We start from the raw sequence: 57,671 nt of genomic DNA, 5'->3' as shown, positions 1-57,671 counted from the left end.
TGTATGCACAAACAACGGGTCCTTTTGTCCCCATAGCAGAACCTATTTTAAATACGCCACAACCCAAATCAAATATCCATATGGTGCTAGATGATTCAACTTCAATGAGGCATCCTGATGTTTATATGTTAGAGCACGCTTATGGGGAAGGTGATCCGGTATGCAAGGTCGATGATAGAGCTGTACGTTGGGGGAAAGAGTTAGAGAAGGAAGGAATGTATAATCCTTTTCCTTCAAGAAATACATATAAGCCTTGGAAGGATGATAATACTGATGAATTTGGTTTAATCGATGGAAAGTCAGAGCCACCACCATATAATCGCTGTTTAAAAGTTACAAGAGGGATCGCTTTATCTTATGTGGTGCAGGAAATTTTAAATCGCTATCGAGACAAAGCATATGTTGGTGCAAATGTTATTAATAAGTATCATAAGGTTGCTGGTGAAAACCACGGTCTAGTCACATTAGAATTGAAGGATTATGCTGGCTTATCAGAGGAAGAATTTAAGACAAAGCTGCAGCCGTTGTTGGATGCCGTAGAAGATCCTCATGGCAGCACGCCAACGGGTGAAGGATTGTATCATGCCATGAAAATCTTAAGGGGTGGGGCTATCCCTTTAGATGAAGGTAAGAATATAGTTGGCAAAAGACCAAACCAGCATTTTTCTTATTATCGTTATGACACACCATTAAAATATCGTTGTCAGGAGAGTCATATTGTCAATATGAGCGATGGCGCGAGTGGTGGCGAAACAATATACGGTGTTTTTACTGATGATTTTCCGTATTTAGGGGAGAGTAACATTCTGTCGCATAATACTCCTTATAATATCGGCGGCGTGAGCTTGTTACATCGAGCATACATTGCGAGTAATTTTTATGATATTGGGAGATTAGCGGCAGCGATAGATTTGCGTAATGCATCTAAGCCTATCTGGAATAATTCCACTTTACAATGGGATGAGAGTCGAGTGGATGATGCTGGTAAGCCATGGAATGATCCTATTTATTCTACAAAAATGCCCATTATTATGGATAGCATATCTTTATATGTAGATCCACAAGCTGCTAGATTTAAATATTTAGTAGGGCCAACGGGTGGAGCGAGTATTGGCTTTAAGCCTGGTAAAGATATTGAATACACGGCAGAAGATCTATTGGATGCTTTTGATACCGTATTCTCTAATATCATTCAAAGCTCTAGTAGCACTTTGGCTGTGAATGATAAAGTGTATGCGGATGTTTTACCTTACAAAGTTGAAATGAAGAATGGCCGCCTCTATCTGGATGGTGAGCGTACTGATATGAGCCAAGTGGGTGCGATTCGTTATAGTACCAAATATGGGTTTAATCAACGTTATGGCGTGATATCTGCTATGGTTCCATACGTTAAACAGGATGATCAAGGAAAGGCGACCGGTGAAATTGGCTTATATGAATTATGGAATACCAGTGATACGATTAAAAGAGGACAAGGCCGCTATATAACATTTTTAAATAAGGACCAAGGCTATTCTCATTATCCGGTGGGCACTAGAATATATCGCGTGCACTCTGGTAGGGCTATGAATTACTTTAAGGATACATATGAGAAAATGACGGGGTTGCGTAATAGTGCGTGGCACTACTATGTGCATTGGTTATACGAATTTACAAGGACTAGTTTTAGACCATACAGTTTGCGACCAAGAATGACACCTATTGGGAGTTTAACTAACTCAGATATTCGTTTAGCAAATAAAGATATCATTAACATTAATCTTGCGAAAGATAAAATGTCTCAAGGACTAAGAGAAGAGTTAGTGAGATGGTTGGAGTTTAAAGCAACATGGCAGCCTAAAAACTATATTATTGCTGGTGATAATGATGGTTTTATTAATTTTATTAATGCTCAGAGAGGTTTGAATTATGCTAACCGATACAAAGGCGGGCAGCTAGATACTTCATATTTTCCACAAATTTCTTATCGAAGAATTAAAGAGATTGCGGTAAGAAATCAAAAGCCTATTTTTATGTTTGATGGTAGAACTAACCTGATGGATGCAAAAGTTTACCAAGAAGGCCGCGGTAATTATTATGCAACGCTGGGCATGACTGGCATGGCAGGTGGTGGGAAAGGTATTGTTGGTTATCGTATTTTTGCTTCAGATGATACATCAGTTAATAACTGGGTATTTAATGAGCGTAAGCCTAGATTACCTGCCAGTTATAGCGATGCTATTGATAAAGTAACACCTATGTTTGAAATCACAAATGAAGGCAGTGCTGAGTATAGAACACCAGGTTTTGAAAACTTAGGTTACACCTATTCTGGATTTGAATATTTTAATCGTTTGATTGATGTGGATGGGCAAAAGCAGGGGCAAGCTGTCGCAGTATTTGGCAATGGTTTTGGTGGTGATAAGTCTACAATCTATTTTATTGATGCTTACACTGGTAAGAAATTGAATGAAATCATTCTTAATCCAAAAGGTGGTGGTGCTGCAACACCTGCAATTGTTGTAGAGGCCGATCCCATTACAGGCCAACGGTTGAAACGATTATATGTAGGAGACTATTCTGGTACATTATACCGAGTAGAATTTACTGATCGAGATTTTACAGATAATCATGGTATTAGAGTGACATCATTATTTAAGGCACCTGAAACCAATATTGGGCAGTCTGCAATTTCGACTCGTCCATTAGTTTTGAAAAATAAAGCGGGTCAGATGCAGGTGTTTTTTGGCACAGGTATTGCAGCTAATAAACAGCGCGATCGTGGTGATAATGCAGCTGTATTGCATGGTATTTATGGTATTACAGATAGAGACCTTTTTGGTAATGGTTCATCTGCAATGGCCTCGGATATGGACTTGCCTTACGTGGGGACATTATCTCCAAAATTATCTGTGAATAATTTAAAGCGAGGCGATGTAAAATATAGCCAAGGCACTCAGATTGATTATTTGCAAAAGGACCGCTATGACATTGATATTGAAACACCAGAAAGTACGAATCCTAATGAAACAGGACCGAATGGTAATGGTTGGTATGTCCGTTTAAGTGCTGATGGGATGAAAAGCGGTGAGCGTGTTATCCAAGATCCTAAATACGATGGGCTGACCAAAAATATCATTTTCTCTACATGGGGTGTTGTTGAAAGGGAAGATGTGAATGATTTAGACCTCCCTGATCCATGTTTGAAAGATACACCATTTGGTAAAATATTAGCCTTTAATATATCTACAGGTGGCGCAGGAAAAGGTGGAAATGGTACGGGAAGTAATGGAAAAATAGACAATGTTGGTTCTGTTGGTAAAATCCCAGGCGGTGTGACAGGTGATCTTATTGGCACTTCTCCAGAAGATAATTCCTCAACCACAATTGAAGATTTAGGTAAAAAACAGACAGAAAAAATTATTGAAATTGTTGGGAAGGATGACAGTTCTTTGTATAAAAATGAAGAGATACCTGCAGCAAAATGTGAGGGTGATACGGATGCTGAGGGTCATTGCATTATTATTGAGAACCGACAAGAAAAGACAGAAAGTTTATTCGAGCATAGAATAAGCATTCAACAGATTCTGTAATTGATTGGCTAAAAAACAAAACCCAGAATGAATTCAAAATTCTGGGTTTTTTTATGGTGACTATTTTGGATTAACCATTAGAAATCAATGTTAACACCAATCCAGTAACGTCGGCCATCTATCGTATGATCCAATGTTGTGTTTTTCACTTGCTTATTGGTAACGTTATAAATACCTGCATAGAAGCTAGTATTTTTATCTAATTTATATGATCCGCCTAAATCGAATGTTGTGTAACCAGGATAGCGATCACCAGGCCCACCTTTACGATTAATACTGATTTCTTTACCACGGTAATTCATTTTAGCCCATACATTAGCTTTAGGAATAAACTGCCAATCTGCATGAATATTTAACATGTGTTTGGGTGTTTGTGTAAAACTAGAACCTTTATATATACCTTTGGTAATTTCAGTTCTAATCCAAGTGTAATTACCAGACAATGTTAAATCTTCAATCGGCTTCCAACGTGCGGTTAGCTCTAAACCTTTGGATGTGGCGCGATCAGCATTGACTCGAGCTTGGATGAATCCGTAACCAAATCCATCAGGGCCAGGATAGCTATTGCCATCAATTCTTGGTAAAACATCGACGATCTGAATTTTATCTTTAAATTTTGTATAGAATGCGGTGATGGTTGCATCTAATGAGTCATCAGGTGCGAAGTTTAAAGATACTTCGTAGTTTAATGTTTTTTCAGGGTTGAGATCAGGGTTACCTATGATCATACCACGTCTGTAAGGATCGCCTTGATTTGCCCACCCCCCTGTTGCTTGCCCCCAATCAGCAGCTGTTTCTCTTAAGCTAGGTGCAGCATAACCAGAAGAAATGCCACCTTTTAATGTCCAAGCATCGTCAATATTCCAAACACCATAAATTCTTGGTGTGAAATTGCTACCATATTTATCATCGTGATCGTATCGAAGGCCAGCAGTTAGTGCAAAGTTATCTAATAGCCACCATTCATCTTCAATGAAGAGCGCAAATGTTTTATGAGTTAAATTATCAGGACCTGTTTTCACACGATTATCAGTTGCTTTTAATTTTTCTGTGCGATGTTGGCCACCAATTGTGATAGTGTGCATTCCTATTGGAATGATGACATTGCCATTGATATCTAGATTTTCAATACTGATGTCGCGGCGCTTACTATGCGTTTTTTCATGAGCGACAACGAAATCAGATGTAATACCATTCTCATATTCACCTAAATAGCGAATGGATTGATTGGTTCTTCTGTGTGTATCATCAAAGTTTTTTGCACGGGCAGATGGTGCGATGCTTTTGCCTACTGTTCCTTCTCCGCGCTGTGTATTGGTGCCTGCTTCTAACTCAAAAGTATGACCTTTGACTGGAACGAATGTTAATTTACCACCTAAGTTGTGTAATTTACGTTCTGAAGCACCCCCAATGATCTCATTGGCAGAGTTATAGTGGTAACGCCCTTCATCTTGATGCGAGTATTTACCATATAATTGTAATCCAAGACGCTCTTTAATTAATGGGCCATTCAAATAAAACTCAGCAGTTTGTGTGTTACCAGTATGAGACTGATCTTCCAATGTCGTTTCTAAACGGAGACTTCCACCCCAGCTGTCTGAAACTTTTTTTGTGATGATATTAATAACACCGCCCATTGCATCTGAACCATAACGTGATGACATTGGGCCGCGTACAACTTCAATTCGCTCAATCGCTGATAATGGTGGAATCCATCCTTGTTCAAAACCAGAGCTACCATTGGGGCGTGATTGTCGAGAGCTTTGTCTTTTACCATCCACCATAAATAACGTATATTTAGGATCCATACCGCGAATACTAATGTCTGTGTTTGAACCTTTACCTGAAACGTTAATGCCAGGAATATCTTTCAATGCATCCGCAACATCTCTAAATGGTGCTTCTTCCACTTCTTTTTTAGATACAACAGAGATGGATGCTGGTGCGCTTTTGACTTCTTGGCTAAAACCACCTGCAGTGACTACAACTTTAGATAGATCGATTGCAGATGTTTCGGGCGAGAAATTTTCTAATTCTTCAATAGTTTCAGGATTATTAATTTTATTAGTTTCTTCAGATAATGCGGAAGGAGATAGAAGTGCAAAGAGAGCGCAAGCTATTAAGCTATGTTTTAAAACATATTCGGTTGGATGGGGCATAATATTCCTTAAAAATGTTTAAAAGTAAATGAAACAATTTTGACTAGAATGATAATTATTATCAAATAATATAAATAGTCAATTGTATTGTTTTTACAAATGAAAATATTTTTATTTCTGATTATTGTTTGATTTTAAAAAAGTATTTAAAATCAAATAGTAAAATGATTTTTTATAATTATTTAAGGTTCATGATGGCTGTGTGTTTGTGTAATAATTCATCATATTTCAGTATTTATCTTAATGATAAATATAAAAAAAGAGCTCTAAGTGTAGAGCTCTTGTAAAGTATGGGTTATGTTCAATTTCAATGTGTTTAGAAATCTACACTAACTCCAATCCAGTAACGGCGACCATCTAAACGCTTACCATAGTTATCACTATCAATGCGTTTATCTGTTAAGTTATAAATACCACCGTAAACATTAACATCTTTTTCAAATTGATAAGACATGCCTAAATCCACGATAGTATAGCCATCATATTGTTTATTTAGTGGTCCGCCACGTACAGTGGAAACTTTTTCCTTACCATAATAGTTAACTTTTGCCCACACATTGGCTTTAGGCGTGAATTGCCAATCCGTTTTGATATTGAATAAATGTTCAGGTACACGATTTAAAGGTGTACCTTTTTTCTTACCAGTTGTGATTTTTGTTTTAGTATAAGTATAGCTACCAGTTACAGTTACAGTTTCAATCGGTTGCCATTTAGATGCTAACTCGAAACCATATAGTTTTGAATTCTCAACATTCATACGTTCATCAATGTACCAGAAGTGGTCGCCATTGTAGACGCACTCTGCATCAGTACCACCTTGATAGCCAACAATATTACAGATTCGATCAGTTTCAATTTTATCTTTGAATTTTGTATAGAATGCTGTTGCATTGATATCAAATGATTCATTGGGTGTGAATGATGTAGAAATTTCAAAGTTTGTGGATTTTTCAGGTTTTAACTGAGAGTTTCCTAGGATTACACCATCTAAACTAGGATGTATTCCACCACCACTGATTTGTCCCCAGCCATCTGTTGATTGACGTAAACCAGGCGCTGAGTAGCCTTTAGAAATACCACCTTTGAGTGTCCAAGCATCATCAATATTCCACACGGCATATAATCTAGGTGTTAATTCACCGCCATAATTTTCATCATGGTCATAACGGATACCACCTGTTAAAGCAAAATTATCTGTGATCCACCATTCATCTTCAATAAAGAATGAATATGCCCAACGATCAATTTTATTCAAATCAGGATTAATTTGGTTACCAGTATCTGATAGACGCTCTTTACGATATTGAGCACCAACAGTCACAGTATGAGTGTTGATAGGAATAATGACATTGCCCGTTACATCAAAGTTCTTAACAATCATATTACGAGAATAGTTGTTATTTTTTTCATGTGAGAAGATAAGATCGCTTGTAATCCCATTATCAAATTCACCTAAATATCTTAAAGATACATTATCTCTTTTATATTTATTATCTGAACTTTTACGTGTTGCTGATTTGCCTGCATTACTGAATCGCTTTTGGAAGCCTTTGCCATACTCAAGTTCAAAGGTTTGGCCTTTAACTGGCACAAAAGCCAATTTACCGCCAAAATTTTGTAAACGTTGTTCTGGGAATCCACCTTTGATTTTATCTTCTTCACGGTTAGAGTGTTTGCCATATAATTGTAAACCCAATGTTTCGGCAATTAATGGACCTGTTAAATAAAATTCTGTGGTATTGGCGTTGCCTCTGTCTGAATCTTCATTCAATGTAAAATCTGTACGAATGTTTCCGCCCCATTTATCTGAGACTTTTTTAGTGATGATGTTAATGACGCCGCCCATTGCATCTGAACCATAACGAGAAGAAATTGGACCACGGACAACTTCGATGCGTTCAATCGCTGCTAATGGTGGAATCCAGCCTTGTTCGATACCAGCACCATCACTATTAGGGCGAGTTTCGCGAGAGCTTTGGCGTTTACCATCCACCATCATCAATGTGTATTTTGGTGCCATGCCACGGATACTTATGTCTTGGCTAGCGCCTCCGCCTGTTACAGCAACACCTGGGATATCTTTCAATGCATCAGTGACATCACGAAATGGTGCATTATCTAATTCAGCTTTAGAGATTACGGAGATCGAAGCAGGCGCACTTTTTACTTCTTGGCTAAAACCACCAGCAGTCACCACAACTTTAGATAAATCGATTGCAGAAGTTTCAGGAGAGAAGTTATCTAATTCTTCAATAGTTTCATTGGCATTAACCTTTTCTTCTTGAGCAAAGGAAATGGGTGATAATAATGTTACAACAGCACAAGCCAAGACGCTTTGTCTGAAGAATTGAGTGTTTGAATGTTGCATGATCTTCCTTGGTTAAAATTAAGCTAAAATTATGTAATGGTTTACAATCACAATTAATAATTATTATTAATTACAAATAATAGTCAAATATGGTTTTTTCTTATATGTTAATAATGTTTTATAGTTTTTCTTGATGTTTATGATTAATTTTATTTACTATCAGAGTATAAGGTATAAATTCAATATCTTTTTTCTGTATAAAAATACTTCAGAGATGTGCAAAAAATATTCTATTTTGTCAGATTTTTGTAAATGAACTTGGTTGGCAAATGAGACTTAATGTTGTTAATCATTGTTTGAATCAAAGTATTTTATTCGTTATGATGTTCGAGCCTTGATTCATTCAAGTTGCTTACTCTATAACTATATAACTCTATTTAAGGAGGATTAGTGATGCAAAAAACAATGAAAGCAATGGTCTATTATGGCGCGGATGATTTGCGTTTTGAAGATCGCCCAGTACCACAAATTTTAGAACCAACAGATGCAATTATAAAATTAACAGCGACAACAATCTGCGGTACAGACCTTGGCATTATGAAAGGGAAGAACCCAGAAATTGAATCGACAGCCAAAGAAAAAACAGGCAGTTTTAATGGCCGTATTTTAGGGCACGAAGGCGTTGGCATTGTTGAAGAAGTGGGCAGCGCGGTTAAGAATTTCAAAAAAGGTGATAAAGTTATCATCTCTTGCGTGAGTCGTTGTGGTACTTGTGAAAATTGCCAAAAACAATTGAATGCTCACTGTATGGATGGTGGTGGTTGGATCATGGGATACATGATTGATGGCACGCAAGCTGAATATGTTCGTACGCCATTTGCAGATACATCTTTGTATCATTTGCCAAATAATCTTGCTGAAGATGTTGCTGTATTACTGTCAGATGCGTTGCCAACATCCCATGAAATCGGTGTTCAATATGGTGATGTTCAGCCAGGTGATACAGTTGCGATTGTTGGTGCAGGCCCAATTGGGATGGCAGCATTATTAACAGCACAATTATATTCTCCAAGTGAATTGATTGTTGTGGATATGGATGACAATCGCCTGCAAATGGCTTTAGAAATGGGCGCAACAAAAATCATTAACTCAGCTAGAGAAGAACCAATTGCAAGCATTTTGAAAATGACAAATGGCCGTGGCGTAGATTGTGCAATTGAGGCTGTGGGCATTCCGCAAACATGGGATGTGTGCCAACATATAGTGAAAGAGGGCGGTAATATTGCAAATGTTGGTGTGCATGGTCAAGCAGTGAGTTTTGCTTTAGAAAAACTGTGGATTAAGAATTTAAAAATTACTACAGGCTTAGTGAATGCTAATACAACGGATATGCTCTTAAAAACGTGTTGTTCTGGTAAATTGCCATTAGATAAGATGATCACGCATCACTTTAAATTTGGTGAGCTTGAGCATGCTTATAAAGTATTCAAGAATGCAGCAGATGAAAATGCCATGAAGGTGATTATTAATTGCTAATTGGCATTGAGATATTATTTCAGGTAAAAAAAGCGGGAATGAATCCCGCTTTTTGTTATTTAAAATTAGTAAACCTAAAAATAAACATCTACATTGCTCCCGTAGGGAGCAATGCTAAATATAATTTTTAGATTTTATCTTGAATCCAAGCTTTCGCAGTATCCAATGCTTCTTGAACTTTAGAACCATCTTGTCCGCCAGCTGTTGCTGAATCAGGGCGACCACCACCTTTACCGCCAACGATTGCAGCTGCAATATTGACAAAGTCACCTGCTTTTACTTTTGCTGTTAAAGATTTTTCAATTGCAGCAACCAGTGTTGCTTTGCCATCTACAGCAGAACCTAGTAACACAATACCTTGTGATTGATCGCGCAATTTATCAGCCAATTCACGTAATAATTTGGTTTCAACTTCAGGTACAAGTGCAACGATCACTTTAGAGCCATTGATCTCTTGTGCTTGAGCCAGTAACTCATCACTTGCTGCCAATGCTAATTTTGATTTCGTTTGTTGTAATGCTTTTTCTGATGCTTTTAAATCATTTAATGTTTGATGTGCTTTAATCAATAATTGTTCAGGAGTTGATTTCAATGCTTCAGATAGTTCAACGATTAAACGTACATTACTTTGAACCATTGATAATGCATGTAAACCTGTCACAGCTTCAATACGGCGAACGCCAGAAGCAATACCTGTTTCCTGAATGATTCTGAATTGGCCAATATCGCCAGTACGAGCAACGTGAGTACCACCACATAGCTCTAATGAATCGCCCATTTCAACCACACGAACTTCATCACCATATTTTTCACCAAATAATGCCATGGCACCTTTTGCTTTCGCATCATCAATTGGCATTGTCTCGATCGCTACAGGATTATTAGCAATGATTGCTTTGTTCACATGTAGTTCGATCTCTTGCAATACTTCCAAAGGAATTGGTGCATTGTGAGAGAAATCAAAGCGCAAACGGTTATAAGTTACCAATGAACCTTTTTGTTCAATGTGGCCGCCTAAGATTTCTTGCAATGCTTTGTGTAATAAGTGAGTTGCAGAGTGATTTTTACGAATATCATCACGATATTGTTCATCAATTTTTGCATGCACTTGGTTGGCTTTTTTGAAAGAACCCTTAGAAACATGACCGAAATGAAGAATTGCATCGCCTTGTTTTTTCGTATCTTCAACGATGAATAAGTTATCACCCATTGAAATAGAACCATGATCTCCCACTTGGCCACCAGATTCAGCGTAGAAAGGAGTGCGTTCTAAAACAATGATACCTTTATCGCCTTCATTTAATGCATTCACTAATTCGCCATCTTTAGCCAATTCTAAGATGATTGTGTCTAAATGGTTTTCTGTGTAGCCAACAAACTCAACTGGTTGAGCTAAATCAACGGCAACAGTTTTTTCTGCACTGAATTGATTCGCAGCACGAGCACGAGCACGTTGTTCTTCCATACATGCTTCAAAGCCAGCCATATCAAGCTCTAAACCTTGTTCACGTGCAATGTCATTCGTTAAGTCAACAGGGAAGCCGTATGTATCGTACAATTTGAAAACTGTTTCACCAGAGATCGTTTTTGCACCATTCAATGCTTTGATATCTGCTTCTAACAATTTCAATCCATGTTCTAATGTTTCAGCAAAGCGAACTTCTTCTTGTCTAATGGCATCTTGAATGTGAGCTTTTTTCTCGATCAATTCAGGATAAGCATCACCCATTACATCAGCCAATGTCGCGACCAATGTATTAAAGAAAATATCTTTTTGACCCAATTTGTAACCATGGCGAACTGCACGGCGAATAATACGGCGCAATACATAACCACGGCCTTCGTTAGATGGTAAAACGCCATCTGCAATCAAGAAAGATACTGAACGAATATGATCACTGATGACTTTCAATGAGTTGTTTGTTAAATCAGTAGTGTTTGTTGCTTGAGCAGCAGCTTTAATTAATGTTTGGAAAATATCAATTTCATAGTTGCCATGAACGCCTTGTAAAACAGCTGCTAAACGCTCCAAACCCATTCCTGTATCTACAGATGGTTTTGGTAATGGGTGTAAAACACCAGCTTCATCACGATTAAACTGCATGAAAACCAAGTTCCATACTTCAATATAACGATCACCATCTTCTTCAGGAGATCCTGGAGGGCCGCCCCAGATTTGATCACCATGATCGTAGAAGATTTCAGAACAAGGACCACAAGGACCTGTATCGCCCATTTGCCAAAAGTTATCAGAGCTACCATCATCTTTCACACCTAAACGAATGATGCGTTCTTCAGGTACGCCGATGACATCACGCCAAATATTAAAAGCTTCATCATCTGTATGGAATACAGTCACTGTTAACTTTTCAGCAGGGAACATATAAACAGTTGTTAATAATTCCCAAGCAAATTCGATGGCTTCTTTTTTGAAATAATCGCCAAAGCTGAAGTTCCCCAACATTTCAAAGAAAGTGTGGTGACGCGCTGTGAAACCGACATTTTCTAAGTCATTGTGTTTACCGCCAGCACGCACACAACGCTGTGATGATGTGGCTCGTACATAGTTGCGCTTTTCCAACCCTAAGAATAAGTCTTTGAATTGATTCATACCTGCGTTTGTGAATAAAAGCGTCGGATCATTGTGAGGAACGAGCGAGCTCGAAGAAACTTCTGTATGTCCTTTTGAGATGAAGAAGTCTAAAAATTTACGGCGTATTTCTGTAGTTTTCATAAAGTCTAAAAATTGTTAAATAAAAATATTATAGGGAATGATCCATAAAAACCCATGGCGTTTTCTGTTTCATTCGCGCTTCATAAGCTTTAATATCATCAGTATGTTGAAGGGTTAAGCCGATATCATCAAATCCATTGAGTAAGCAATATTTGCGGAAGTCATCTACGTTAAAATCAAATGGTTTATGTAGTGCTTCATCGTTCAGTTTGCAAAGTACTTGCTGTTCAGGCAGATCGATTTCGATTTCCAATCCTTCATGTTGATTGATTAACTGTATAATTGTATCAACATCTTCGGCAGAAAGCACAATTGGTAATACACCATTTTTAAAACAGTTATTAAAGAAGATATCTGAATAGCTTGGTGCGATCACTGATCTAAAACCATAATCATCTAAAGCCCACACAGCATGTTCACGAGATGAGCCGCAACCAAAATTTTCACGCGCTACCAAAATAGATGCATTTTTGAATCGTGGCTGATTCAATGAAAATTCTTTATTGAGTGGGCGCTTAGAATTATCCATGCCTGGTTCGCCAACATCTGTATATCGCCATTCATCGAATAAATTAACGCCAAAGCCAGAACGTTGGATGGATTTTAGGAATTGTTTTGGAATGATCGCATCGGTGTCGATATTTGGGCGATCAATCGCAACAGCAATGCCTTGATGTGTTGTGAATTTTTTCATTATGATCTCCTTAAATCAATGTGCGAACATCAACAAAATGGCCAGCAATTGCAGCTGCTGCTGCCATTGCAGGGCTCACTAAATGCGTACGGCCACCAGCGCCTTGACGGCCTTCAAAATTACGGTTAGATGTCGAAGCACAATGTTCACCAGCATTTAAGCGATCATTATTCATGGCTAAGCACATAGAGCAACCTGGTTCGCGCCATTCAAAGCCAGCTTCTAAGAAAATCTTATCTAAACCTTCTTTCTCTGCTTGTTCTTTCACTATGCCAGAGCCTGGCACAATCATTGCTTGTAAAATGTTATTGGCAACTTTTTTACCTTTAGCGATGAAAGCAGCTTCACGTAAATCTTCAATGCGTGAGTTTGTACAAGAACCAATAAAAATTTTCGTTAAAGGAATCGCTGATAATGGAAGATTTGGTTGTAAATCCATATATGCTAATGCTTTTTCCATTCCTGTACGTTTGACAGGATCAGTTTCTTTTGTTGGGTCTGGAATCATTTCATCAATGCCGATCACCATTTCAGGGCTTGTACCCCAGCTCACTTGTGGCTTGATGTCTTCAGCATTCAATGTGATCACTTTATCAAAATGAGCACCTTCATCCGAATGTAATGTATTCCAATAAGCAACGGCTTGATTCCACATTTCACCTTTTGGTGATAATGGACGATCTTTCACAAATTCTAATGTTGTGTTATCAACACCAACCATACCAACGCGCGCACCAGCTTCGATTGCCATGTTACAAATTGTCATGCGACCTTCCATCGATAATGCACGAATTGCACTGCCTGAGAATTCAATTGCGTAACCTGTGCCACCTGCTGTACCAATCTCACGAATGATCGCAAGCACGATATCTTTAGCAGTAACACCTTTGGGTAGATCACCATCCACAATGATATTCATTGCTTTAGATTTCTTTTGTACTAAACAACATGTTGCCATAACATGCTCAACTTCGCTTGTGCCAATACCAAATGCTAATGCACCAAATGCGCCGTGAGTTGCTGTATGTGAATCACCACAAACTACGGTCATGCCAGGTAATGTTGCGCCTTGTTCAGGGCCAACGACATGTACGATACCACGGCGAATATCACCAACAGGGAAGTAAGTTACACCAGCTGCGCGTGCGTTTTGATCTAAAGTATCAACTTGCAAGCGAGAGATTGGATCTTCAATCGTCGTAAAGCCAGGTGTTGTTGGTGTATTGTGATCAGGTGTTGCAATGATGGAGTTTTTACGCCAGAGCTCACGATTAGCCAGTCGAAGTCCTTCAAAAGCCTGTGGGCTTGTGACTTCATGAATGATATGTCTATCAATGTATAACAATGCAGTGCCATCTTCTTCGGTACGCACAACGTGGGCTTCCCACAATTTATCGTAAAGCGTTTTGGCCATTTTAAAACCACCTCTTAATTAAACATCCTAAAATGGAAACAAGGTAAGGTAAGTTTGCTATGATAATCCCCTGCAACAAACCTTAATTTATTTTATGCAAATTAATTTTGCTTGAACTTGACATCATAATATGAATTGTATGGAAAAAGAAACTCTTTGGGTAATTAAAATCGGCAGTGCAATGATCACGAATGGTGGCATTGGTATTGATTATTCTTTATTGGATGATTACGCTGCGCAAATCGCAAATTTACAATCGAAAGGTTATAAGATTGTTGTTGTTTCATCTGGTGCTGTCGCTGCAGGTATGAAACGATTGGGTTGGAGTGAGCGACCCAAAGAATTAAGTGAGCTTCAGGCGGCAGCGGCAGTAGGGCAGGCAAAGTTAGTGGAAGCTTGGCAAACGGCATTACAAAAATATCGTTTAACAGCCGCACAAGTTTTGTTAACCCATGATGATGCTCTCGAGAGGACGCGCTATTTAAACATCCGTGCAACTCTCAATGCTTTGATTAATCACAATGTGATTCCTGTCATTAATGAGAATGATACCGTTTCTTATGATGAAGTTTGTATTGGTGATAACGATACGTTAGGTGCTTTGGTTGCAAACTTAATCGAAGCCGATACTTATATTATTTTGACGGATCAAAAAGGTTTGTATAACAAAGATCCTCGTAAAAATAGTGATGCGCAATTATTGAGCAAAGTTAAAGCGATGGATCCATCATTATTGGATATGGCAAGCCCTGAAGGGGGAAATCTCGGTAAGGGCGGTATGTATACTAAAGTGAAAGCCGCACAGAAGGCTGCAACCTCAGGCACAGAAACATACATTGTTTATGGCAAATCTGAAGATGGTTTACTAAAAGTGGCTGCAAGAGAAGAGATTGGCACGCAGTTTGAGCCAGAACACACAACAATGGCTGCTAAAAAACGCTGGATACTCAACCAAGCACATGTATTTGGTAAGGTTGTCGTAGATGAGGGCGCTGAAAATGCATTATTAGTGCATAAAAAGAGTTTGTTACCAATTGGTGTGATCGATGTCAAAGGTTCTTTCCAACGTGGTGATATTATCTCGTGTGTGAACGTGAAAGGTGAAGAGCTTGGCCGAGGATTATGTAATTATAATTCTGAAGAAGTGAAGTTGCTCTTGAAAACGGCATCGAATGACATCATTAATAAACTGGGTTATGTGATTTCAGAAGAGCTCATTCATAGAAACAACTGGGTATCACATCAATAAGTTCTTTTTGACGTTAAAATACGTTAAAATACGCTGTTAATTTATATTTTTACTATATAGAAGGAATGCCATGTTTGGTGCGATTGCAAAAAAGATTTTTGGAACTCGAAATGACCGATTGGTCAAAGATGCTTTCAAAATCGTTAAACAAATTAATGCATTAGAACCTACGATGCAAGCAATGTCTGACGAAGAACTACAACAACAGACACTCAAATTTCGTGAACGTATCCAAGAAGGTACTTCTTTAAATAAATTGTTACCAGAAGCATTTGCAACTGTACGTGAAGCGAGTATCCGTGTTTTGGGTATGCGCCATTATGATGTTCAGATGATTGGTGGTATTACACTTCATCAAGGTCGTATTGCTGAAATGCGTACAGGTGAAGGTAAAACATTAGTGGCAACATTAGCTGTTTATTTGAATGCTTTAGAAGGTAAAGGCGTTCATGTTGTAACAGTGAATGATTACTTAGCAAAACGTGACGCAACAGATATGGGGCGATTGTATCAATGGTTAGGTTTAACAGTTGGTGTGATCGTATCTGAACAAGGTCCTGACGAGAAAAAAGCGGCTTACAATTGTGATATCACGTATTGTACAAATAACGAAATTGGTTTCGACTATTTGCGTGACAATATGAGTTTTAGCCCTGAGCAAAAAGTACAACGCCCTTTAAATTTTGCTGTCATCGATGAAGTTGACTCAATCTTAATCGATGAAGCAAGAACGCCGTTGATCATTTCAGGTCCTGCGGAAGGTACTGCAGAGCTTTATCAAGCGATTAATTTAGTTGTGCCACATTTAGTGAAAGCTGATGAAAATGGTGACAATGATTTCACGATCAATGAAAAAGATCGCCAAGTATTGTTGACCGAAGTTGGTCATGAGCATGCAGAAGATTTATTGGTTCAAGCGGGTTTGTTGAAAGAAGGCGAAAGCTTATATGATGCAAACAACTTGAAGCTTTATCATCATTTAGATAGCTGTTTACGTGCACATCACTTGTTCCGTAAGGATGTGGACTATTTGATCAAATCTGGTGAAATTGTGATTGTCGATGAGCATACAGGTCGTACATTATCAGGTCGTCGTTGGTCAGATGGTTTGCATCAAGCAATTGAAGCTAAAGAAGGCGTACAAATTAAGCCTGAAAATCAGACATTGGCATCCATTACATTCCAGAATTTATTCAGAATCTATAAAAAATTATCTGGTATGACAGGTACAGCAGATACTGAAGCACCTGAATTATTGGAGATTTATAGTTTAGAAGTTGTCGTAATTCCTACGAATAAGCCAATTCAGCGTAAAGATTATGGTGATTTGATTTTCTTAACGCAGAGAGAGAAATACGAAGCAATCATTAAAGATATCGTACATTGCCGTGAAGTAGGTCAGCCTGTATTAGTAGGTACTGCATCTGTTGAAGTTTCTGAATTGATTTCTCAGATGTTGGATGATCGTCAAATTCCGCATGAAGTTTTGAATGCTAAGCAGCATGAGAGAGAAGCTTATATCATTGGTGCAGCTGGGCAGCCTGGTGCTGTGACAATTGCAACTAATATGGCGGGTCGTGGTACGGATATCGTATTGGGCGGTAACTTCTCAATGGAAATGGATAGTCATCCTGATGCGACAGAAGCAGAAAAATCTGCTTTGAAATCAGAATGGCAAAAACGCCACGATGCAGTATTGGAGCAAGGTGGTTTGCATATTATTGGTACAGAGCGTCATGAATCGCGCCGTGTTGATAATCAGTTGCGTGGCCGTTCTGGTCGTCAAGGTGATGTTGGTTCCTCTCGTTTTTATCTGTCATTAGAAGATAGCTTGATGCGCATTTTTACGTCGCCATCTGCATACAATATGATGAAAAAATTGGGCATGGGCGATGGTTTGCCGCTAGAACATAAATGGATCAGTCGTTCGATTGAGAATGCTCAGCGTAAAGTAGAAGGTCATCACTTTGAAATGCGTAAGAATTTGTTGCAATACGATAATGTTGCCAATGATCAGCGTAAAGTGATTTATCAACAGCGTGATGATATCTTGGCTGCAACTGATGTTGGTCCAGCGATCGATGCGATTCGTGAAACTGTATTCCGTGATTTGGTTGCAAAACATATTCCGCCACAATCATTCCCAGAGCAGTGGGATATGGAAGGTTTGGAAGAGAAATTATCTCGTGATTTCATGATGAATGTGAAATTAGAGGATTGGCTGGAAGAGAATCAGGAATTAGATGATCAGCAAGTTATTGATCGTTTAATTGAGATGAATAAGCAAGCATATCATGCTAAACAATTTGTTAAATTACCAGATTCTGATGAAGAGATGTCCATTGTTGATCAAGATAACTTTAAAGCATTTGAAAAGAATATCTTGCTTCAATTATTGGATCATAATTGGAAAGATCACTTGGCGGCAATGGATTATTTACGTCAAGGAATTCAGTTGCGTGCTTATGCTCAAAAACGCCCAGAGCAAGAGTATAAAAAAGAAGCATTCAGCATGTTTGAACAAATGTTGGATCGCATCTATTACGATACGATTGTTTATTTAAGTCGTTTGAAAATTGAATTGCCAACTGCTGAAGAGCAAGCTGTCAATTTATTGCCAGAAGAGAGCAATGAGTCGGATGCAAGCGAGTTATTAATCAAGCGTACATTCAGTGATGCGGGTGAGCTCACTAATCAAGAAATTGATTACTCATCTGTGGGACGTAATGATGATTGTCCTTGTGGTTCAGGTAAAAAATTCAAGCATTGTCATGGGAAATTAAATTAATTAATTGTAAATATTATATTAATGGAGAGCTCTACTTTGGTAGAGCTTTTTTTATGCCTAGTGATCTTTAAATATTATGTGTTATAATTAATGATAATTTACGTTTATTTATGTATATATTTATTGTTTTATTAAGATAATAAATTTGGATCAATACAGGAGATGATAGCATGCCGTTATCACCAAATTTTTTAGTTATTTCACATGATAATAGCTTTACTAAATTAGTAGAGCATTTTAATGCTGCATCAGAGGGTTTATCACATCGTATTGTGGATATTAATGTTGCTACTATTCGATTGCTGCCAAAGCAGATGAATGAATTATTGAACGATTTAAACTTTGAATTTTATAATTTTTCTAAGGAGTTCAAAAATTATCAGGGATTATCGACGCTTTATTATTTATCTATGATTTTTGGACGTCAGTTTATAAAAAATGGTGAAAGAGTAACCAGAGTTAAAGGTTTTGCTCATGCTTTGTTGTATCAACAAATTTTAAAGCATTTATTGGGGATTAATGAAGAATTAGTATTGGTGAATACGCATCAGGTGAGTTCCAATTATCAACGTTATGTAGAAGAGGTCGCAGCTAGTTTATTAGAAGCATTGAAACCAACGGATGAGAGAGGGATTGCACAAATTAAGGATTTTAGAGAATCTATTGAGCACATATTAGTATTTTTGAAAAAACGCAGCAAAATTGTATTGAAATGATATAAATCTGAGATGTAAAAAAAGCCCTGAAAAGGGCTTTTTTTGAAACTTTAGAATTAAGCAGCGATTGCTTTAATTCTTGCGTTCAAACGGCTTACCAAACGAGCAGCTGTTTTCTTATGAAACAAGCCTTTGTTTGCAGCGCGGTCTAAAACGCCTTGTGCTTTTTTCAAAGCTTCGTTAGCGCCTTCTACGTTATTTTCTTGAATTGCTTTCAATACTTTCTTAACGTATGTACGAGTCATTGAACGGTATGAAGCGTTAGCTAAACGGTTTTTTTCCGCTTGGCGTACGCGTTTTCTTGCTTGAGCTGAGTTTGCCAAAGGTATTCTCCAAATATAACCAATAGTTTAAACAATATAAGACGCAACATTATCTTGCTTTTTAGTATAAAAGTCAATCATCCCAGTATGAAATACTAGGAGAATGTCTTGTCTCAATGTGATTTTACGATCATCCGCACATTATAGCTTGTTCTGATAATTAATGTAAAAATGTTACAGAAATAAAAAAGAGCCAATGATATGGCTCTTTAATAGTTATGAAGAAAAGCATCGATTAGAAGCCAGGTAAAATGCTACCTTCATATTTTGTTTCAATGAATGATTTCATTTCTGGTGAGTTCAATACTTTCATTAATTTTTTTACATTTTCTTTATCTGTATTATCTGCTTTAACAACGACGATATTAACGTAAGGTGAATTCTTATCTTCGATGATCAATGCATCTTTCATTGGGTTTAAGCCTGCATCTAGTGCAAAGTTAGTGTTAATCAATGCAAGATCCACTTCATCGATAGCTTTGGCTAACATTGGTGCTTCTAATTCAAGGAAAGAGATATTTTTAGGATTTTCTTTAATGTCAGCAATTGTAGATAAAATATTGCTTGGATCCTCTAAGGTAATCACGCCATTATTATGTAATAAAATTAAAGCACGGCCACCGTTTGTTGGATCATTTGGAATTGCTATTTTAGCGTTGTTAGGAGTATTTTTAATGTCCGTAATTTTCTTAGAATAACCGCCCAATGGTTCTAAATGAACGCTGCCAACAGGTGTTAATGTAAGGTTATTCGCTTTATTGAATTCATCTAAATAAGGTTTATGTTGCATGAAATTTGCGTCAACTTCGCCTTCATCTAACATTAAATTAGGCAAAACATAGTCGGTCACAACGACAACATCAATTTTAAAATCAGGTGCCAATGTTTGTGCGTGCTCTAGAATTTCTGCATGTGGAACTGGTGTTGCTGCGACTTTAATTGAATCTTGGGCATTTGCCAAAAAAGGCAATGCTGAGAGAATCAAGGCTGATGCTAATTTTTTCATGCTACTGCTCCTTAATATAATCCTAAATATTTGTTATTTTCTAGTTAATCGGCGCATAAATGTATCGCCAATTAGCTGAATAGTTTGCGCGATAATGATGATTATTACAATCACAAAATTTGTAATTTCTGGTTGATTACGATGGAAGCCGAATCTTGTGGCTAAATCACCCAATCCACCTGCGCCAACTACGCCAGCCATGGCTGTAAATGATAACAATAATATGCCTGTGATTGTCGCACCAGCAATAATGCTGGGACGAGCTTCTCTTAATAATACAGAGAAGATGATTGTGTGCAAAGGTGTGCCCATGCTAACAGCAGCTTCAATGATGCCTCGATTAACCTCGCGTAGTGAGGTTTCCACGAGTTTTGCAAAGAATGGGATTGCACCAATGGCTAAAGGAATGATTGCGCCTTTGACACCAAATGATGTATTCACTAATAATTTTGTATAAGGTAATAGATAGATGATTAAAATTAAAAATGGAATAGAGCGTAATATGTTCGTAAAAATAGATAGTGCAGGATAAATAATGTTATTTTGCAGTAATTGTTTGGGGCTTGTGAGGTATAAAATTACACCCAAAATGATCCCAAATACAGTTGTTAATGCCCAGGATGCCATTAACATTTGCAGTGTTGCTTCTGTCGCATCCCAAAGCATATTAACTTTGACTTTAGGGAAGCTGTCTTGAATTAAACTTTGTAGGGCGCTGCTCGCCCATGCTTTAAAATCTGTATACATAATTTATAAGTTAACCGCTAATGCATGGATATTTTTGGCTGAAAATTCTTTTAAGGCATTGCTTTGCGCTTCTTCACTGCCATTGAGTGCTACTAATAGCTGTCCGTAGGGTAAATCTCTAATATAACTAATATTGCCAGAAAGAATAGAGAAATGAACGCCCGTGGATTTAATGATGTCACTTAAATGTGGATGATAAGAATCCTCGCCAGAGTAAGTGATCTGATAAAGATTGGCATCTTTCATGGTGCTTGTTTTTAAGTGTGCTTTTAATTCATCATAATGGCTATTGTCTAAGATAAATTCTTTTGTCACATCGTGCTGAGGATTTAAAAATACCTTTTCGACAGGGCCTAGTTCAACAATCTGACTTGCGTGAATGACGCCAACTTTGTGGCATATTTTACGAATGACTTCCATCTCATGGGTGATTAATACAATTGTTAACCCAAGCTTTTGGTTAATATCACGCAATAATTCTAGGATGGATTGCGTGGTTTGTGGATCCAGTGCAGAAGTTGCTTCATCGCATAATAGTACTTTAGGTTGATTCGCCAATGCTCTCGCAATGCCAACACGTTGTTTTTGCCCGCCAGATAATTGTGCGGGATATTTATTTGCATGCTCCGTTAAGCCAACTAATTCTAGTAATTCATCTACACGTTTTTTAATATCCGTTTTAGATAATTTTTCTAAACGTAGTGGAAAAGCTATGTTGTTGAAAATCGTTTGGCTATCGAACAGATTAAAGTGTTGGAATATCATGCCGATCTTTCGGCGTTCATGCATGAGTTGCTGTTTAGAAAGCTTGGTCAAATCAATATCATCTAGGATAACGTGGCCAGATGTTGGTTTTTCCAATAGATTTAAGCAACGAATTAATGTGCTTTTTCCTGCGCCAGAATGACCAATGACGCCGAAGATTTCTCCTGCTTCAATAGTTAAAGAGATATCTGATAGGGCAGTAACAGGTCCTTTAGGTGAAGGATATGATTTTGATATATGTTCTAGTTTGATCACGATGTAAGAGCGATTAAGTGAATAAAAGTAGTGCACAATCTAGCACATTAGTGCTCGGAATTGAAATTTATGCTTTTGATTCGGTGTAGAAAGTAAAAAAGCAACCTTAAGGTTGCTTTTTTTATTTAGAAACTAAAACTGTATTATTTAATACGAGCTTCTTTATATAAAACGTGTTTACGAACAACTGGATCATATTTCATGAACTCTAATTTTTCTGGAGTTGTTCTTTTGTTTTTTGTAGTAGTGTAGAAATGACCTGTTTCAGCCGTTGACACTAACTTGATTTTTTCTCTGATACCTTTTGCCATGATAAAGCTCCTTAGATTTTCTCACCACGTGCACGCATATCTTTAAGAACAGCATCGATACCTTTTTTATCGATAGTTCTTAAACCAGCAGATGTTACGCGTAATGTTACAAAGCGCTGTTCGCTTTCTACCCAAATACGATGTGAGTGAAGATTTGGTAAAAAACGACGGCGAGTTTTATTGTTTGCGTGAGAAACATTGTTCCCAACAGCAGGTGCTTTACCAGTGACTTGACAAACTTTACTCATAATTAAAATAACCTATTTCAATAAAATAAATTCTTTGAGGAACACAAAAACGGCTCCTTAAAAACAGACACGTCATTATACTTATTTGAAAAAAATATGCAATATAACGATTAACTAAAATCAGATGGTACTTTTGCTTTGCTTGCTGCGACTTCTGGATCAATCATTCCAGCTTTAACAAGCTGTTGTAAATGCTGATCTAATGTCTGCATACCAAATGACTGTCCTGTTTGGATCGCAGAATACATTTGCGGAATCTTATCTTCACGGATAAGATTTCGAATTGCATTAGTACCCATTAGGATTTCCCATGCTGCAATACGGCCACCACCTTTTTTCTTTAAAAGCGTTTGAGAAACAACAGCTTGAATAGATTCGGATAGCATTGAACGAACCAGTGGTTTTTCACCCTCAGGGAAAACGTCGATGATACGGTCAATGGTTTTGGAAGCGGATGTAGTATGGAGTGTGCCGAAGACCAAGTGACCAGTTTCCGCAGCAGTCAATGCTAAGCGAATTGTTTCTAAGTCACGAAGCTCACCCACCAAGATAACGTCTGGATCTTCACGAAGTGCTGAACGTAGAGCATTATTAAATGATAATGTATCTCTATGAACCTCACGTTGGTTGATCAAAGATTTTCTTGGTGTATGAACGAACTCGATTGGATCTTCAACTGTTAAAATATGGTAAGGGTGATGTTTGTTTAAGTAGTCAATCATTGCAGCTAACGTTGTTGACTTACCTGAACCTGTTGGCCCTGTTACCAATACTAAACCACGAGGAACGGAAACCATCTGTCTGAAGATTGCTGGCATACCTAATTCATCCATTGATTTGATGTTATTAGGAATTGTTCTGAAAACTGCGCCAACACCGCGATTTTGATGGAATGCGTTAACCCTGAAACGAGAAAGTCCAGGAACATCAACAGAAAAGTCAGCTTCTAATTCCGCATCAAAAGTTCTGCGCTGAGTATCATTCATGATGCCGTAAATCAAATCATAAACGCCATCATTATCCATTGCTGGCGCATTGATTCGAGTAATGTCACCATCAATACGCAAAAGCGGAGGCAGTCCTGCTGATAAGTGTAAGTCGGATGCGCCGGACTTAACAACAAAGGTTAGTAGATCTGTGATGTTCATATCTGTTCTCGTTTGGTTATTTTTAATAAAATGATTTTAACATTTTAAACGACAAACGCGTATCAGTCTAATTTTGCGTTTGATTTAAGTCTATTAATAATCTCTTTATAATTATCTTGTGTGAAAATAGCACTACCTGCAACAAATGTATCCGCGCCAGCTTTAGAGATATCGGCAATATTATCTGCATTCACACCACCGTCAATCTCTAAACGAATTTCTTTGCCACTGTCATCAATCATTTTTCTTAATTTGGCGAGTTTGTCTAGTGCTGATGGAATGAATTTTTGTCCACCGAAGCCAGGATTCACACTCATCACTAAAATCATATCAAGATAATCCCAAACATGTTCTAAAACATGTACTGGTGTTGCTGGATTTAAAACTAATCCAGCTTTACAACCGTGCGATTTAATCAATTGTAATGAACGATCCACATGCAATGATGCTTCAGGGTGGAATGTGATGTAGCTCGCACCCGCTTTCGCAAAAGACTCGATCATGCGATCTACAGGAGAAACCATCAAATGTACATCGATGGGTGCAGTTACGCCATAATCACGTAATGCTTTGCAGATCATTGGGCCAAATGTTAAGTTCTCAACATAGTGGTTATCCATTACGTCAAAGTGGATGATATCAGCGCCTGCATCCAATACTGCGGTCACTTCTTCGCCTAAACGAGCAAAATCAGCGGATAAAATAGAAGGAGCGATCCATGGTGTTTGTTTCATGTGATTAACCTTTAATCTCTGTTAATGTTTCATCGATGGCTTGAATTGTAGTATCTAAATCATCATATGTATGTGCGCTCGATAAAAATCCTGCTTCAAAAGCGCTTGGTGCCAAATATACGCCACGATCCAATAAGCCGTGATAGAATTTTTTGAAGAATTCTACATCGCTTGTCATTACATCTTTGTATGTATGAACTGCTCGATCAGTGAAAAATAAGCCAAACATGCCGCAAACATGATTAATGTGTAATGGTTGATTATGTTTTGCGAATACTTTTTGAATGCCATCCATTAAATAATCTGTTTTAGCTTTTAGATCTTCATAGAAACCATCTTCAGAAATTAATTCTAATGTAGCGATGCCCGCTGCCATTGCAACAGGGTTGCCTGACAATGTACCTGCTTGGTAAACAGCGCCATTCGGTGACATATGCGCCATGATTTCAGCTTTGCCGCCAAATGCGCCTACTGGCATGCCGCCACCAATGACTTTGCCAAATGTTGATAAGTCAGGTGTGATGTCATATAAGCCTTGTGCTGAGTGTTTATGTACACGGAAACCTGTCATTACTTCATCCATGATGAAAACAGCGCCTGCTGCTGTGCAGCAATCACGGATTGTTTGTAGGAATTCTTTAGAAGGTGGAATGCAGTTCATATTGCCCGCGATTGGTTCAACGATCACACATGCAATTTCATCGCCATATTTTGCGAATGCTTCTTTTAATTCTTCAGGATTATTGTATTCCAATACAATTGTATGCTGTGTTAAATCAGCAGGAACACCTGGTGAAGACGGTTCTGCAAATGTTAATAAACCCGAACCTGCTTTCACTAATAATGAATCTGAATGGCCATGATAACAGCCTTCAAATTTAATGATTTTGTTACGATTTGTATAACCACGCGCCAAGCGGATTGCGCTCATTGTAGCTTCAGTGCCCGAGCTTACCATGCGCACGCTATCCATTGATGGAATGATTTCCAATACTTTTTTAGCCAAAACTGTTTCTGAAACCGTTGGTGCGCCAAAAGATAAACCATTTTTAGCGGTTTCGATGACAGCTTCGATCACTTTAGGGTGAGCATGACCAACAATCATTGGGCCCCATGAGCCAACGTAATCGATATATTTTTTACCATTTTCATCGTAAACGTATGCACCTTCACCTTTTTTGAAAAAAACAGGTGCGCCGCCGACTTGTTTAAAAGCTCTCACTGGAGAGTTAACACCGCCTGGAATGTATTTTTGTGCTTCTTCATAAAGTGCTTCAAAACTGACCATTTCTCAACCTTCAAAACTAAATGATAAAAGTATTATTCTACCAAACTTAATTAAGATTTAATTGTTAAATTAAAATGAAGTACAATAAGCAGAACTATTGTATTAATTTTAAATGAACTGGATGAAATTTATGTCAGAAGCGATGAAGAATATTGTTGAAACTACCTTGGATGATATGAAAGGTGTGGATATTAAGGTATTCGATGTAAGCAAAATTGTTAAGTATGCAGATTGGGTTGTAATCGTGACAGGTACATCATCAACGCATTTGAAAGCAATGGCAGGCAAACTAGAAGTAAAAATGAAAGCAGAAGGTCACTTACCAATTGGCTCTGAAGGTGTTGAAAGTGGTAACTGGGTCTTGCAAGATTATGGCGATGTTGTTGTTCACATTATGACTAAAGATGCACGTGAATTCTATCAATTAGAAAAATTGTTCATCTAGTATGATTGTTCACCTAATCGCTATTGGCAACAATATGCCAAATTGGGTTAAAGACGGCTTTGACGAATATCAAAGCCGTTTGCGTAATGAGGTTCAGCTAAAAATGGTTGAAATTCCTGCGCAAGCCCGTAAGAAAAATGCGGATATCAGTAAAATCTTAAAAGAAGAAGGGCAGAAGATGCTCGCTGCTGTACCTAAAGGTGCTCGCATTGTTGGTTTGGATGTGATTGGTAAAGCTGTCACAACACCTGAATTGAGTCAGATGATGGCAGGATGGTTGCAAGGTGGTACGGATATTGCTTTGTTAATTGGTGGGCCAGAAGGATTTTCTGATGAAGTAAAGCAAAGTTTTCAACAAAGCATTTCGCTATCAAAATTAACACTGCCGCATCCAATGGTAAGAATTTTAGTGGCTGAACAATTATTTAGAGGATGGAGTATTTTACACAACCATCCTTATCATCGTGAATAGTTAGATGATTACAATAGGATATCGTAATATTCTATTGTTCTTTCTTCGATAGTTTTTAATATTTCACCCATAGAATCTTTTTGAACTGAGATGCGTTTTGTCCAGCTGTCATGATGATCTCTTTCTGTCACAATCATATATAGAGTGTTTGGTGAAATTTTAATGTTTTTTAATTCTGCTTCTGATTGCAATCGAACGATTGGTAGATTCATATTGGACTCTAAAATGGATTCAGCCATATAGTCGGAATTATAATTTGTCATGCGCATCATTTGTTTACTTTTAAGCTCAGTTTGATGGCTATTTTTCCACAATTGTTCTTGAGTTTTTAAGCCTGCCAATGTTTCAATATTGTTAAAATCAACGGATAAAATATCATTTTCATCTAGCTTTTCAACAAGTAATAAATAACGATGATTATCATTGTAGGGTGCAACATGTATGCTGATAAAATTTGTTGTTTGCCCTAATTGATAATCGATGTCTATTTGGCTCATATAACCATTTTCGTTAAAGATAATCTTTTTATTTTGTACGCCATAAGGGGATATGGATTTTTGCTGTACAGATTTTGCGGGTTTTTTAATATTTTCTAACATCCAATCATTTGGAATGTTGATGCTTTTAGAGTGTCCGAATGATAGAAGTGCTGTGATGATCATGATAGCGCAGGCTATATTTTTCATGGGGATACCTGTTTGTTATGTGAGTTGTATGGATATTATTTTATCACTTGAATTTATTTTTATGCAAATATTTGTAAATAATATTTTCACATCTTTAATGTTGTGATTATGTAGTGAGATTATTTGTTGTATTAAAAACCCGATTAAGCATATTAATCGGGTTGAGTTGTCGCGAGTTGTTAGTAAATAATGGGATTATTTTTTAATCTCATCAAGAATGTATTCTGTATTATATATTCTTAAAAATGCAGGTTCGGTTTCTACATTATCAAAAGTCCATTGCATACGAGTTGCGGCATTTCTTGGTATGGTGACCTCATCGTTACTTTTTTGTAACACAAGCGGTGATGTGATTCTATCTTCATCTAAGAGTAATACTGCTTGGTCATCATGTAGATTGATTAATCGTACAGGTTGTTCATGTTGGTTGGTGAAAATTAAAGTTAATGTGTAGCGGTTATTATCAGGATTTTCTATCTTGCGTACTTTAAATGTGACGTAAGGTTTCATCTCTTCTGTTGTAGAAATAATGATAGAACCATCAGCGCTAGCACCTTGTTTTCTACCATCTGTGATGCCTTCTTTGATTCCACTGATGGCATCTTTACTGGTGGATATTAAATTGGATACACTTTTGGAGACATCCTCTTTCATTTGAGCGAAGGATAAGGATGTGCTGAAAATTGCCATAATAACAGTTGTAGTGATTTTATATTTCATCGTTTTGCCTTGTTTCATGTTGTTATAGTATGGTTCAGTATTGTAACATTTTATGCTTATAAAAAAGCCAGATTAAGGTTATGAACTGACCCCATAAACTTGGACAGTTTATAAATTATAAAGACAAGGACTGATTTCGATATTCTATCGGACTCAGTCCTTTTAGTTTGAGCTTAATTCGATCATTATTGTAATAATCGATGTACTCATGAATCTCTTTCTCTAATTGATCGATAGATTCAAATTTTTTCACATGAAATAGCTCTGATTTCAAAACACCAAAGAAGTTCTCAATCACAGCATTATCATAGCAATTGCCTTTGCGTGACATGCTTTGTCTAACTTTGTGATCTTTTAAAGATTGTTGGTACTGTTTCATTTGATATTGCCAACCTTGATCAGAATGTAAAATCAGTTTCTTGCGTCCTTTCTTATGTAACTTTAAATGCTTCAATGCCTTATTCAGCATTTTACCCACCAACTCATATTTGGAGTTTTTAGCAACTTCATAGCTAATAATTTCCTGATTATATAGATCTAAAATCGGAGATAAATACAGCTTTTCACCGTTCACTTTAAACTCTGTGACATCTGTTACCCATTTTTGGTTGGGCCTTTGAGCCTTAAAATTACGCTTCAAAATATTCTTCGCTATTTTTCCAACTTTTCCTTTATAAGATTGGTATTTCTTCGGTCTTACTAAAGATTTAAGATTCAGTAATCGCATGATTCTTTGAACTTTTTTATGGTTAATGGGGAAATCTTTTTGTAATATCGCAGTGATGCGACGATAACCATATCGACCTTTATGCTCATGAAAAAGGGCTGTTATCCTTGCTTTAAGGCTTTCATCTGAATCAGGCTTAGCCAATACTGCCTTATGATAGTAATAAGTGCTTTTGGCTAGATTCATGATTTTCAGTAACGATGACAATGAATGCTTTACTTTGAGTTCTTCTGCGATGATTGTTTGCGCCTGAGCGCTTCTTCCTTCTCGTCCAATTCCTGAAACTTTTTTAACACATCATTCTCCGCACGAAGATAGGCTAATTCAGCTTGAAGTTGATCTATCAACTTTTCTTGTTCAGTGCGATTATCAGGTTTTTTGGGCAATCTCATCTTTTTAGGTCTTCCTTTTTGACGTGGTTCAAGTGCACTCAAACCACCTTCTTTAAACAGTGATTGCCATTCTAATATAGAAGTAAATGCTGGAATATTAAAATATGAAGCCGCTTCGCGGGCAGAGTAATAATGATCTGACATAAACTTCAATACATAATATTTGAATTCAGCAGAATATAATCGTTTTGTTGTTCTTGGCTGAATCCCTGATTGACCATGATACTGATAAGCTTTGACCCACTTTTTAACGGTGGAGTGATCAATATTAAAATGATCAGCTGTAGAGCTATATCCATTTCCTTTTTGATAAAACTTAACAACTTTTAATTTGAAATCAAAAGAATACTTCGCCATATAAAAACACCCCAAAGTTGTGTCCAACTTTTGGGGTGCAGTTCATTATTAATCTGGCTTCTTGATTTTATTATTCTCAGTAAAAGATTAATTAATCTTTGTAGCGGCTTAAGACAACAGTTGCATTTGTACCACCAAAACCAAAGCTGTTGCTCATGATGTTGTTAAGCTCTATATCTTCGATTTTTTCACGAACGATAGGGAAGCCTTCCAATTTTGGATCAACATTATCAATGTGTTGGCTAGCTTGTAGGAAGTTGTTTTCCATCATTAATAATGAATAGATCACTTCATTAACGCCAGCTGCGCCTAATGCATGGCCAGTTTGTGATTTTGTAGATGTGATGTAAGGGAATTTTTCACCAAATACACGTTGTACTGCTAAAATTTCAGGAATATCGCCAGCTGGTGTTGATGTACCGTGAGCATTGATATAATCAATTGGTCCTTCAACTGTTGATAATGCTTGACGCATACAGCGCTCAGCACCTTCACCGCTTGGTGCAACCATGTCATAACCATCTGAAGTTGCGCCATAGCCTGTGATTTCTGCGTAGATTTTAGCGCCACGAGCTAAAGCGTGTTCTAATTCTTCTACTACAACGATGCCGCCACCGCCAGAGATAACGAAGCCATCACGATCAGCATCATAAGGACGCGATGCAACTGAAGGATTGTCATTGTACTTGGTGGATAGTGCGCCCATCGCATCGAACATTGCGCTCATGAATGGATGTAACTCTTCACCGCCACCTGCGAAAATAATGTCTTGTTTGCCTAATTGGATCTGTTCAGCGGCATTACCAATACAGTGCGCAGATGTAGAGCATGCAGAGCTGATTGAATAGTTAACACCTTTGATTTTAAATGGTGTTGCTAAACAAGCAGATACAGTGGAGCCCATTGTACGAGTCACCATATAAGGGCCCATTTTTTTCGTAGCACCAGTATTACGCATGCTATCGATCGCTTCGATTTGATTGCGAGTGGATGCGCCACCTGAGCCTACGATTAAACCTGTGCGTTCGTTGGAAACCATTTCTTCAGGAAGATTAGAATCTTCGATCGCTTGTTCCATTGCAAGATAAGCATAAGCTGCTGCATCTGCCATAAAACGGAATGTTTTACGGTCAATGTGTTCAGCTGGGTTAATGCGAATCGCACCATGAACATGGGATCTAAAACCAAAATCAGCCATTTCTTGAGAGAATTCAATCCCAGATTTACCTGATTTGAGAGACTCTAATACTTCTTCTTTGTTGTTTCCGATACTAGAAATAATCCCAAGACCTGTGATAACAACACGTCTCATAATGTTTCTCCTAAACGTTAAAAATTATCTGTTGAGGTAAAGAGACCAACTTTAAGGTCTGAACCAGTGTAGATGATTTTTCCATCCACAGATAGAGTTGCATCTGCAATACCCATTGTTAATTTGCGCAAAATAACACGTTTCATGTGAATATGGTAGGTTACTTTTTTAGCTGTTGGCAATACTTGACCTGAAAATTTCACTTCACCAGAACCTAAAGCACGGCCACGGCCGATGCCACCTTTCCAACCTAAATAGAAGCCAACTAATTGCCACATAGCATCTAAACCAAGGCAACCTGGCATAACATTATCACCAACAAAGTGACATGGGAAAAACCATAAGTCAGGATTGATATCAAGCTCTGCAACGATCAAACCTTTATTGTAATTACCGCCATCATCAGTAATTTCAGTGATGCGATCAAACATCAACATTGGTGGCATTGGTAATTGTGCATTGCCTTCACCGAATAGCTCGCCTCGGCCGCACATTAAAAGTTCTTCTTTGCTATAACTTGATTGTTTAGTCACATCAATTCCTTTGAAAATAATTAATATTCATTTATAAAATCCGACGATTATACTGTTTTATCGGGCGGATTGAAAATGTTTTGATAGGTGGTTAATACATCATTTGCAGTGATTTGATCAATTTTATTGCTATTTCCAAAATTTTGCGCTTGTAATGCAATGACTTTTGAACCATATGGCTGTGATTGTATAGGATCTGTAGGGCCAAATAGAGCAATGAGTGGTGCGTTGCTACTTGCCGCCATGTGAGAAGTACCTGTGTCATTGCCTACGATTAATGATGAGCCTTTGAGCCATTCAGGAATTTCTAAAAGAGTTGTTTTAGAGCATAGATTAATGAATCTTGAATCACTTTGAGCAATGATGTTACAAATATCGGCTTCGCTTTGTGCGCCAATAATTAAAATGTGTTGAATATTGTTTTTAAATAAAAGTTGCCCTAATTCAATGAATGATTCTGTTGGCCAGCGTTTTTCAGGATGCTGTGGGCTACAGCCTGGTACAAAAACAGCAAAATTTTTATTTTGAATGATGTTAGATTTTTGATCTTGAATGTTTTGAATGATTTCATCAGATGCAATAATTTTTGGGCACTCGGATTGTTGTTGGATGCCAATGGATTTCAAAGCAGCGTAGTAACGATCAACCACATGGTTATTAGTGATTTCTTGCTCTGTGATTGTATTGTCATAGCACCAATGGGAGCTTCTGCCAATAATCGTTGCTTTAGTAAATTTGAAAATTTTGGCAATGGATAACATTAAACGAGATCGATCGCTGTTTTGGAAATCAATGATGAGATCATAGTTTTCTTGTTTAAGAAGATTAAGCCATTGCTTGGTTGCTTTCAATCCTTGTTTACGAATTTTAAAGCTGATGAGCTGGTGAAAACGATGATCATGAATAAATAGTTGGTCCCAAGGTGGTAAAGTGTTGAGGTCAATTTTGGCATTAGGAAAGCGGTTTTTAATGTCATCAAATGTTGTGCTGGCCAAAACACAATCGCCCATTGCGCTCCATTGGATGATTAAAATACGCTGATAATTTTTAACCAAAGTTTTATTCATATAAATCTTTTTCACCTTCAGGACGAGTTTTGAATCGGCGATGTGCCCACAAATATTGATCTGGTGCTTCTAGAATCCATGATTCAAACATTTTATTTAATCGCTCGCAATCTTCTGTGGCTGAATCAGAAGGAAAATTGTCTAAAGCTGGTAAAATCTTTACCTTATATTTGTTGCCTTCGCGAATGCAATAATATGGTAGAACTTTTGCTTTACCTAATTGTGCCATTTGTGAAGTTGCAGTAATCATTAAAGCTTTAACGCCAAAGAAATCAACAAAAACATGATCGCTACCACCATAGTTTTGATCAGGTGCATACCAAAGATATTTACCCGATCTTAATAGCTTAATGGTTTTGCGGATTTCATTGCGATTCACAGGTTCATTGTGTGATTGTGCTGTGCGCATTTTGAATTGGCGCTCTTCATAAGCTTTATTCTTATGCTGGCGGTACATTGCGACGAATGGTGTTTGCAGAGTAATTGCGCGTGCGCCGAGTTCTAAATTACAAAAATGCACAGTTAACAGTAATGCGCCATGGTCAGATGCTTTTAATGCTTCTAAATTCTCTAAGCCTTCGTATGTGAAAAGCTCTTTAACCTGCTTTTCAGGTTTTAACCATGCTGCTAAAGTTTCAAAAATGCCCATGCCTAATGAATCAAAGTTATCTTTAATGAGTTGTGTTTGTTCGTTTTGAGATAAATTTGGAAAGCATAATTGAATGTTGCGCTCAATAATATGGCGGCGCTTCTTAGCAACATGATATGAAATTCGGCCTACGCCTTTCCCGCAAGAGAGGAGAAAAGGCATAGGTAATCGTGCAATGTATTTGCCAACCCAAAAACCTAAGGCAATCGCATTGTCTTTAATCCAGTTGGGTTTATGATATTGCATGATTATTGTTTGTTTTGATCACAAATTGGTGGAATGAAATGTACTGCTGTATCCCAAGGTTGTTCAATCCAAGTGTCTTGAGGAACATCCAATACGCTGAAATCCACTAATGGTTTGCCTTGTGGTTTTGCAAAAATCGTTACAAAGTAAGCTTTTGGATACAATTTACGGATAAGTTTAGCCGTATTACCTGAATCCACCAAGTCATCAATGATCACAAAACCTTCGCCTTCATTTGGCAGATTACATTCTTTGATCAATTGCATGTCTGTTTGATTTTGATAATCATGATAGCTTGCGATACATAATGTATCGACATAGCGAATGTTCAATTCACGCGCCACAATTGCAGCAGGCACTAATCCACCGCGACTAACGGCAATAAGACCTTTCCACTCTTGACGTTCGATTAAATGTTGAGATAAAGCTTTCCCGTGAACTTGGAGCATATCCCAAGTAACTAAATATTTTTTCGACATTTTGGTTTCCAGTAGATAGGGTTCTGATATAAAATGGTGGGTTATTATAGTTTTTTTTCTTTGATTACACCAGTCAAAACATTATCGGATTTGACTGGTTATCTTTTTTTGAAGGTTGAATTGTGACTACTCCTAAGATTGGCTTCGTATCCCTTGGCTGCCCTAAAGCATTGGTGGACTCTGAATATATTTTGACGCAATTGCGCACAGAAGGGTATGAAATTGTACCGAAATATGATGATGCAGATCTTGTAGTTGTCAATACATGTGGTTTTATTGATTCAGCGGTTCAAGAGAGCTTGGATGCGATTGGCGAAGCTTTGGATGAAAATGGTAAAGTGATTGTGACAGGTTGCTTGGGTGCAAAAGCTGATACGATTTTGGAAAAATATCCTAATGTATTAAGTGTCACTGGCCCACATGCTTTCCAAGAAGTGATGGCATCTGTGCATCATCATTTACCAAAACCACATGATCCATTTATGGATTTAGTACCACAAGCGGGTATCAAATTAACGCCAAAACATTATGCGTATTTGAAAATTGCAGAAGGTTGTAATCACAGCTGTACATTCTGCATTATTCCAACAATGCGCGGTAAACATCAGTCTTATCCAGTTGAAAATGTATTGAGCCAAGCTAAAAAATTAGCACAATCTGGTGTGAAAGAATTGTTAGTTGTGGCACAAGATACAAGTGCTTACGGTGTGGATGTTAAATATAAGCTAGGCATCGCTGATGGTAAGCCAGTTAAAACGCATATTCAGAATTTATGTGAAGAGTTGGCAAAATTAGATGTTTGGGTTCGCTTGCACTATATTTATCCATATCCACATGTGGATAACTTAATTCCATTGATGGCAGAAGGTAAAATCTTGCCTTACATCGATGTGCCAATGCAACATGCTTCACCAAGAATTTTGAAAGCAATGAAGCGCCCAGCTAACAGCGAAAATATGTTAAATCGCATCAAGAAATGGCGTGAAATTTGTCCTGAAATCACTATTCGTTCTACATTCATTGTTGGTTTCCCTGGCGAAACTGAAGAAGAATTCCAAATGTTATTGGATTTTATTGAAGAAGCTCGTTTGGATCGTGTGGGCGCATTCATTTATTCTCCTGTGGAAGGCGCACCCGCCAATGATATTGCAGAGTTTATTCCTGCTGAAATCCAAGAAGAGCGTTTAGCACGCTTCATGGAACTTCAAGCAAAAATTTCTGAAGAAAAATTACAAGCTAAAGTTGGACAAGTATTCGATGTGTTAATTGATGAGTTTGATGCTGAAGAAGGCGTTGCAATTGGTCGTACAATGGCAGATGCACCAGAAATCGATGGTTTAGTCTACATTGATGATGCAGATCATTCTGTTGTTGGTCAAATTGTTAAGGTTCAAATTGAAGAAGCTGATGTGTACGATTTGTATGGCCGATTAATCTAATGAGATTTTCATTTATTTAAGCTAGAATGTTTGAGTCAGAATTAAAGGAAGCAGATAATAATGAGCAACGAGATTTACAAGATACTCTATGTTGAAAATAATGCTGAAAAAGTAACACAGCTTCGACAATTGATTCGTGCTAACAGTTTGGATGGTAAAATCACATTTGATGTGGTAACAACAGACTCTGTTGAGGGCATTAATGTTGCTGTGAGTAAAGGTGATTGTGATCTCGTTATATTGCAAGACTCTCCTAAAGTTCCCATTCTTAAAGAAGTGCACAATGCGATTGGCATGAAAGCAACGCCAGTTTTAGTTTTGGTGAATGAAGATCAGTTTCTAGAAAAACGCCAAGTTATGATTCAAGAAGGCGCTGTGGATGTTGGTACTTTGCAACAAGGCGATGTGTTATTTAAGCAAATTGTCCGTGCTATTTTTGAGCTGAAAACACAGATTGGTTACCGTGATACTTTAGAAAAAAATGCAAAGTTAACAGAAATCACTGAGCAATTTGCTTCCAGTTCAGAGGATTTGATTGCATATTTTGGTACAGATGATGGTATTTTTATTTATGCCAATGATGCATTTTTACAGTATTTTGGTTTTAAATCTTTCAATGATCTCGCTGCAACAACCGTATTAGAATATGTCACAGCTGATGAATCTGCCCAGTTTAAGAAAATGATGAAGATCGTTGGAAAAACGGGGAAAGAGCAATCTGAAACATTATCATTGAAGCATCCTGATGGGCATTTAGTTGCTGAAAGTGTTGTGCTTAAACAGGCAATGTATGAGGAAACTCCGTGCTTAGAATTGTTTGTGAATAAAGGGGCAAATAGTGGTACAGCGCCTGTTGTACAAATGGAAGCGCAGCCAATCTCTGAACAAGCAAAATTTTACGATCGTTTATCATTCATTCAAAATTTGTCTAACTTTGTCGGCAGCTCATCATGGCTAGTAGGGCTTGTATTGCAAGACTATTTTGCTTTTCGTAAAAAATATGGTGTAGATGTTTTGGAAGAGTATTTTCTGAATTTATCCAAACATTTAGGTGTGCAAATTAACAATTTACATTATGCGCGCTATTCGGATGAGAGTATTGTATTGTTGCTAACAAATAGCGATATGACGAAAGTAGATCGTTTAGGTATGGCGATTGTATCGAGCTCAGAAGGTTATGTATTTAATTCTGGTGATGTTGCCTTGCAAGGTAAATTTTCTTTTGCTTATACGAATTTGGGTGATTCTGTTGCAACGATTTCTGATGCTTGTATGCGTTTAGATGAACTGGCAGGATTATTAGATTCTCGCGTTGTTTTCACTGATGATGAGAATAGTACGTCCGAACAGGCAAATGCTATGGATGCAGAAAGTGCCGCAGCTCAAGAAGATGGCGGTGTTGATGAGGAATTTGTTCCATTGTATCAAGGTTTAAAAAATCATCGTATTAAACAAGCTTATGTGCCTGTTGTTGATTTTTCTATGAAAGGTCAGGAAAATTATATCACCTCTTTTAACTTATATGATGAAGCTGGTGAATTAGTCGTTTGGAATAAGAGCTTTACATATACTTCGCACAACCCTTTAATGTGTAAATTAGATCAATTTATGATGGAAAGCGCCGTGGCAAGTTTGAAGGCGGCAGAAATTGATAATAAGCGTTTGATTATTCCTATGTCTATGTATTATTTAGAAAGATCTGCTGAACTCATTGAGTGGATTAAGAAAATTGGGCATGATGTCTTCTCTGATAAAAAAGTTTGCATTGGTTTAGCTGAAGAAGTTGTGAACGATCATTTTGAGTCCGCAAAAAAATTCTTCCATGCATTAAGTGAAGCGGGTTATGCTGGTATGGTTTACGACATCGTGGATATTACATCTACAAAAGTTGCCGAATTGGATATTACGCTTATTGCTTTATCTGAAAACTGTATTGGTAGAATGAGCCGAAATATCTCAAGTGAAGAGATGATGAAATTTCCAAAATTATTGGCAACAATGTCAGAAAAAGGCGCAAGTGTTTTGGCAATGGGCGTGAATTCTCCAACAAGTATGACGTTAGTCTGGGAGTATAATATTCCATATGCATGTGGCAATATGATTGGATCTCCAACGTTAGCACTTGACTTTGATTTCTCACAAATGATGATGTAATGAGTTTTATGATGCGTAAATTAATATTATTTTTGTCTGTGATAATTATCGCAGGTTGTGGCTTTAAATTGCGTGGTGCGATTATTTGGCCTGTAGAGTATCAAAATGTGTATATGGTTGATTACGACTCAACTCAGCGCCATACTTTTTATGCATATGCTAAGAACTTTTTCCCTAAACATGTTGTGATTGTGGATAATCCATGGAATGCAGATATGATTATCCAAGTATTATCGGAAAATCAAACCACACGAACTGTTTCTGGCCTAGCAGCTAACCGTGAAACGGAAGAAGTTGTGACTTTGAATATTTCTGTTCAAGTTTTCGATCAAGCAGGGAAGATGATCATGCCTGCAACTACGTTGATGCGTGAACGAGATTTTACATACGATGAATCTAATTTGTTAGGTAAATCGACAGATCAACAAGCTGTGTCTAATACGTTGCGTCAAGAAACCGCTGCGATGTTTATGCGTAGATTAGAGGCTGCAATGCGAAATATTGATGAGATAAAACAGTAATGATTGCATTGATACAAAGAGTGAATTGGGCGGAAGTCAAAGTGGGGGCTCAATCTGTAGGTAAAATCAATCAGGGTATTTTAGCATTGGTTGCTGTTGAAAAAGGTGATACTGAGGCATCTGCGAAAAAAATGATGGAAAAGATAGTAAATTATCGTATTTTCTCAGATGACAATGGCAAGATGAATTTATCATTACTAGATACTCAAGGTGAACTTTTATTAGTATCACAATTTACGTTATTGGCGAATACGGATAAAGGTCGTCGTCCTTCTTTTAGTGAAAGTCCTGATCCTGTAGTAAGTAAAGCATTATTTGAATACAGTATTGTTTGTGCTAAAACTTTAGTGAGTAAAGTTGAGCAAGGGCAGTTTGCAGCAGATATGAAGGTATCATTAGAAAATGATGGCCCTGTGACATTTTGGTTGAAAGTATAGATGATTGAGTCTGATCGAATTTTAATTAGTGGTGAGAAACAACGAGAAGAAGTTGTTGTTGATCGTGCCATTCGTCCTAAATATTTGAATGATTATACTGGGCAAGAAGCGCTTCGTAATCAGTTGGATATTTTTATCCAAGCTGCGAAAAATCGCAGTGAAGCTTTGGATCATGTTCTGCTATTTGGTCCACCTGGATTGGGTAAAACAACGTTAGCACATATCATTGCCAATGAATTGGATGTAGGGTTAAAGCAAACTTCAGGTCCTGTTTTAGAAAGAGCTGGGGATTTAGCTGCTTTGCTAACAAATTTAGAGCCCAATGATGTATTGTTCATTGATGAAATTCATCGTTTAAGCCCAATGATTGAAGAAGTTTTATATCCTGCGTTAGAAGATTATCAATTGGATATCATGATTGGTGAAGGGCCTGCTGCACGTTCTATTAAGATTGATCTGCCGCCATTTACATTAGTGGGTGCGACAACAAGAGCAGGCTTATTAACATCTCCTTTGCGTGATCGTTTTGGCATTATGTCTCGTTTACAATTTTATTCTAATGCAGATTTAACTTCTATTGTGTTACGTTCAGCGGGTTTATTGAATGTTGAATTAACACAAGAAGGTGCTGAGGAGATTGGTAAACGTTCTCGTGGCACGCCGCGAATCGCGAATCGTTTACTACGACGCGTGCGCGATGTGGCAGAAGTTCGATCTAATGGCGTTATTGATGTTGTCATAGCTCAAGAAGCATTGAATATGTTAGAAATTGATGCTTATGGATTAGATGAGCACGATCGTCGATTGCTTCAATTGATTGTAGAAAAATTTGCAGGTGGGCCTGTTGGTTTAGATACAATTGCATCAGCATTGGGTGAAGATCGTGGTACACTAGAAGATGTTATCGAACCTTACTTAATTCAAGAAGGTTTTTTAATGCGCACACCAAAAGGTCGTGTAGCAACGTCTAAATGTTGGCAGTATTTTGGCATAGCACAAGAGGAATCATGAATCGAATTGGTGGTTTAATCATTGGGTTACAAGGTCATGAATTAACACAAACAGAACAACAATGGTTGCAACATCCATTGGTTGTGGGTGTTATTCTTTTTACGCGCAATTATATCGATAAAGAGCAATTAATTAATTTAACGCGAAATATCCGTGAAATTAACCCTAGTTTACTCATTTCTGTGGATCATGAAGGTGGTCGTGTTCAGCGTTTTCGTGAAGGTTTTACAAAGCTACCGGCCATGAATACATTGGAGGAAACCTATCATAATGATCCTAAGCTAGCATTAAGAACATCATATTCTTATGGTAAAACAATTGCGACAGAATTGGCATCTGTCGGTGTTGATTTCACATATGCACCAGTTTGTGATATCAATTATGGACAAAATGATGTCATTGGTGATCGTGCATTTCATAGCGATCCTGTGACGACAAGTTTATTGGTTCAGGCTTTTTATTTAGGATTAAGATCACGAAATAGCATTGGTGTTGCTAAGCATTTTCCAGGGCATGGTTATGTGGCAATTGATACTCATTTGGGCTTGGCTATTGATGATCGACCGCTACAAGAAATTATTCAAAATGATCTATTGCCATTTAAGACTTTGATTGAAGAAGGTATTGAAGCAATTATGCCCGCACATATCATTTATAAAAATTTTGATGCTGAGCATACGGCAGTTTCATCACCTAAGTGGATGAGTTATTTGCGTGATGATTTAGGTTTTGATGGTTTAATCATCAGCGATGATTTGGACATGAAAGGTGCGGAACATTTGGGTGATATTGTTGATAAAGCACAAAGATGTTTTGATGCAGGTGTAGATATTCTTTTGTGTTGCAATGATTTCGATACCATTGAGCAACTCTTAACGCGCTTAAGTGATGCGCAAATTTCTGAGGATGTTCAACAAAGATTGGATTTTGTACAAACTAAGCTTGCTTGATGTTTTGTAATTGATCAATAGGGCAATGGCTGCCAATTTCATATGCAAGAATCTCATCATTATTGCGATAAGCATAAGCGTAGTGCTCATCATAATAGTGCCAAATATAAATAAGATTAGGATGAGATTTCGTATCTAGCTTTAAGAGCTTAATCAATTTAGCATTGAGTTTATAACAACCTATAAATGTTAAATCATAAGCTTTTAAGCCGTCATCATCTACTAATAAATCACCATATTCATAACGAACATATTTCGGAAGTAATCGTTCTTCTGAATCGCTTAATCCTGTTTTGCCAAACCAGTCTGCTGTTTCTAAAATATGTTCTTCTGCTAAATCATTGCGAATAAAAATATCATCAGTGATTGTATTATCTGGCAACGCATAAAAAAATTCTGATTTACAATGGCCAGAATAAACAAGAGATGGGTTTGGATTGGCTAATGGAATGAGTACGTTATGCATGCCTTCAATTAAACTTGGCGCATTGGATTCTGATAGCCAAAAAAATTGCGTGATTGTAATATGCAATGCGGAATCAATTGGATAAAATTGTTGAGTGACTTCAATGGTTGTATGTTCAGATATGTCACCAATAACTAACTGCTCACGTTCAGGTAGCTCACGCAAGGTTTTGTATGATTTGTTCTTCAAATCTTGAACAATTGATTCAAAAATCTGATTATCATGCTGATGTATTTGCTGTAACACAACTACTTCTCCCTTTGATCCAATGATATTAGTTTACCGATTACAATAAAAAATACTTTGACCTACGATCATCTTTTTGGTTGTTAAAATATTTTTATTCTCTGAAAGGGATTGGCCTTTTTAGTATCATACGGATGAAATGATTAAGAATGACTAGGAAACGACTATGACTTATTTTGTGGGTGCTCATGTGAGTGCTGCGGGCGGTGTTGATCAAGCGCCTAAACGAGCTAAAGAGATTGGTGCCAATGCTTTTGCATTATTTACAAAAAATCAACGCCAATGGAAGGCAAAACCGCTTGATCCTAAAGTGATTGCTAATTTTAAGAAAGAGTGTTTTGTGTTAGGTTTTACAGGTGAACAAATTCTACCGCATGATAGTTATTTGATTAATCTTGGTCATCCTGAAACAGAAGGTTTGGAAAAATCACGAGCGGCATTTTTAGATGAAATGCAGCGCTGTGAGCAATTGGGTATTAAATTATTAAACTTCCATCCTGGTAGTCATTTAAACAAAATTTCTATATCAGAATGTTTGGCTAAAATTGCTGAATCCATCAATATTACTTTAGATCAAACTCAAGAAGTGGTTGCCGTGATCGAGAATACAGCAGGGCAAGGTTCTAATTTGGGTTTTGAATTTGAGCAATTAGCTGAAATTATCGATCAAGTGGAAGATAAAAGTCGAGTGGGCGTTTGTATTGATACTTGTCATACTTTTGTGGCAGGCTACGACTTACGCACGAAAGAAGATTGTGAAAAAACTTTTAAAGCTTTTGATGAGATTGTGGGTTATCAGTATTTGCGAGCAATGCATGTGAATGATGCTAAAACAGATTTTGCGAGCAAAGTGGATCGTCATGATTCATTAGGGCAAGGAAAGATTGGTTTAGCGCCTTTTCAATTCATCATGCAAAATTCACAATTTGAGAATATACCGCTCATTTTAGAAACTACAAATCCTGAAATTTGGGATCAAGAGATTGGTTTATTGCGCAGTTTTATTCAGGAATAATTATGGAATCGTTGCCTTTAATTATTAAAAACTCAGAAAACTCATTAGATGCCTTGCCTTTAGTCAATGATTTTGTGGTTCAGGAAAAACCTTATGAATTACCATCATTTGTATGGGATGGTGAAAGTTTATATTGGCAAGATGCAGAAAATCAGAAGCTTAAAGTGGATTTTGCATCACCAAAGCAACTATGGCGATTTTCTAAATTGAATAAAGCGCAAGAGCCTATCTTGCGTGCGCTGAAATGGAAGAGTAATGATCCTCAATCCGTTTGGGATTTAACGGCAGGTTTAGGGCGCGATGGCGGTATGTTGGCTTATTCAGGATTTACAGTAACATTTTTTGAACGAAATCCCACCTTACAGATTTTATTGTCAGAATCCATTCACAGTTTAGAAAATGAATTACCAGAAATGGCCGCGCGCATTACATTAGAGCGCAGAAGCTCTATTGATTATTTAAAAGCTGTACTCAATGATCCTGAGATTGAATTGCCTGATAATTGCTATATGGATCCAATGTATCCGCATCGTAAAAAATCAGCGTTGGTTAAATTGGATTTGCGTATGGTGAGAGATTTGGTTGGGGATGATCCTGACAGCTCAGAATTATTGGCGGTAGCATTGGAACTTTTAAAAAGTGATCGAGGATTGCAGCGCGTTGTGGTTAAACGCCCTGCAAAATCCGAATATTTGGGTGATTTTAAACCCAGTTATAGCGTTGATGCACCGAATACTCGATTGGATGTTTATGTACCTTAATTATCGGCCAGGTTGAGAAAGATTGCCATAGAGTTTTACTGTGGCACTGCTTCCACTGAAGTTACAGTTGAAAAAACCTGGGCGTGCGCCTGGTGAATGTATATCTTGGATAATGGCATATTTCTTTTTAGTGGCATCTTTTTTTAATTCAATCAGAGCATCGAGTGCTGCATAAATGCAGGTCTGTTTTTGGCTGCCTGTAAAATCATGGGATCCCGTTGCATTAATTGATTTTTTACCTTGCTTGGCTTGACCAAACCACATATAAGGTTGACCTTTTAGAACAGGTTTACCTTCTTTACTATTTTTAGCATCATAAAGAGAATATTGTTGTGCGTTTGCAAATCCCATAGATACGCTGACTAAGATTAGTGCGTATAATATTTGTTTGTGCATTGATAAGCTCCAAGTTATATTTTTGATTTATCTTCGTACTATAAATCATTATGAATCAATACGCATTGATATTCGATAATTTCTCAATCAATAATTTTATGGGTGAAACCTCAGTAGTATCTTCTAATTCCGAAAATTCTTGGGATATTTTCGGTAATAATCTCAATTCTATGGATTGTACAAAATCATTGAAGTGTTCATTGCTTTCATTATGTTCGGTAAATGTGTCATCTGATTCTTCATTTTCATCATTGAAAAAGTCAGAGAAAAGCATATCACTATCCTCAAATAACCACGGTGATGATAGTGTATCAGCGAATATTTCAAGTTGTGGTAAATATTCTTGTGCAATGGCCAAATTAATTCCCGTGTCATGCCAATACAAAAGTGTTTGGATGGCAATGTCGTGAATCATTGTATCGTATTCATCATTGATGCTATCTGAAAGTGCCATTTCAATCATCCTATTATTGGGGAATTGAATGTGTCGATGACTAAGATAAGCACCATATCGTCGCCATGGCTGATCATGCATAATCCATGTGGATAATAGTGCTTGATCTTCTTTAGCGCGAACAATGTATTGCAGTGCAAGATGAAGGGAATATTCAATATCATTTTGCGCTAATAAAGGTAAAATTAATGCGCGTATAGCATCGCAATTATGATCAATTTGAGCAGAAAGTTTTGCCAAAGCCAATAGATAATCTGCGTAGCAGTTATCATTGAATTGTTGGGATTCGGTAGACAATAAATGATAAAACTTGTCTAAAAAAGCTTTTGTGGGCTGCTTAATCTGGTTGAATACATCGAAAGGAATATCATAAAAACCTTCACGTTCTTGTAAGCTTTGCAGCGCGATGATTTGTAGCGTTGCACTATCATTAATGAGATCAGCAATCAGTGATGGATTTAAATAATTATGAGTTAATAATTGCGATAAGAGTGGCTGGAATAATTCATCTTGGGCATGATTATCGCGAATTTTTCTAATAAGTATTTCGCAAAATTCTAGTTCATTGTCTTTCATTAAATTCGAGATAATGGAAAGCGTTTCTGGATAATCTTGAATGACAGCGTTCAACCATTCAACCATTCCGATCATCATGGGAAATTGTTGATGATCCATTGGATTGGTGATTGGATAAGCTAGATCTTTAGGATGGATAATGATAGATGTAGCTGGTTGTGGTTCAGTTGAATTGTATTCGTCACCTAAAAACATATCGAAAGAATTTTGTTCCTCAATGATTTTACGAGCAAGATAAAAAATTACATGTTCTATGAAGGTTTGAGCATCCAATGCATATTTTTCTGCCAATGTTTCTGGCGTTGTTCTTAACAGTTCGTATGGCGTTGCATCATTGCTAGAGCCTTTTTGATTGTGGGTAATCATTGAGTAGAATAGATTATCAGCCAAAATTCGGCGATTTTCGTCAGGTGATAGAAACTCTGGAATCACTTTTAAGAAATCGTCTTTTGTATAAAGCATTGTTTGTCCTATGATTGATGAATTTCCAGTTTATCTTAGCGAAGTTATCGACTTTTAGAAAACCTTTTCTATAATGTAGGCAGTTAATATGCAGGAGCTAAAATGAGAGAAATCCGCGGAGCGATTTTTGATGTAGATGGATTGTTATTTAATACAGAGCAGTTGTATTGCGACATTTGTATTGATTTAGCGCCAAAATATGGCATTGAGAATTACAGTCAAGAATATTACAAAAAATACATTGGCACTTCTAATAATGTGTTGTATGAAGTCTATCAACAAGATTTTCCATTTTTGAGTATGACGGACATTGAGCGCTTCATTAAAGCTGTGCAAACAGTTGCTGCATCTTATTTAGAAGAAGGTAATGTTGAGATGAAAGCGGGCGTTAAAGAGATTTTAGGCTTTCTCGGGCAACGTAATATTCCTTGCGTGATCGCTTCTAATAATCATACAAGATTCATTGAGTCTATGTTAAAACATCATGATATTTCAGAATATTTTGAGCGAGTTTATTCATTTGATGATGTTGTGAATCCGAAGCCTCATCCTGAAATCGTGAATAAAGCTTCGGATTTTTTAGGATTAGATAAACAATCATTGGTGATGTTTGAAGATTCTTTTAATGGCGCAACAGCAGCAATTTCTGCCAATGTTCCAGTGATTATGGTGCCAGATATGTTGCCTGCACCAGAAGAGCTTCGCGATCACTTATTACAAGAGTGCGAAACTCTTCATCATGCTCAAGATTTTTTAAGCGCTACCCATTTGTTCAGATAAGTTGTGAAGATTAACGCCAGAACTTTCAAATAATTCATTCCATAGTAGCTCTTTATTGTCTCTAGAAAATAGAAATTGCTTATCAAAAGGAATGGGCATCCAAATGTTATTTTTCAGTTCATCATTAAATTGTTGCGTATCCCAAACGGAGTAACTATCCACAATAGAATGTGAAATTTCAGGATAAGAGTCAATGATCGTGCTGATAACATCGGCAGATGTTGTTAAATCAATGCCAGGTGTAATTTCCACAGCTTTGCTCCATTTTTGAATATGCTCATGGAGTACAAATAGCTCTTTCAGGCGAACAGGTCCGCCTGATATAAAGTTCAATTTGCCAATGTCGTTAGGGGCTATATCCAAAGCATATTGTTCTTTGAGTTCATAGTGAGACAAAAGATTTTGTTGATTGATAATAATCCCTAAGACGAATTGATCTGTATGTTCCACAATAAAAATCACAGAGCGATGAAAAACTTCATCGTCAATGTGTGGCATGCTGATCAAAAATTGACCGCGATAATTAACTGACATTGCGTTTATTTTTCCACTCTTCAATCAATACAGAGATTAAATCTTGTCCGACAGGAATGCCTGTTGAATTTTCAATTTGGCGGATTCCCGTTGGGCTTGTGACATTAATCTCTGTTAAATAATCACCGATAACATCTAAACCTACAAAATATAAACCACGTTTTTTCAGTTCAGGTGCAACTTTTGCACAGATCTCAAAATCACGTTCAGATAATGGTTCTACTATGGCAGTTCCACCAACCGCTAGATTTGCGCGTGTTTCGCCTTCAGCGGGAATTCTTGTCATTGAATAGGGGATAGGTTCACCATTGATGAGCAAAATGCGTTTGTCACCTTTTGTAATCTCAGGAATGTAGCGCTGAATCATTACTGTTGTTTTTTGATGTTCAGTTAATGTTTCCATAATCACATTAAGATTAGGATCAGTTTCTTGGATTCTAAAAATCGCACTGCCGCCCATGCCATCTAAAGGCTTGATGATGGTATCGTGATGTTTAGCAATAAAGTTTTTCAGATGTTCATACTGGCTGGTGATCAATGTTGGCGGGCATAATTCAGGGAACCAAGCTGTGTATAATTTCTCATTACAATCACGCAAAGATCTTGGACTATTGCAAACCAATGCACCTTGTTTTTCTGCCAACTCTAAAAGATATGTCACATAAATATAATGCATATCAAAAGGTGGATCTTTACGTTGTAGAATGATGTCATTTTCAGTAAAAGTAATGACTTCTTTGTCATCTAGCTGATACCAATCATCTTGTGTTAAATCAAGATCGACTGCTTGCACCGTCGCTTTGACAACAGTTTCATCCACAAAAATGGCAGATGGATCAACATAATAATAATCATCCACAAGGTTTTGAGCAGCCATCATCATAGATAATGTACTGTCTTTATGGATATTCAAGCTATGCATTGGATCCATAATGAAGAATATGCGAGGAAGTTTCATGACAGTTTCCTAAATTGATAGTATTAAAAGCAATGATGCCACTAACAATGGTGACTGTACAGATGAAAAACAAGGGCTACGCCCAATCTCCTAAGCAAGAATGAAGGCTACTTAATACAGATAAAGCTGCTGTTTCGGTGCGTAATATCCTGTTGCCTAATGATACAGGATGACAGCGAGGATGTTCTGAAAGGAAGGATAGTTCATTATCACTAAAGCCACCTTCTGGCCCAATGATGATGCCAAAATCTACCTGAGCAGCAGATTGATCATTCAACCATTGCCCCAAAGATTGCTTGGCTGTTGGTGACAAAATTAGATAAGGGCGATCGTCTAATATGTCTTCGATAGTTTTTAGAGAAGCAAAGTCAGTTAAAGTTGGAATGATATTTAATCCACATTGTTCGCAAGCACTTTCTACAATGCCTTGCCAATGTGCTAATTTTTTATCCTGTTTATCACTAGCGCTGAGTTTAAAGCTACTATGTTCGCTCGTAAAAGGCGTGAGTTTTGTAATACCTAATTCAGTCGCTTTTTGAAAAACAAAATCCATTTTATCGAATTTAGCAAAGCTTTGAATGAGGTGAATATTCAACCGAGACGAGCGATTATTTTCATCAAAATTTGTGATTTTAACCAATAAAGAGCGCTTATTAATGGCAGTGATTTCTGCCTGATATTCTCCGCCTTCACCATTGAATAAGGTTAATTCATCACCTTCTTTTTTACGCATTACGCGCACAATGTGATTGAATTGGGGATCGGTTAATTCAATGGTGGCATTAACAGCCAATGGCAAAGCAATATAAATACGCATAGATTAATGATATCGGTTAGGTTCGCCTTCTGGCGCGGTTTTAAAACGTTTATATGTCCATAGATATTGTTCAGGAGATTTTCTAATCTCAGTCTCTATGGCTTGATTCAATACAGTGATGGATTCTAAAGTATCATCACTTTGCAATTGATCATTAATTTTGATGAGTTCAATCGTAAATGTACCTGATGAAAGATTCCGTTTAGAAGCCACGATATAAGCAGGAATTTTAAAGCGATTGGCTAACTTGGAAACCAATGTCATTGTGCTGGCTTCTAATCCAAAAAAAGGTGCAAACATACCATCCTTAGCACCAGGATCTTGGTCGGGTAAAATGCCAACGCTTCGACCATTTTTCATAGCCTTCATCATGTCGCGAATGCCTTGAGCAGTTGTTGAGACTAATGTTGCACCATTTTTACCACGACCTTCAATGATTAATGGATCAATGTACAAGCGGCTAGGGCGATATAAAGTTGCTAAAGGATAGAGGGATGATGCATATAAACCACTTAACTCCCAAGAACCAAAATGTGGTGTGATGAAGATCATCTGCTCAAAATTCTTTTGATCTTCTGCAAATTCAGCTGGCAATGTAATATTTGTCACTGATTTTAAGATTGTTTCGTAAGAATTGAGCCACATAAAACTTAATTCAAACATTGTTGCGGTATTGTGGCGCAATGTTTGGTGGAGCAATTGTTTTTGTGCATCTTCTGATAAGTCAGGGAATGCTAGTGCGATATTTTGTTTCGCAATCTCTTTGGTTTGGTTGGGCAATACAATTAACAGTGCTGCAATTGCATTGGAAAATCGATACAGTGTTTTCAGTGAAAAACAGGCAAAGAACTTTAATAAAGCTGTGATAGCTTTTGCGCGAATTCGGCGACGTAAAGGTATCGAGTTATTCATAATTATTGGGCTGCATTTTGACGTGCGATGTCAGAGATTGAGAATTCTTCTTCATCGTCATCATAGGAAGTTTTTGTTGCATCAATGCCAATCTCTTTGAGTTGATTTGCACGATACTGAAGTACCGATTCACGTTGGAAAACATAGTTGTCCAGAGAGATTCGTTTGGATAATTTATCAGCTTCGAGTAAATCAGCGCGTGCATTCACATTATCAATGATACCAATGGCAATTTCACCTTTGACATTCATAACATAAACACGTGGATCAGTAATAAACATATCTACACCTAAACCAACCTGATCACGTACAGTGCGAGGTGGTAAGAAAGGTAATAGGAAATAGCTAGATTCTTCCCAGCCATAATAGGCTAAAGTCATACCAAAATCTGACGTTTTATATTCAGGTAATTTGAAAGTGCTTGTTAAGTCAACTAATCCGCCTAAACCAAATGTACTGTTGAATACAAAGCGATGTGTAGATTCCAAGAATGCGGTGATTCTACCTTGCAATAAATTATTGACCATATTGCGAGGTTCAGTGAGATTATTGACGGCATTACCAATGCCATCGCGCATTAAATTCGGCGTAACAGTACGATATCCCGTTGCTACAGGTTTGAGTAACACTTCATCCAATGTTGTATTGAATGCATAGACTTTACGATTATACTTTTCGTATGGGTCAGCAGGATTATTGCCAGCACAGCCAGCTAATAATAAAACGCCAAAAATTAGCGAAGAAAACTTTATCATGGTGGTTAAACTCTAAAATTTATCATTATTGGATCGGAATTAGTATTTTAAACCAATGCCTTTATTCATTAAATATGTTGCAACGAAACAGAGTGTTGCAAATAAAGCGCATAAAATTGCGATCGTCCAGCCGATACTAATGTCAGAAATACCTAGCATGCTGTAACGAAAACCATTGACCATATACAAAATTGGATTAAAGTACGACAGTTTTTCCCAAAAGCCCGGCAAAAGGCTGACTGAGTAAAATACGCCGCCAAGATAGGTTAATGGTGTTAAAACAAAGGTTGGAATAATAGAAATGTCATCAAAAGATTTAGCAAAAATCGCATTGATGAATCCTGCTAATGCAAAAACCGCTGATGTTAAGAAAAAGATCAGAATAGTCAAAGGAATATTGTGGATGGAGATCGGCGTGAAAAATAGCGTCACAATTGTCACAATCACACCAACAAAAAGACCGCGGGCAATACCGCCAGCAATATAGCCTGCGATGATTAATATATTGGACATCGGAGAGACTTGCAGCTCTTCCACATAATGTTGGAATTTTGCACCAAAAAATGAGGAAACTACGTTTGAATAGCTATTATTAATTACTGTTAACATAATTAAGCCAGGTGCAATGTATTCAGAATAGCTGAATCCACCCATTTCACCGATGCGAGATCCTATGATTTGCCCAAATATGATGAAATATAAAGCAGTTGTGATCGCTGGTGGCAACAATGTTTGTGGCCAAATGCGTATAAATCTAAGAATTTCTTTGATTAAAATCGTTTGGAAAGCGATCCAATTGACACTTTGACGATTCACTTCTATGATTCCTTTTGACTGGTGAGTTTGATGAATAATTCTTCTAGACGATTGGCTTTATTGCGTAAAGTTTCGACTTTAATGCTATGAGATTGTAATGTATCAAATACTGTCGTCACAGTATGTGGTTTTGCAATTTCAACTTCCAATGTCAGAGGATTAATGGCTTTGAATGTTAGGCCTTCAGAATTATCAGGTATTTTATTCAATGGCTCACTTAAGCTTAGGACAAAAGATTCAGATTGTAGTTGTCTTAATAAACTATCCATCGAGCAGTGCTCTACGATTTCCCCATGATTAATGATGGCGATATTTTTACACAGCAACTCAGCTTCTTCTAAGTAATGTGTCGTAAGAATAATTGTTGTGCCTGTTGCGTTGATTTTTTGTAGTAAATCCCACGTTTGGCGTCTGATCTCAATATCAACACCAGCAGTTGGTTCATCCAAAATTAATAACTGAGGCTCATGCATTAAGGCGCGTGCAATCAATAAGCGACGTTTCATGCCGCCTGATAAATTTCGAGCCATTACTTTGGCTTTGTCAGTCAGATTCAGAAGTGCTAAATACTTTTGGGCACGTTCTTTGGCGATTTTTCTTGGTACACCAAAATAACCCGCTTGATTGATTAAAATATCTTCACAAGGTTCAAATTGATTGAAGTTAAAATCTTGTGGAACTAAACCGACCAATGATTTAGCGCTGCGCATTTCAGATTTATGATCGTGGCCAAAAATTTCTATATGTCCACGAGTCGCATCTAATAAACCTGTAATGATGCTAATGGTTGTGGATTTTCCCGCACCATTAGGGCCAAGCAAGGCAAAAAAGTCACCTTGCTCAACAGTTAAATTAATGCCTTTTAAAGCTTCTTTGCCATTGTGATAAGTTTTAGCTAAATCTGTAATGGCAAGTGCTGGTTTTTTAGTCTCTATCATATCTACGATTATTTGGTTTAGATGATCTTGTTGGACGTTCAGATGATGTACGACCAGCTGTTCTATTTGCTGAGCGCGCTGTGCGATCTGTACGTTCGGAAGATCTGTTGGCTGATCTTCTTGTCTCAGAAGATCCAAATTCTGCTCTCATTTTACCTGTTGAAGTTGATGATGAACGAGGTTTGCTTGGCTCTGAGTTGTTGGAAAAGCGCTTTGCTGGTTTTGCTTTATAAGCAGTTTTTCTATTTTCTGGTGGCTCATAGAAGTTTTCAATGCGAAATGGCATGTTTGCATCTTCTAAAATGGCTTTGGTTGCATCGATGTCTAGATCAATTGAATGGCCTTGACGCAATGATTTAGGCATTGTGTAACTACCATAACGAATACGCATTAAACGTGAAACAGTTAAGCCTTGAGATTCCCATAAGCGACGAACTTCACGGTTTTTACCGCCTTTGAGGATAACGTGATACCAAATGTTAGCACCTTCACCGCCTGAATAAAGAATCTCATCGAACTTTGAGATGCCATCTTCAAATTCAACACCTGTTTTCATTGCCGTGACCATCTCTTCTGTCAACGTTCCTAAAACGCGAACCGCATATTCACGTTCCACTTCGCTGGAAGGGTGCATCATTTTATTGGCAAATTCACCATCATTGGTTAACAGTAATAAACCTTGAGTGTTGATATCTAAGCGGCCAATAGAAATCCAACGACCATTTTTAATGGGCGGCAAGCTATCAAAAATTGTTTTGCGGCCTTCAGGATCATTGCGAGTTGTCACTTCACCAATAGGTTTGTGATATGCAATGATGCGGCGCACTAAAGGAGAATCATCAAGTTTAATGGGCTTGCCATCTACTAGGATTTTTTCCGAACCATCTACAGTTGTACCTAATATTGCAATTTTACCATTAACCGAAACTCTGCCTTCGCGAATCCAATCTTCCATAGCGCGACGAGAGCCTAAGCCCAAATTAGCTAATACTTTTTGTAAACGTTCGCTCATAATTAACCCAATCAAACTTGATATAAAAGGATACCATTCTACTCGAAAATGGGCGTTAATCCTAACCTATTTATTTAATTGTCTGGAATGAGCGGTAATTTAATTAAAACGATCAAACCTTCATCTTCCGCATTCTTAAAGATTAAAGAACCGTTGTGATAACTGACAATAGCTTGTGTGATCGTTAATCCTAAGCCGTAACCGCCATCGCGTTTATTGCGTGCGCTATCTACACGATAAAAAGGTTTAGTTAGGAATGGAATGTTCTCTTCAGGTACGCCACAACCATGATCACGCACACAAATGACAGCTTCATGAGTGTTATTGTCTCGATTCAATGAAACTTCAATTTTAGTGTACGGTTTTGTATGGAATAGGGCGTTGCGAACAATATTTTCAACGGCGCGCTCAAGCTTAAGATATTCGCCAAGTACAATTAATTCTTGGTCGATATCCACATGAAAAAGTACGCCTTTATTTTGCTTTGAAAATTCAAATGAAGCATCATCAATAATCGATTCTAATAACGCTGTTAAATGGATAGGTTCAGCAGTTTTATCTAGTGTTTGATGATTTTGTAATGGGCGAAGATAATTGAGAATTTCATCAATTAATTCATTTAAACGCAAGCCTTCATTTTCGATACGATCTAGCAATTCTTTATAGTCGAATTTATGGAATTGACGATCTTTAAGAAGATTGATGGCAAGTTTTTGTCTTGCTAGAGGTGAACGAAGTTCGTGCGCAATGTCAGAAATCATCTCTTGTTGGCTCTTTTGGAGCTTGGTGAGATTATGAACCATTGTATTGAATGTTTGTGCAAGTTCTTTGATTTCTGGCGTTGCGTTTTGTGTAGCTTCAGGCGGGATAATTTGTAAATTACCTTTACCCACTTGTTGTGCTGTTTTCACTAATATTTCTATAGGGCGCAAGAATCGTCTTGCCCAAAAGAATGTGAAAAATAGGATGAGCGCAAATATCGGGATGCTTCTTAGAATAAATCCTTCAGTTGATAGACTGAAATAGAGCACAGAATGGCTAGGGTTTTTGACCTCTATGAGATACAGATTATTTTCTTTATCAGTAAAATAGATGAGCTGATTCTGTTTGATGTTGCTCATTTCAAATAATTCAGTGTGAGCTTTGAGTACATTTTGATTGGCAGTAATCGCGCCAAGGTAGTAGACAGATAAATATTCAGAGTATTTATTGGCGAGTGTTTCGATTGTGGATATAGGATCACTAATGTCATCATCATTGCCCGCAATGACTAGATTGGACAGCACAGGAATGACTTCCGCATGATAGATCTCTTTCCATTCGTCATTGTAATCATCGGCAATATAAACGTATGCCAATTGTACTGACAGCACAATAATGCTGTACGCCAGTACAACTGACAACCAAGCCCTAAAAAGAAAACTTTTAGAAAACTCTTTCAATTTAAGGCGCATATTTTTATACACTCAACTGATAGCCACGGCCACGAACGCTTTTGATTTCAACATCTTCATCCATAATTTTTTTACGGATATTTGAGATGTGAACATCTAAGCTACGATTAAATGGTGGTAACTTTTTGTGCATTGCTTGCATTGAAATTGTATCTTTTGGAACAACCGCACCAGGATTTTCTGCCAATACCACAAGAATTTCATACTCAATACCTGTTAAATCAATTGGTTTTTGGTTGATGTAGAAAATTCTTTTTTGTTTATCCCAATGTATTTTATCTTTTTCAAAGCTTTCTACAGCAGGGATGGTTGTTTGGCTTGCACGACGCAAAATGGCTTTAATTCTCGCTAATAATTCGCGAGGCTCAGGTGGTTTTGCGATATAATCATCAGCACCTAATTCAAGACCTAAAATACGGTCAATCGGCTCAGATTTAGCTGTTAACATAATGACAGGTAAATTAGGATGCACTTGGCGTAATTGTTTTAATGTTTCAATACCATCTAACTTCGGCATCATGACATCTAATAGGCAAACATCAAATAAAGATGTTTGTGCAATCGCTACAGCTTCATTGCCATCGTGGGCCACGACAATCTCAAGGCCTTCACCAGAAAGGTAGGTAGACAATAGTTCTGAAAATTCAATATCATCATCAACAAGTAATAATTTTTTATTATTCACACTGCATCCTATAAATTACAAAAAAGTTGGGAAAAAAATCTGATCATCTGTATTTAACCATGTATAACTATACAATATTATTGTGAATTATTTCACATAAAGTTGTTTTGATTGATTCTGTGATACACTGCCGAAACATGAAAATTAAATCTAGTATAGTACAAAAACAGTCGCAAACGATGGTATTGACTCAGTCAATGCAGAATGCGCTAAAAATTTTACAATGTTCCCAACAAGAATTGGAACAAGAAATTTCTGTATTTTTAGAAGAAAATATGATGATAGAACAAGGTGTTAATAATGACAACGAGTTTGATGCATCATCTTATGATTTAGAAATCGGTAGTTTAAAAAATGATCAAAATGATAATAATACGATTGATCATGAAAATTCTTCTCTTGATCTAGATCAGGAAACACCTTTTGAGGTGATCGAAGATTGGAGTAGCTATGAGGATAGCGGTGCTACGGATTATGGTAGCTATAATCAACATGGTGATGAAAGAGAAGGCTTCGATAGTAATACTTACGATGTTTCATTGGAAGAACATCTTTTAGATCAGCTGATGCTATTGAAATTATCTACAACGGATCAATTGATTGGCGCTTTTGTAATTGATGCATTGGATGATAGTGGTTATTTTACACAACCTGCATCTATAATTATTGAGGCTTTATCAGAACAGTATCCTGATTTAGAGATTGAAGAAGATGAAGTGATGATGGTGCTTCGTCATATTCAGCAGTTTGATCCACCTGGGATTGGTGCGACTTCATTGGAAGAATCTTTAATTCAACAAATTAAACAGTTGGAACCAAAGCCTTATTGGCAAGAAGAGGCAATAGATTTATTGCAGTATCATTCTAAGTGGTTATTACAGCATGATTTAAAGCGCATTGAGCGCAACTATTACTTTTTAGAAGAAGAAGTGATAGAGATGTTGGAAGGCTTTAAAAGTTTAAATCCTTATCCTGCGGTCAATTATCGTGGATACAAAGTGGAAGCTGTCAAACCCGACATCATTGTTCTGCAAAAAGGTGAAAGGCTTACGGTAACATTGAATGAAGAGGTTTTGCCAAAGCTTCGCATTAATCGTAAATATGCAAAATTAGCACAGCGTGTAAAAATGGAAGGCCGTGATCTCATGCGTTCTCAACTAACAGATGCACGTTTTTTCTTGAAAAGTATTGAGGATCGCTTTGATACTTTATTGAAAGTAGCAACAGCCATTGTAGAGGCGCAGCAACCATTTTTTTTACACGGACAAAAAGCAATGAAAAGCTTAAGAATGTTTGACATTGCCGAAGCCGTTTCATTGAATGAATCTACAATTTCACGCACGGTTGCTGGTAAATATTTGATTTGCTCTCAAGGTACTTATCCATTGAGTTTCTTTTTTACGAATCAAATGACATCAGGCGATGAAGATACTTCTGGTGTTGCGATTCGTGCAGTTTTGCAGGAAGTTATTGATGAAGAGGATAAGAGGAAACCGCTCAGTGATCAAAAACTTCAAGAGCTTTTAGAGGCTAAAGGCCATGAACTGTCCCGTAGGACAGTTGCTAAATATAGAGAAATGCTAGGTATTCCAAGTTCAACGCAGCGTAAGCGTTTAGTTTGATATTTTAAAACATCGCTAAAATTAGAATGCCAAATAAAATTCTATAAACACCAAAGGCTACAAAAGTGAATTTTTCTAAGAATTTTAGAAAGAGTTTAATGACAGCTAAAGCTACAACAAATGAAACCACAAAACCAATCGCAAGATTGAGCCAATTACCATCTTGGAAGATTTCATTGTGGTGTTTATAAAGATCATAAGCAGTGGTTGCACACATGACTGGCACGGCTAATAAGAAGGAAAATTCAGCGCTAGCTTTACGATTTAAACCAACCAACATTGCACCTACAATACTTGCACCAGCTCTGGATGTCCCTGGGATCAATGCAAAGACTTGCGCGATGCCTATATATAAAGCTTGCTTAAAGCTCACATCTTCAACATCTATAATATGAGTTTTTTGTTCGTCATAGAATTTTTCTACAATGAGGAATGCAATCCCGCCAATGATGAACATCCAAGCCACAATATCAATACTGAACATCGCTTTGACTTGTTTGGAAAAGATGAAGCCAATGATGGCAATGGGTAAAAATGCAATTGTGATTTTTACCCACAATTTGGTGTGTTTAAATGTGAACTTGGAAGGATAAATAACAACCAAAGCAAGAATTGCTGCGAATTGAATGATGATCTCAAAGGCTTTGTTGACGTTGTTCTGTTCTACGCCCAAAAACTCACTTAAAACAATTAAATGGCCAGTGGATGAAACAGGGATGAATTCTGTGATGCCTTCAATGATCCCAAGATAGATTGCGTCTAAAATTGTCATTCAACAATCCTTTATATTTTTGAATGGTTAATGATTATTTTTTGAGGTGAGTTTTTTCTCTTCACCTTTTAAAATGCGCTGAATATTTGCTTTGTGACGAATGATTAACAAAATATCCATGATCACAACGGCAATGACAACAGAAATGGATGCATCGAATAACCATAAATAAATGGGTGCAATGACTGCTGCTGTTAAAGCGGATAAAGATGAAATTCTAGAGAGCGCAAACACCACCAGCCATGTGCCAAAAGCACATAAGGCAACCCAAAGATTTAAGCCAATGATACAGCCTAAAGCAGTGGCAACGCCTTTTCCGCCCTTGAATTGGAAGAAAACAGGGAATAAATGCCCTAAAAATGCTGCTAAAGCTGTCAATGCAATGAGTAGTGATTCTACGGGGAAAAGTAATTTTACAATCACAACAGGTATCAATCCTTTGAGTAAATCACCAACCAATGTAATGGCTGCTGCTTTTTTGCCGCCGATGCGCATCACATTGGTTGCACCTGGATTATTGGAGCCTGTTGTTCTTGGATCTGGCAATCCCATGATTTTGCATGTAATGATAGCCGCAGATAACGAGCCAATCAGATAAGAAAGAATCACGAAAACGGGATAAATAAACATTTGTAATGTTGCTGACAT

The 57,671-nt window shown here is 37.4% G+C and carries 54 protein-coding genes (1 of these 54 running past the window's edge); 17 read left to right on the top strand and 37 right to left on the bottom strand.

Annotation, left to right across the window (positions count from 1 at the left end):
- Nucleotides 1-3,572 carry the 3' portion of a pilus assembly protein gene (locus tag ACA100_RS00270; protein ID WP_481078026.1) on the top strand. 67 nt of this gene lie to the left of the window's left edge, so 3,572 of the gene's 3,639 nt are visible here — the last part of the coding sequence; its start codon lies off the left edge, out of view; it ends in the stop codon at nt 3,570-3,572.
- A gap of 77 nt (nt 3,573-3,649) precedes the next feature.
- Here ACA100_RS00270 and ACA100_RS00265 read toward each other — a convergent pair whose 3' ends face one another.
- Nucleotides 3,650-5,731: a TonB-dependent receptor domain-containing protein gene (locus ACA100_RS00265; protein WP_481078025.1), complete on the bottom strand. Its 2,082-nt coding sequence runs from the start codon at nt 5,729-5,731 to the stop codon at nt 3,650-3,652.
- Nucleotides 5,732-6,047: 316 nt separating this feature from the next.
- Entirely contained in the window at nt 6,048-8,099 is a 2,052-nt protein-coding gene (locus tag ACA100_RS00260) for a TonB-dependent receptor domain-containing protein (RefSeq protein ID WP_481078024.1), read from the bottom strand.
- Nucleotides 8,100-8,504: 405 nt separating this feature from the next.
- Here ACA100_RS00260 and ACA100_RS00255 point away from each other — a divergent pair, with 405 nt between their 5' ends.
- On the top strand, nt 8,505-9,575 hold the full coding sequence (locus ACA100_RS00255) for a zinc-dependent alcohol dehydrogenase family protein (protein WP_481079134.1): 1,071 nt from the start codon (nt 8,505-8,507) through the stop codon (nt 9,573-9,575).
- A 127-nt stretch (nt 9,576-9,702) separates the two neighbouring features.
- Here the strand turns inward: ACA100_RS00255 and alaS are convergent, their stop codons facing one another.
- From alaS to leuC, 3 genes are read right to left on the bottom strand one after another with little or no spacing between them, the layout of a single operon-like run.
- Nucleotides 9,703-12,309, bottom strand: coding sequence for an alanine--tRNA ligase (gene alaS / locus ACA100_RS00250; protein ID WP_481078023.1), 2,607 nt, complete (start codon nt 12,307-12,309; stop codon nt 9,703-9,705).
- A 28-nt stretch (nt 12,310-12,337) separates the two neighbouring features.
- On the bottom strand, nt 12,338-13,003 hold the full coding sequence (gene leuD, locus ACA100_RS00245) for a 3-isopropylmalate dehydratase small subunit (protein ID WP_481078022.1): 666 nt from the start codon (nt 13,001-13,003) through the stop codon (nt 12,338-12,340).
- 10 nt (nt 13,004-13,013) lie between these two features.
- Nucleotides 13,014-14,417, bottom strand: a complete 1,404-nt coding sequence (leuC, locus tag ACA100_RS00240) for a 3-isopropylmalate dehydratase large subunit (RefSeq protein WP_481078021.1) — start codon at nt 14,415-14,417, stop codon at nt 13,014-13,016.
- A gap of 139 nt (nt 14,418-14,556) precedes the next feature.
- On the opposite strand from leuC, the gene proB reads away from it, so the two are divergent.
- The 3 genes from proB (at nt 14,557) to ACA100_RS00225 (ending at nt 19,170) form a co-directional block, all read left to right on the top strand.
- Nucleotides 14,557-15,666 (top strand): glutamate 5-kinase, encoded by a 1,110-nt coding sequence (proB, locus tag ACA100_RS00235; protein ID WP_481078020.1) that lies wholly within the window; start codon nt 14,557-14,559, stop codon nt 15,664-15,666.
- A 70-nt stretch (nt 15,667-15,736) separates the two neighbouring features.
- Nucleotides 15,737-18,454 carry a preprotein translocase subunit SecA gene (gene secA / locus ACA100_RS00230; protein ID WP_481078019.1) on the top strand — a complete coding sequence of 906 codons (2,718 nt, stop codon included), beginning with the start codon at nt 15,737-15,739 and terminating at the stop codon, nt 18,452-18,454.
- 170 nt (nt 18,455-18,624) lie between these two features.
- Nucleotides 18,625-19,170: a hypothetical protein gene (locus ACA100_RS00225; protein WP_481078018.1), complete on the top strand. Its 546-nt coding sequence runs from the start codon at nt 18,625-18,627 to the stop codon at nt 19,168-19,170.
- 56 nt (nt 19,171-19,226) lie between these two features.
- Here the strand turns inward: ACA100_RS00225 and rpsT are convergent, their stop codons facing one another.
- From rpsT to hemL, 9 genes are all read right to left on the bottom strand, one after another.
- A complete protein-coding gene (gene rpsT, locus ACA100_RS00220; RefSeq protein ID WP_481078017.1) occupies nt 19,227-19,493 on the bottom strand; it encodes a 30S ribosomal protein S20 in 267 nt (88 codons plus the stop codon).
- Between the two features lie 235 nt (nt 19,494-19,728).
- Nucleotides 19,729-20,499: a MetQ/NlpA family ABC transporter substrate-binding protein gene (locus ACA100_RS00215; RefSeq protein WP_481078016.1), complete on the bottom strand. Its 771-nt coding sequence runs from the start codon at nt 20,497-20,499 to the stop codon at nt 19,729-19,731.
- A gap of 33 nt (nt 20,500-20,532) precedes the next feature.
- The gene (locus tag ACA100_RS00210) at nt 20,533-21,246 is read right to left on the bottom strand and encodes a methionine ABC transporter permease (protein ID WP_481078015.1); all 714 of its coding nucleotides are present in this window, start codon (nt 21,244-21,246) and stop codon (nt 20,533-20,535) included.
- Nucleotides 21,247-21,249: 3 nt separating this feature from the next.
- A complete protein-coding gene (locus tag ACA100_RS00205) occupies nt 21,250-22,266 on the bottom strand; it encodes a methionine ABC transporter ATP-binding protein (protein WP_481079133.1) in 1,017 nt (338 codons plus the stop codon).
- A 143-nt stretch (nt 22,267-22,409) separates the two neighbouring features.
- Nucleotides 22,410-22,577, bottom strand: coding sequence for a 50S ribosomal protein L33 (rpmG, locus tag ACA100_RS00200; protein WP_008315715.1), 168 nt, complete (start codon nt 22,575-22,577; stop codon nt 22,410-22,412).
- 11 nt (nt 22,578-22,588) lie between these two features.
- A complete protein-coding gene (gene rpmB, locus ACA100_RS00195; RefSeq protein ID WP_008315714.1) occupies nt 22,589-22,825 on the bottom strand; it encodes a 50S ribosomal protein L28 in 237 nt (78 codons plus the stop codon).
- Between the two features lie 110 nt (nt 22,826-22,935).
- On the bottom strand, nt 22,936-23,973 hold the full coding sequence (locus ACA100_RS00190) for a type IV pilus twitching motility protein PilT (protein ID WP_481078014.1): 1,038 nt from the start codon (nt 23,971-23,973) through the stop codon (nt 22,936-22,938).
- Between the two features lie 62 nt (nt 23,974-24,035).
- A complete protein-coding gene (gene rpe / locus ACA100_RS00185) occupies nt 24,036-24,707 on the bottom strand; it encodes a ribulose-phosphate 3-epimerase (protein WP_481078013.1) in 672 nt (223 codons plus the stop codon).
- 4 nt (nt 24,708-24,711) lie between these two features.
- Nucleotides 24,712-25,995 (bottom strand): glutamate-1-semialdehyde 2,1-aminomutase, encoded by a 1,284-nt coding sequence (gene hemL, locus ACA100_RS00180; protein ID WP_481078012.1) that lies wholly within the window; start codon nt 25,993-25,995, stop codon nt 24,712-24,714.
- Nucleotides 25,996-26,125: 130 nt separating this feature from the next.
- On the opposite strand from hemL, the gene rsfS reads away from it, so the two are divergent.
- Both rsfS and rlmH read left to right on the top strand, forming a co-directional pair.
- Nucleotides 26,126-26,440 carry a ribosome silencing factor gene (gene rsfS, locus ACA100_RS00175; protein ID WP_481078011.1) on the top strand — a complete coding sequence of 105 codons (315 nt, stop codon included), beginning with the start codon at nt 26,126-26,128 and terminating at the stop codon, nt 26,438-26,440.
- Nucleotide 26,441: 1 nt separating this feature from the next.
- Complete coding sequence (rlmH, locus tag ACA100_RS00170; RefSeq protein ID WP_481078010.1) at nt 26,442-26,912, top strand: 23S rRNA (pseudouridine(1915)-N(3))-methyltransferase RlmH; 471 nt, start codon at nt 26,442-26,444, stop codon at nt 26,910-26,912.
- An 8-nt stretch (nt 26,913-26,920) separates the two neighbouring features.
- Here rlmH and ACA100_RS00165 read toward each other — a convergent pair whose 3' ends face one another.
- The 8 genes from ACA100_RS00165 to gpt all read right to left on the bottom strand — a co-directional run bounded on the left by ACA100_RS00165 (nt 26,921) and on the right by gpt (nt 34,080).
- Nucleotides 26,921-27,598, bottom strand: coding sequence for a hypothetical protein (locus ACA100_RS00165; RefSeq protein ID WP_481078009.1), 678 nt, complete (start codon nt 27,596-27,598; stop codon nt 26,921-26,923).
- A gap of 195 nt (nt 27,599-27,793) precedes the next feature.
- Nucleotides 27,794-28,318, bottom strand: a complete 525-nt coding sequence (locus ACA100_RS00160; RefSeq protein WP_481078008.1) for a hypothetical protein — start codon at nt 28,316-28,318, stop codon at nt 27,794-27,796.
- A gap of 115 nt (nt 28,319-28,433) precedes the next feature.
- A protein-coding gene (locus ACA100_RS00155) for an IS3 family transposase (protein ID WP_481076906.1) occupies nt 28,434-29,794 on the bottom strand; the annotation gives its coding sequence in 2 pieces (ribosomal slippage) (nt 28,434-29,314 and nt 29,314-29,794; 1,362 coding nt in all).
- Between the two features lie 91 nt (nt 29,795-29,885).
- Complete coding sequence (gene fabB / locus ACA100_RS00150) at nt 29,886-31,106, bottom strand: beta-ketoacyl-ACP synthase I (RefSeq protein ID WP_481078007.1); 1,221 nt, start codon at nt 31,104-31,106, stop codon at nt 29,886-29,888.
- Between the two features lie 17 nt (nt 31,107-31,123).
- Nucleotides 31,124-31,639 carry a 3-hydroxyacyl-[acyl-carrier-protein] dehydratase FabA gene (gene fabA / locus ACA100_RS00145; RefSeq protein ID WP_481078006.1) on the bottom strand — a complete coding sequence of 172 codons (516 nt, stop codon included), beginning with the start codon at nt 31,637-31,639 and terminating at the stop codon, nt 31,124-31,126.
- 47 nt (nt 31,640-31,686) lie between these two features.
- A complete protein-coding gene (locus ACA100_RS00140) occupies nt 31,687-32,706 on the bottom strand; it encodes a glycosyltransferase family 9 protein (protein ID WP_481078005.1) in 1,020 nt (339 codons plus the stop codon).
- Nucleotides 32,699-33,601, bottom strand: coding sequence for an LpxL/LpxP family Kdo(2)-lipid IV(A) lauroyl/palmitoleoyl acyltransferase (gene lpxL / locus ACA100_RS00135; protein WP_481078004.1), 903 nt, complete (start codon nt 33,599-33,601; stop codon nt 32,699-32,701). The genes ACA100_RS00140 and lpxL overlap by 8 nt, the downstream gene beginning before the upstream one ends.
- A 2-nt stretch (nt 33,602-33,603) precedes the next feature.
- Nucleotides 33,604-34,080: a xanthine phosphoribosyltransferase gene (gene gpt, locus ACA100_RS00130; protein WP_077927109.1), complete on the bottom strand. Its 477-nt coding sequence runs from the start codon at nt 34,078-34,080 to the stop codon at nt 33,604-33,606.
- 122 nt (nt 34,081-34,202) lie between these two features.
- Here gpt and rimO point away from each other — a divergent pair, with 122 nt between their 5' ends.
- The 6 genes from rimO to nagZ are packed head-to-tail and all read left to right on the top strand — an operon-like array spanning nt 34,203 to nt 40,592.
- A complete protein-coding gene (gene rimO, locus ACA100_RS00125; protein WP_481078003.1) occupies nt 34,203-35,519 on the top strand; it encodes a 30S ribosomal protein S12 methylthiotransferase RimO in 1,317 nt (438 codons plus the stop codon).
- A 60-nt stretch (nt 35,520-35,579) separates the two neighbouring features.
- Nucleotides 35,580-37,673, top strand: a complete 2,094-nt coding sequence (locus ACA100_RS00120) for an EAL domain-containing protein (protein ID WP_481078002.1) — start codon at nt 35,580-35,582, stop codon at nt 37,671-37,673.
- Between the two features lie 8 nt (nt 37,674-37,681).
- Nucleotides 37,682-38,194 carry an LPS-assembly lipoprotein LptE gene (locus ACA100_RS00115; protein ID WP_481078001.1) on the top strand — a complete coding sequence of 171 codons (513 nt, stop codon included), beginning with the start codon at nt 37,682-37,684 and terminating at the stop codon, nt 38,192-38,194.
- Nucleotides 38,194-38,631, top strand: a complete 438-nt coding sequence (gene dtd / locus ACA100_RS00110) for a D-aminoacyl-tRNA deacylase (protein WP_481078000.1) — start codon at nt 38,194-38,196, stop codon at nt 38,629-38,631. The genes ACA100_RS00115 and dtd overlap by 1 nt, the downstream gene beginning before the upstream one ends.
- Entirely contained in the window at nt 38,632-39,642 is a 1,011-nt protein-coding gene (ruvB, locus tag ACA100_RS00105) for a Holliday junction branch migration DNA helicase RuvB (RefSeq protein ID WP_481077999.1), read from the top strand.
- The gene (gene nagZ, locus ACA100_RS00100) at nt 39,639-40,592 is read left to right on the top strand and encodes a beta-N-acetylhexosaminidase (protein WP_481077998.1); all 954 of its coding nucleotides are present in this window, start codon (nt 39,639-39,641) and stop codon (nt 40,590-40,592) included. The genes ruvB and nagZ overlap by 4 nt, the downstream gene beginning before the upstream one ends.
- Here nagZ and ACA100_RS00095 read toward each other — a convergent pair.
- Nucleotides 40,579-41,304, bottom strand: coding sequence for a hypothetical protein (locus tag ACA100_RS00095; protein WP_481077997.1), 726 nt, complete (start codon nt 41,302-41,304; stop codon nt 40,579-40,581). The genes nagZ and ACA100_RS00095 overlap by 14 nt on opposite strands.
- 166 nt (nt 41,305-41,470) lie before the next feature.
- Between ACA100_RS00095 and nfo the strand changes: the two genes are divergently transcribed.
- Nucleotides 41,471-42,319 (top strand): deoxyribonuclease IV, encoded by an 849-nt coding sequence (gene nfo, locus ACA100_RS00090; protein ID WP_481077996.1) that lies wholly within the window; start codon nt 41,471-41,473, stop codon nt 42,317-42,319.
- A gap of 2 nt (nt 42,320-42,321) precedes the next feature.
- Entirely contained in the window at nt 42,322-43,080 is a 759-nt protein-coding gene (locus tag ACA100_RS00085) for a class I SAM-dependent methyltransferase (RefSeq protein WP_481077995.1), read from the top strand.
- On the opposite strand, the gene ACA100_RS00080 is transcribed toward ACA100_RS00085, so the two are convergent.
- Both ACA100_RS00080 and ACA100_RS00075 read right to left on the bottom strand, forming a co-directional pair.
- Entirely contained in the window at nt 43,081-43,476 is a 396-nt protein-coding gene (locus ACA100_RS00080) for a hypothetical protein (protein ID WP_481077994.1), read from the bottom strand.
- A gap of 55 nt (nt 43,477-43,531) precedes the next feature.
- Complete coding sequence (locus ACA100_RS00075; RefSeq protein WP_481077993.1) at nt 43,532-44,968, bottom strand: hypothetical protein; 1,437 nt, start codon at nt 44,966-44,968, stop codon at nt 43,532-43,534.
- A gap of 102 nt (nt 44,969-45,070) precedes the next feature.
- Between ACA100_RS00075 and ACA100_RS00070 the strand changes: the two genes are divergently transcribed.
- A complete protein-coding gene (locus ACA100_RS00070; protein WP_481077992.1) occupies nt 45,071-45,748 on the top strand; it encodes an HAD family hydrolase in 678 nt (225 codons plus the stop codon).
- Here the strand turns inward: ACA100_RS00070 and ACA100_RS00065 are convergent.
- From ACA100_RS00065 to ACA100_RS00020, 10 genes are all read right to left on the bottom strand, one after another.
- Nucleotides 45,722-46,282 carry a YqgE/AlgH family protein gene (locus tag ACA100_RS00065; protein WP_481077991.1) on the bottom strand — a complete coding sequence of 187 codons (561 nt, stop codon included), beginning with the start codon at nt 46,280-46,282 and terminating at the stop codon, nt 45,722-45,724. The genes ACA100_RS00070 and ACA100_RS00065 overlap by 27 nt on opposite strands.
- Nucleotides 46,272-47,240 carry a glutathione synthase gene (gene gshB / locus ACA100_RS00060; RefSeq protein ID WP_481077990.1) on the bottom strand — a complete coding sequence of 323 codons (969 nt, stop codon included), beginning with the start codon at nt 47,238-47,240 and terminating at the stop codon, nt 46,272-46,274. Before gshB ends, ACA100_RS00065 begins: the two co-directional genes overlap by 11 nt.
- A 76-nt stretch (nt 47,241-47,316) precedes the next feature.
- Nucleotides 47,317-48,057: a 16S rRNA (uracil(1498)-N(3))-methyltransferase gene (locus ACA100_RS00055; protein ID WP_481077989.1), complete on the bottom strand. Its 741-nt coding sequence runs from the start codon at nt 48,055-48,057 to the stop codon at nt 47,317-47,319.
- Nucleotides 48,058-48,060: 3 nt separating this feature from the next.
- Nucleotides 48,061-48,969: a lysophospholipid acyltransferase family protein gene (locus ACA100_RS00050; RefSeq protein WP_481077988.1), complete on the bottom strand. Its 909-nt coding sequence runs from the start codon at nt 48,967-48,969 to the stop codon at nt 48,061-48,063.
- Nucleotides 48,970-48,971: 2 nt separating this feature from the next.
- Nucleotides 48,972-49,724: an MlaA family lipoprotein gene (locus tag ACA100_RS00045; RefSeq protein ID WP_481077987.1), complete on the bottom strand. Its 753-nt coding sequence runs from the start codon at nt 49,722-49,724 to the stop codon at nt 48,972-48,974.
- A gap of 39 nt (nt 49,725-49,763) precedes the next feature.
- Nucleotides 49,764-50,546: an ABC transporter permease gene (locus tag ACA100_RS00040; RefSeq protein ID WP_481079132.1), complete on the bottom strand. Its 783-nt coding sequence runs from the start codon at nt 50,544-50,546 to the stop codon at nt 49,764-49,766.
- Complete coding sequence (locus ACA100_RS00035) at nt 50,543-51,478, bottom strand: ABC transporter ATP-binding protein (protein WP_481077986.1); 936 nt, start codon at nt 51,476-51,478, stop codon at nt 50,543-50,545. Before ACA100_RS00035 ends, ACA100_RS00040 begins: the two co-directional genes overlap by 4 nt.
- Nucleotides 51,465-52,490, bottom strand: a complete 1,026-nt coding sequence (gene rluB / locus ACA100_RS00030) for a 23S rRNA pseudouridine(2605) synthase RluB (protein WP_481077985.1) — start codon at nt 52,488-52,490, stop codon at nt 51,465-51,467. Before rluB ends, ACA100_RS00035 begins: the two co-directional genes overlap by 14 nt.
- 74 nt (nt 52,491-52,564) lie before the next feature.
- On the bottom strand, nt 52,565-53,944 hold the full coding sequence (locus ACA100_RS00025) for a sensor histidine kinase (RefSeq protein ID WP_481077984.1): 1,380 nt from the start codon (nt 53,942-53,944) through the stop codon (nt 52,565-52,567).
- Nucleotides 53,945-53,948: 4 nt separating this feature from the next.
- Nucleotides 53,949-54,629: a response regulator transcription factor gene (locus ACA100_RS00020; protein ID WP_481077983.1), complete on the bottom strand. Its 681-nt coding sequence runs from the start codon at nt 54,627-54,629 to the stop codon at nt 53,949-53,951.
- A gap of 137 nt (nt 54,630-54,766) precedes the next feature.
- On the opposite strand from ACA100_RS00020, the gene rpoN reads away from it, so the two are divergent.
- Nucleotides 54,767-56,251, top strand: a complete 1,485-nt coding sequence (rpoN, locus tag ACA100_RS00015; protein WP_481077982.1) for an RNA polymerase factor sigma-54 — start codon at nt 54,767-54,769, stop codon at nt 56,249-56,251.
- 4 nt (nt 56,252-56,255) lie between these two features.
- Here rpoN and ACA100_RS00010 read toward each other — a convergent pair whose 3' ends face one another.
- Nucleotides 56,256-57,023, bottom strand: a complete 768-nt coding sequence (locus ACA100_RS00010; protein WP_481077981.1) for an undecaprenyl-diphosphate phosphatase — start codon at nt 57,021-57,023, stop codon at nt 56,256-56,258.
- 27 nt (nt 57,024-57,050) lie between these two features.
- Nucleotides 57,051-57,671, bottom strand: coding sequence for a glycerol-3-phosphate 1-O-acyltransferase PlsY (plsY, locus tag ACA100_RS00005; RefSeq protein WP_481077980.1), 621 nt, complete (start codon nt 57,669-57,671; stop codon nt 57,051-57,053).

The organism is Wohlfahrtiimonas sp. XWW7 (assembly GCF_056716055.1).
This window is presented reverse-complemented; position numbering and strand designations above follow the sequence as displayed.

Excerpts from the sequence above, each read along its gene's own strand:
- rpe (WP_481078013.1), bottom strand. The coding sequence starts at position 24,707 with ATGAAACAAACACCATGGATCGCTCCTTCTATTTTATCCGCTGATTTT.
- gshB (WP_481077990.1), bottom strand. The coding sequence starts at position 47,240 with ATGAAACTTCCTCGCATATTCTTCATTATGGATCCAATGCATAGCTTG.
- ACA100_RS00190 (WP_481078014.1), bottom strand. The coding sequence starts at position 23,973 with ATGAACATCACAGATCTACTAACCTTTGTTGTTAAGTCCGGCGCATCC.
- ACA100_RS00215 (WP_481078016.1), bottom strand. The coding sequence starts at position 20,499 with ATGAAAAAATTAGCATCAGCCTTGATTCTCTCAGCATTGCCTTTTTTG.
- ACA100_RS00140 (WP_481078005.1), bottom strand. The coding sequence starts at position 32,706 with ATGAATAAAACTTTGGTTAAAAATTATCAGCGTATTTTAATCATCCAA.
- rluB (WP_481077985.1), bottom strand. The coding sequence starts at position 52,490 with ATGAGCGAACGTTTACAAAAAGTATTAGCTAATTTGGGCTTAGGCTCT.
- proB (WP_481078020.1), top strand. The coding sequence starts at position 14,557 with ATGGAAAAAGAAACTCTTTGGGTAATTAAAATCGGCAGTGCAATGATC.
- ACA100_RS00025 (WP_481077984.1), bottom strand. The coding sequence starts at position 53,944 with ATGCGCCTTAAATTGAAAGAGTTTTCTAAAAGTTTTCTTTTTAGGGCT.
- ACA100_RS00080 (WP_481077994.1), bottom strand. The coding sequence starts at position 43,476 with ATGCACAAACAAATATTATACGCACTAATCTTAGTCAGCGTATCTATG.
- nagZ (WP_481077998.1), top strand. The coding sequence starts at position 39,639 with ATGAATCGAATTGGTGGTTTAATCATTGGGTTACAAGGTCATGAATTA.
- ACA100_RS00260 (WP_481078024.1), bottom strand. The coding sequence starts at position 8,099 with ATGCAACATTCAAACACTCAATTCTTCAGACAAAGCGTCTTGGCTTGT.
- hemL (WP_481078012.1), bottom strand. The coding sequence starts at position 25,995 with ATGGTCAGTTTTGAAGCACTTTATGAAGAAGCACAAAAATACATTCCA.
- ACA100_RS00265 (WP_481078025.1), bottom strand. The coding sequence starts at position 5,731 with ATGCCCCATCCAACCGAATATGTTTTAAAACATAGCTTAATAGCTTGC.
- lpxL (WP_481078004.1), bottom strand. The coding sequence starts at position 33,601 with ATGCAATATCATAAACCCAACTGGATTAAAGACAATGCGATTGCCTTA.
- ACA100_RS00165 (WP_481078009.1), bottom strand. The coding sequence starts at position 27,598 with ATGAAAAATATAGCCTGCGCTATCATGATCATCACAGCACTTCTATCA.
- leuD (WP_481078022.1), bottom strand. The coding sequence starts at position 13,003 with ATGAAAAAATTCACAACACATCAAGGCATTGCTGTTGCGATTGATCGC.
- ACA100_RS00050 (WP_481077988.1), bottom strand. The coding sequence starts at position 48,969 with ATGAATAACTCGATACCTTTACGTCGCCGAATTCGCGCAAAAGCTATC.
- ACA100_RS00055 (WP_481077989.1), bottom strand. The coding sequence starts at position 48,057 with ATGCGTATTTATATTGCTTTGCCATTGGCTGTTAATGCCACCATTGAA.
- dtd (WP_481078000.1), top strand. The coding sequence starts at position 38,194 with ATGATTGCATTGATACAAAGAGTGAATTGGGCGGAAGTCAAAGTGGGG.
- ACA100_RS00115 (WP_481078001.1), top strand. The coding sequence starts at position 37,682 with ATGATGCGTAAATTAATATTATTTTTGTCTGTGATAATTATCGCAGGT.
- ACA100_RS00065 (WP_481077991.1), bottom strand. The coding sequence starts at position 46,282 with ATGTCAGTTAATTATCGCGGTCAATTTTTGATCAGCATGCCACACATT.
- ACA100_RS00255 (WP_481079134.1), top strand. The coding sequence starts at position 8,505 with ATGAAAGCAATGGTCTATTATGGCGCGGATGATTTGCGTTTTGAAGAT.
- leuC (WP_481078021.1), bottom strand. The coding sequence starts at position 14,417 with ATGGCCAAAACGCTTTACGATAAATTGTGGGAAGCCCACGTTGTGCGT.
- plsY (WP_481077980.1), bottom strand. The coding sequence starts at position 57,671 with ATGTCAGCAACATTACAAATGTTTATTTATCCCGTTTTCGTGATTCTT.
- alaS (WP_481078023.1), bottom strand. The coding sequence starts at position 12,309 with ATGAAAACTACAGAAATACGCCGTAAATTTTTAGACTTCTTCATCTCA.
- ACA100_RS00160 (WP_481078008.1), bottom strand. The coding sequence starts at position 28,318 with ATGAAATATAAAATCACTACAACTGTTATTATGGCAATTTTCAGCACA.
- fabB (WP_481078007.1), bottom strand. The coding sequence starts at position 31,106 with ATGAGACGTGTTGTTATCACAGGTCTTGGGATTATTTCTAGTATCGGA.
- nfo (WP_481077996.1), top strand. The coding sequence starts at position 41,471 with ATGACTTATTTTGTGGGTGCTCATGTGAGTGCTGCGGGCGGTGTTGAT.
- rpoN (WP_481077982.1), top strand. The coding sequence starts at position 54,767 with ATGAAAATTAAATCTAGTATAGTACAAAAACAGTCGCAAACGATGGTA.
- ACA100_RS00010 (WP_481077981.1), bottom strand. The coding sequence starts at position 57,023 with ATGACAATTTTAGACGCAATCTATCTTGGGATCATTGAAGGCATCACA.
- ACA100_RS00085 (WP_481077995.1), top strand. The coding sequence starts at position 42,322 with ATGGAATCGTTGCCTTTAATTATTAAAAACTCAGAAAACTCATTAGAT.
- rlmH (WP_481078010.1), top strand. The coding sequence starts at position 26,442 with ATGATTGTTCACCTAATCGCTATTGGCAACAATATGCCAAATTGGGTT.
- rsfS (WP_481078011.1), top strand. The coding sequence starts at position 26,126 with ATGTCAGAAGCGATGAAGAATATTGTTGAAACTACCTTGGATGATATG.
- secA (WP_481078019.1), top strand. The coding sequence starts at position 15,737 with ATGTTTGGTGCGATTGCAAAAAAGATTTTTGGAACTCGAAATGACCGA.
- rpmG (WP_008315715.1), bottom strand. The coding sequence starts at position 22,577 with ATGGCAAAAGGTATCAGAGAAAAAATCAAGTTAGTGTCAACGGCTGAA.
- gpt (WP_077927109.1), bottom strand. The coding sequence starts at position 34,080 with ATGTCGAAAAAATATTTAGTTACTTGGGATATGCTCCAAGTTCACGGG.
- ACA100_RS00075 (WP_481077993.1), bottom strand. The coding sequence starts at position 44,968 with ATGCTTTATACAAAAGACGATTTCTTAAAAGTGATTCCAGAGTTTCTA.
- ACA100_RS00210 (WP_481078015.1), bottom strand. The coding sequence starts at position 21,246 with ATGTATACAGATTTTAAAGCATGGGCGAGCAGCGCCCTACAAAGTTTA.
- ACA100_RS00035 (WP_481077986.1), bottom strand. The coding sequence starts at position 51,478 with ATGATAGAGACTAAAAAACCAGCACTTGCCATTACAGATTTAGCTAAA.
- ACA100_RS00120 (WP_481078002.1), top strand. The coding sequence starts at position 35,580 with ATGAGCAACGAGATTTACAAGATACTCTATGTTGAAAATAATGCTGAA.
- rpmB (WP_008315714.1), bottom strand. The coding sequence starts at position 22,825 with ATGAGTAAAGTTTGTCAAGTCACTGGTAAAGCACCTGCTGTTGGGAAC.
- ACA100_RS00045 (WP_481077987.1), bottom strand. The coding sequence starts at position 49,724 with ATGATAAAGTTTTCTTCGCTAATTTTTGGCGTTTTATTATTAGCTGGC.
- ACA100_RS00225 (WP_481078018.1), top strand. The coding sequence starts at position 18,625 with ATGCCGTTATCACCAAATTTTTTAGTTATTTCACATGATAATAGCTTT.
- ACA100_RS00070 (WP_481077992.1), top strand. The coding sequence starts at position 45,071 with ATGAGAGAAATCCGCGGAGCGATTTTTGATGTAGATGGATTGTTATTT.
- ruvB (WP_481077999.1), top strand. The coding sequence starts at position 38,632 with ATGATTGAGTCTGATCGAATTTTAATTAGTGGTGAGAAACAACGAGAA.